The organism is Constrictibacter sp. MBR-5 (assembly GCF_040549485.1).
Classification (GTDB): Bacteria; Pseudomonadota; Alphaproteobacteria; order JAJUGE01; family JAJUGE01; genus Constrictibacter.
Window position 1 is genome coordinate 112,785 of record NZ_JBEPTK010000009.1, and the last position, 55,264, is coordinate 168,048.

Annotated in this window: 55 protein-coding genes (2 of these 55 only partly in view); 16 read left to right on the top strand and 39 right to left on the bottom strand. The window is 68.5% G+C overall.

The window, feature by feature from the left end; translation table 11 throughout:
• Window positions 1–1,540 carry the 3' portion of a glutamine--fructose-6-phosphate transaminase (isomerizing) gene (gene glmS, locus ABIE65_RS18200; RefSeq protein WP_354079678.1) on the top strand. The gene continues 284 nt to the left of window position 1, outside the view, so only the last 1,540 of its 1,824 coding nucleotides appear in the window; its start codon lies off the left edge, out of view; it ends in the stop codon at window positions 1,538–1,540.
• Here the strand turns inward: glmS and ABIE65_RS18205 are convergent, their stop codons facing one another.
• Window positions 1,541–2,503 carry an alpha/beta hydrolase gene (locus tag ABIE65_RS18205; protein ID WP_354079680.1) on the bottom strand — a complete coding sequence of 321 codons (963 nt, stop codon included), beginning with the start codon at window positions 2,501–2,503 and terminating at the stop codon, window positions 1,541–1,543.
• Between the two features lie 108 nt (window positions 2,504–2,611).
• Here ABIE65_RS18205 and ABIE65_RS18210 point away from each other — a divergent pair, with 108 nt between their 5' ends.
• Window positions 2,612–3,277 carry a hypothetical protein gene (locus ABIE65_RS18210; protein ID WP_354079682.1) on the top strand — a complete coding sequence of 222 codons (666 nt, stop codon included), beginning with the start codon at window positions 2,612–2,614 and terminating at the stop codon, window positions 3,275–3,277.
• 32 nt (window positions 3,278–3,309) lie between these two features.
• Window positions 3,310–3,747, top strand: coding sequence for a VOC family protein (locus ABIE65_RS18215; RefSeq protein ID WP_354079684.1), 438 nt, complete (start codon window positions 3,310–3,312; stop codon window positions 3,745–3,747).
• Window positions 3,748–3,749: 2 nt separating this feature from the next.
• Here the strand turns inward: ABIE65_RS18215 and ABIE65_RS18220 are convergent, their stop codons facing one another.
• Together ABIE65_RS18220 and ABIE65_RS18225 are read right to left on the bottom strand one after the other, a co-directional pair.
• Window positions 3,750–4,841, bottom strand: a complete 1,092-nt coding sequence (locus tag ABIE65_RS18220) for an acyl-CoA dehydrogenase family protein (RefSeq protein ID WP_354079686.1) — start codon at window positions 4,839–4,841, stop codon at window positions 3,750–3,752.
• Window positions 4,842–4,844: 3 nt separating this feature from the next.
• Window positions 4,845–6,065, bottom strand: a complete 1,221-nt coding sequence (locus ABIE65_RS18225; protein ID WP_354079688.1) for an acyl-CoA dehydrogenase family protein — start codon at window positions 6,063–6,065, stop codon at window positions 4,845–4,847.
• A 182-nt stretch (window positions 6,066–6,247) separates the two neighbouring features.
• Here ABIE65_RS18225 and ABIE65_RS18230 point away from each other — a divergent pair, with 182 nt between their 5' ends.
• Entirely contained in the window at window positions 6,248–8,161 is a 1,914-nt protein-coding gene (locus ABIE65_RS18230) for a PAS domain-containing protein (protein ID WP_354079690.1), read from the top strand.
• An 8-nt stretch (window positions 8,162–8,169) separates the two neighbouring features.
• Here ABIE65_RS18230 and ABIE65_RS18235 read toward each other — a convergent pair whose 3' ends face one another.
• The 4 genes from ABIE65_RS18235 to ABIE65_RS18250 form a co-directional block, all read right to left on the bottom strand.
• On the bottom strand, window positions 8,170–9,066 hold the full coding sequence (locus tag ABIE65_RS18235; protein WP_354079692.1) for an NAD(P)-dependent oxidoreductase: 897 nt from the start codon (window positions 9,064–9,066) through the stop codon (window positions 8,170–8,172).
• A gap of 121 nt (window positions 9,067–9,187) precedes the next feature.
• Window positions 9,188–9,622, bottom strand: a complete 435-nt coding sequence (locus ABIE65_RS18240) for a hypothetical protein (RefSeq protein ID WP_354079694.1) — start codon at window positions 9,620–9,622, stop codon at window positions 9,188–9,190.
• Between the two features lie 13 nt (window positions 9,623–9,635).
• Complete coding sequence (locus ABIE65_RS18245) at window positions 9,636–10,892, bottom strand: MFS transporter (RefSeq protein ID WP_354079696.1); 1,257 nt, start codon at window positions 10,890–10,892, stop codon at window positions 9,636–9,638.
• Window positions 10,893–11,029: 137 nt separating this feature from the next.
• Entirely contained in the window at window positions 11,030–11,851 is an 822-nt protein-coding gene (locus tag ABIE65_RS18250) for an alpha/beta hydrolase (protein ID WP_354079698.1), read from the bottom strand.
• Between the two features lie 108 nt (window positions 11,852–11,959).
• Between ABIE65_RS18250 and ABIE65_RS18255 the strand changes: the two genes are divergently transcribed.
• Window positions 11,960–12,616 (top strand): nitroreductase family protein, encoded by a 657-nt coding sequence (locus ABIE65_RS18255; protein WP_354079700.1) that lies wholly within the window; start codon window positions 11,960–11,962, stop codon window positions 12,614–12,616.
• Between the two features lie 19 nt (window positions 12,617–12,635).
• Window positions 12,636–13,841 (top strand): acyl-CoA dehydrogenase family protein, encoded by a 1,206-nt coding sequence (locus ABIE65_RS18260; protein ID WP_354079702.1) that lies wholly within the window; start codon window positions 12,636–12,638, stop codon window positions 13,839–13,841.
• Window positions 13,842–13,869: 28 nt separating this feature from the next.
• On the opposite strand, the gene ABIE65_RS18265 is transcribed toward ABIE65_RS18260, so the two are convergent.
• The 7 genes from ABIE65_RS18265 to ABIE65_RS18295 all read right to left on the bottom strand — a co-directional run bounded on the left by ABIE65_RS18265 (window position 13,870) and on the right by ABIE65_RS18295 (window position 21,275).
• Entirely contained in the window at window positions 13,870–14,460 is a 591-nt protein-coding gene (locus ABIE65_RS18265) for a methyltransferase domain-containing protein (RefSeq protein WP_354079704.1), read from the bottom strand.
• A 113-nt stretch (window positions 14,461–14,573) separates the two neighbouring features.
• Complete coding sequence (gene nadE / locus ABIE65_RS18270) at window positions 14,574–15,554, bottom strand: NAD(+) synthase (RefSeq protein ID WP_354079706.1); 981 nt, start codon at window positions 15,552–15,554, stop codon at window positions 14,574–14,576.
• Window positions 15,551–17,122 (bottom strand): class I adenylate-forming enzyme family protein, encoded by a 1,572-nt coding sequence (locus ABIE65_RS18275; protein ID WP_354079708.1) that lies wholly within the window; start codon window positions 17,120–17,122, stop codon window positions 15,551–15,553. Before ABIE65_RS18275 ends, nadE (ABIE65_RS18270) begins: the two co-directional genes overlap by 4 nt.
• Window positions 17,123–17,359: 237 nt before the next feature.
• A complete protein-coding gene (locus tag ABIE65_RS18280) occupies window positions 17,360–17,623 on the bottom strand; it encodes an acyl carrier protein (protein WP_354079710.1) in 264 nt (87 codons plus the stop codon).
• Window positions 17,607–19,562, bottom strand: a complete 1,956-nt coding sequence (gene asnB / locus ABIE65_RS18285) for an asparagine synthase (glutamine-hydrolyzing) (RefSeq protein WP_354079712.1) — start codon at window positions 19,560–19,562, stop codon at window positions 17,607–17,609. Before asnB ends, ABIE65_RS18280 begins: the two co-directional genes overlap by 17 nt.
• 103 nt (window positions 19,563–19,665) lie before the next feature.
• Window positions 19,666–20,772, bottom strand: a complete 1,107-nt coding sequence (locus ABIE65_RS18290; protein WP_354079714.1) for a hypothetical protein — start codon at window positions 20,770–20,772, stop codon at window positions 19,666–19,668.
• 200 nt (window positions 20,773–20,972) lie between these two features.
• Complete coding sequence (locus ABIE65_RS18295) at window positions 20,973–21,275, bottom strand: YciI family protein (protein WP_354079716.1); 303 nt, start codon at window positions 21,273–21,275, stop codon at window positions 20,973–20,975.
• A gap of 130 nt (window positions 21,276–21,405) precedes the next feature.
• On the opposite strand from ABIE65_RS18295, the gene ABIE65_RS18300 reads away from it, so the two are divergent.
• The 4 genes from ABIE65_RS18300 to ABIE65_RS18315 all read left to right on the top strand — a co-directional run bounded on the left by ABIE65_RS18300 (window position 21,406) and on the right by ABIE65_RS18315 (window position 25,108).
• Window positions 21,406–22,359, top strand: coding sequence for an esterase-like activity of phytase family protein (locus ABIE65_RS18300; RefSeq protein WP_354079718.1), 954 nt, complete (start codon window positions 21,406–21,408; stop codon window positions 22,357–22,359).
• Between the two features lie 3 nt (window positions 22,360–22,362).
• Window positions 22,363–23,322, top strand: a complete 960-nt coding sequence (locus ABIE65_RS18305; protein WP_354079720.1) for a DMT family transporter — start codon at window positions 22,363–22,365, stop codon at window positions 23,320–23,322.
• Window positions 23,319–24,242 (top strand): DMT family transporter, encoded by a 924-nt coding sequence (locus ABIE65_RS18310; RefSeq protein ID WP_354079722.1) that lies wholly within the window; start codon window positions 23,319–23,321, stop codon window positions 24,240–24,242. The genes ABIE65_RS18305 and ABIE65_RS18310 overlap by 4 nt, the downstream gene beginning before the upstream one ends.
• Before the next feature lie 98 nt (window positions 24,243–24,340).
• Window positions 24,341–25,108 carry a hypothetical protein gene (locus ABIE65_RS18315; protein WP_354079724.1) on the top strand — a complete coding sequence of 256 codons (768 nt, stop codon included), beginning with the start codon at window positions 24,341–24,343 and terminating at the stop codon, window positions 25,106–25,108.
• A gap of 197 nt (window positions 25,109–25,305) precedes the next feature.
• Here the strand turns inward: ABIE65_RS18315 and ABIE65_RS18320 are convergent, their stop codons facing one another.
• Entirely contained in the window at window positions 25,306–25,560 is a 255-nt protein-coding gene (locus ABIE65_RS18320) for a hypothetical protein (protein WP_354079726.1), read from the bottom strand.
• A 199-nt stretch (window positions 25,561–25,759) separates the two neighbouring features.
• Here ABIE65_RS18320 and ABIE65_RS18325 point away from each other — a divergent pair, with 199 nt between their 5' ends.
• The 3 genes from ABIE65_RS18325 (at window position 25,760) to ABIE65_RS18335 (ending at window position 27,895) form a co-directional block, all read left to right on the top strand.
• A complete protein-coding gene (locus ABIE65_RS18325) occupies window positions 25,760–26,206 on the top strand; it encodes a PaaI family thioesterase (protein ID WP_354079728.1) in 447 nt (148 codons plus the stop codon).
• Between the two features lie 124 nt (window positions 26,207–26,330).
• Complete coding sequence (locus ABIE65_RS18330; RefSeq protein WP_354079730.1) at window positions 26,331–27,503, top strand: thiolase family protein; 1,173 nt, start codon at window positions 26,331–26,333, stop codon at window positions 27,501–27,503.
• 5 nt (window positions 27,504–27,508) lie between these two features.
• Entirely contained in the window at window positions 27,509–27,895 is a 387-nt protein-coding gene (locus ABIE65_RS18335) for a Zn-ribbon domain-containing OB-fold protein (RefSeq protein ID WP_354079732.1), read from the top strand.
• A 105-nt stretch (window positions 27,896–28,000) separates the two neighbouring features.
• On the opposite strand, the gene ABIE65_RS18340 is transcribed toward ABIE65_RS18335, so the two are convergent.
• Together ABIE65_RS18340 and nadE (ABIE65_RS18345) are read right to left on the bottom strand one after the other, a co-directional pair.
• A complete protein-coding gene (locus tag ABIE65_RS18340) occupies window positions 28,001–28,540 on the bottom strand; it encodes a hypothetical protein (RefSeq protein WP_354079734.1) in 540 nt (179 codons plus the stop codon).
• Between the two features lie 79 nt (window positions 28,541–28,619).
• Window positions 28,620–30,134, bottom strand: coding sequence for an NAD(+) synthase (gene nadE, locus ABIE65_RS18345; protein ID WP_354079736.1), 1,515 nt, complete (start codon window positions 30,132–30,134; stop codon window positions 28,620–28,622).
• A gap of 143 nt (window positions 30,135–30,277) precedes the next feature.
• On the opposite strand from nadE (ABIE65_RS18345), the gene ABIE65_RS18350 reads away from it, so the two are divergent.
• Window positions 30,278–30,787: a ferritin-like domain-containing protein gene (locus tag ABIE65_RS18350; RefSeq protein ID WP_354079738.1), complete on the top strand. Its 510-nt coding sequence runs from the start codon at window positions 30,278–30,280 to the stop codon at window positions 30,785–30,787.
• Window positions 30,788–30,815: 28 nt separating this feature from the next.
• Here ABIE65_RS18350 and ABIE65_RS18355 read toward each other — a convergent pair whose 3' ends face one another.
• A complete protein-coding gene (locus ABIE65_RS18355) occupies window positions 30,816–31,934 on the bottom strand; it encodes a patatin-like phospholipase family protein (RefSeq protein WP_354079740.1) in 1,119 nt (372 codons plus the stop codon).
• A gap of 364 nt (window positions 31,935–32,298) precedes the next feature.
• Here ABIE65_RS18355 and ABIE65_RS18360 point away from each other — a divergent pair, with 364 nt between their 5' ends.
• Window positions 32,299–33,312, top strand: coding sequence for a UDP-glucuronic acid decarboxylase family protein (locus ABIE65_RS18360; RefSeq protein WP_354079742.1), 1,014 nt, complete (start codon window positions 32,299–32,301; stop codon window positions 33,310–33,312).
• A 27-nt stretch (window positions 33,313–33,339) separates the two neighbouring features.
• On the opposite strand, the gene ABIE65_RS18365 is transcribed toward ABIE65_RS18360, so the two are convergent.
• The 8 genes from ABIE65_RS18365 to ABIE65_RS18400 all read right to left on the bottom strand — a co-directional run bounded on the left by ABIE65_RS18365 (window position 33,340) and on the right by ABIE65_RS18400 (window position 42,988).
• Window positions 33,340–34,092, bottom strand: coding sequence for a TIGR04290 family methyltransferase (locus tag ABIE65_RS18365; protein ID WP_354079744.1), 753 nt, complete (start codon window positions 34,090–34,092; stop codon window positions 33,340–33,342).
• A gap of 3 nt (window positions 34,093–34,095) precedes the next feature.
• Window positions 34,096–35,199 (bottom strand): CgeB family protein, encoded by a 1,104-nt coding sequence (locus tag ABIE65_RS18370; RefSeq protein WP_354079746.1) that lies wholly within the window; start codon window positions 35,197–35,199, stop codon window positions 34,096–34,098.
• A complete protein-coding gene (locus ABIE65_RS18375; protein ID WP_354079748.1) occupies window positions 35,196–36,287 on the bottom strand; it encodes a CgeB family protein in 1,092 nt (363 codons plus the stop codon). The genes ABIE65_RS18370 and ABIE65_RS18375 overlap by 4 nt, the downstream gene beginning before the upstream one ends.
• Window positions 36,284–37,432 (bottom strand): CgeB family protein, encoded by a 1,149-nt coding sequence (locus ABIE65_RS18380; RefSeq protein WP_354079750.1) that lies wholly within the window; start codon window positions 37,430–37,432, stop codon window positions 36,284–36,286. Before ABIE65_RS18380 ends, ABIE65_RS18375 begins: the two co-directional genes overlap by 4 nt.
• Window positions 37,433–38,578, bottom strand: a complete 1,146-nt coding sequence (locus ABIE65_RS18385) for a glycosyltransferase family 4 protein (protein WP_354079752.1) — start codon at window positions 38,576–38,578, stop codon at window positions 37,433–37,435. It abuts the gene before it with no gap.
• Window positions 38,560–39,855, bottom strand: a complete 1,296-nt coding sequence (locus ABIE65_RS18390) for a TIGR04295 family B12-binding domain-containing radical SAM protein (RefSeq protein ID WP_354079754.1) — start codon at window positions 39,853–39,855, stop codon at window positions 38,560–38,562. The genes ABIE65_RS18385 and ABIE65_RS18390 overlap by 19 nt, the downstream gene beginning before the upstream one ends.
• Window positions 39,852–41,774, bottom strand: a complete 1,923-nt coding sequence (locus tag ABIE65_RS18395) for an NAD-dependent epimerase/dehydratase family protein (RefSeq protein ID WP_354079756.1) — start codon at window positions 41,772–41,774, stop codon at window positions 39,852–39,854. Before ABIE65_RS18395 ends, ABIE65_RS18390 begins: the two co-directional genes overlap by 4 nt.
• A gap of 104 nt (window positions 41,775–41,878) precedes the next feature.
• Entirely contained in the window at window positions 41,879–42,988 is a 1,110-nt protein-coding gene (locus tag ABIE65_RS18400; RefSeq protein WP_354079758.1) for an NAD-dependent epimerase/dehydratase family protein, read from the bottom strand.
• A gap of 233 nt (window positions 42,989–43,221) precedes the next feature.
• On the opposite strand from ABIE65_RS18400, the gene ABIE65_RS27885 reads away from it, so the two are divergent.
• Complete coding sequence (locus ABIE65_RS27885; RefSeq protein ID WP_502918548.1) at window positions 43,222–43,452, top strand: YunG family protein; 231 nt, start codon at window positions 43,222–43,224, stop codon at window positions 43,450–43,452.
• A 30-nt stretch (window positions 43,453–43,482) separates the two neighbouring features.
• Here the strand turns inward: ABIE65_RS27885 and ABIE65_RS18405 are convergent, their stop codons facing one another.
• The 13 genes from ABIE65_RS18405 to trbE all read right to left on the bottom strand — a co-directional run.
• Window positions 43,483–45,186: a recombinase family protein gene (locus ABIE65_RS18405; protein WP_354079760.1), complete on the bottom strand. Its 1,704-nt coding sequence runs from the start codon at window positions 45,184–45,186 to the stop codon at window positions 43,483–43,485.
• Between the two features lie 62 nt (window positions 45,187–45,248).
• Entirely contained in the window at window positions 45,249–45,443 is a 195-nt protein-coding gene (locus ABIE65_RS18410; protein ID WP_086466206.1) for a hypothetical protein, read from the bottom strand.
• A gap of 102 nt (window positions 45,444–45,545) precedes the next feature.
• Window positions 45,546–46,460, bottom strand: a complete 915-nt coding sequence (locus tag ABIE65_RS18415) for a nucleotidyl transferase AbiEii/AbiGii toxin family protein (protein WP_086466205.1) — start codon at window positions 46,458–46,460, stop codon at window positions 45,546–45,548.
• Complete coding sequence (locus ABIE65_RS18420; RefSeq protein WP_354079762.1) at window positions 46,453–47,367, bottom strand: type IV toxin-antitoxin system AbiEi family antitoxin domain-containing protein; 915 nt, start codon at window positions 47,365–47,367, stop codon at window positions 46,453–46,455. Before ABIE65_RS18420 ends, ABIE65_RS18415 begins: the two co-directional genes overlap by 8 nt.
• A gap of 41 nt (window positions 47,368–47,408) precedes the next feature.
• A complete protein-coding gene (locus ABIE65_RS18425; protein WP_142849567.1) occupies window positions 47,409–47,708 on the bottom strand; it encodes a hypothetical protein in 300 nt (99 codons plus the stop codon).
• Window positions 47,705–48,022 carry a DUF736 domain-containing protein gene (locus ABIE65_RS18430; RefSeq protein WP_086466203.1) on the bottom strand — a complete coding sequence of 106 codons (318 nt, stop codon included), beginning with the start codon at window positions 48,020–48,022 and terminating at the stop codon, window positions 47,705–47,707. The genes ABIE65_RS18425 and ABIE65_RS18430 overlap by 4 nt, the downstream gene beginning before the upstream one ends.
• 3 nt (window positions 48,023–48,025) lie before the next feature.
• On the bottom strand, window positions 48,026–48,349 hold the full coding sequence (locus ABIE65_RS18435; protein ID WP_086466202.1) for a DUF2274 domain-containing protein: 324 nt from the start codon (window positions 48,347–48,349) through the stop codon (window positions 48,026–48,028).
• A 39-nt stretch (window positions 48,350–48,388) separates the two neighbouring features.
• Complete coding sequence (locus ABIE65_RS18440) at window positions 48,389–49,609, bottom strand: TraB/TrbI/VirB10 family type IV secretion system protein (RefSeq protein ID WP_261522662.1); 1,221 nt, start codon at window positions 49,607–49,609, stop codon at window positions 48,389–48,391.
• A gap of 11 nt (window positions 49,610–49,620) precedes the next feature.
• Window positions 49,621–50,622, bottom strand: a complete 1,002-nt coding sequence (gene trbG, locus ABIE65_RS18445; RefSeq protein ID WP_221931007.1) for a P-type conjugative transfer protein TrbG — start codon at window positions 50,620–50,622, stop codon at window positions 49,621–49,623.
• The gene (gene trbF, locus ABIE65_RS18450) at window positions 50,619–51,338 is read right to left on the bottom strand and encodes a conjugal transfer protein TrbF (protein WP_354079765.1); all 720 of its coding nucleotides are present in this window, start codon (window positions 51,336–51,338) and stop codon (window positions 50,619–50,621) included. The genes trbG and trbF overlap by 4 nt, the downstream gene beginning before the upstream one ends.
• 3 nt (window positions 51,339–51,341) lie before the next feature.
• Window positions 51,342–52,685, bottom strand: a complete 1,344-nt coding sequence (gene trbL / locus ABIE65_RS18455) for a P-type conjugative transfer protein TrbL (protein ID WP_261522661.1) — start codon at window positions 52,683–52,685, stop codon at window positions 51,342–51,344.
• A gap of 21 nt (window positions 52,686–52,706) precedes the next feature.
• Complete coding sequence (gene trbJ, locus ABIE65_RS18460) at window positions 52,707–53,420, bottom strand: P-type conjugative transfer protein TrbJ (RefSeq protein ID WP_142849562.1); 714 nt, start codon at window positions 53,418–53,420, stop codon at window positions 52,707–52,709.
• On the bottom strand, window positions 53,417–55,264 hold the 3' portion of the coding sequence (gene trbE, locus ABIE65_RS18465) for a conjugal transfer protein TrbE (RefSeq protein WP_261522660.1). It continues 678 nt past the right edge of the window; 1,848 of the gene's 2,526 nt are visible here — the last part of the coding sequence; the start codon falls outside the window, past its right edge; its stop codon occupies window positions 53,417–53,419. The genes trbJ and trbE overlap by 4 nt, the downstream gene beginning before the upstream one ends.

Here is a 55,264-nt window from a genome sequence, read left to right on the forward strand (position 1 = left end):
CGTCCACAACGGCATCATCGAGAATTTCCAGGCCCTGCGCGTCGAACTGCAGGCGCGCGGCTACGCCTTCGAGTCGGAGACCGACACCGAGGTCGTCGTCCAGCTGATCACGCGCTATCTCGACGACGGCATGTCGCCGGTCGAGGCGACCAAGATCACGCTCGCCCGCCTCGACGGCGCCTTCTCGCTGGCCATCATCTTCGCCGGCGAGCACGACCTGATGATCGGCGCCCGGCAGGGCAGTCCGCTGGCGGTCGGCTACGGCGACGGCGAGATGTACCTCGGCTCGGACGCCCTAGCGCTGGCGCCGCTGACGCAGAAGATCTGCTATCTGGAGGAGGGCGACTGGGTCGTCCTCTCCGGGCGCAGCGCCCAGGTCTACGACGTCGACGGCAACCCGGCCGAACGGCCGGTTCGCGAGACCGCCTTTTCCGGTGCGATGATCGGCAAGGGCAACTACCCGCACTTCATGCTCAAGGAGATCTACGAGCAGCCGACGGTCGTCGGCGACACGCTGCGGGCGCTGTTCAACCCGACGACCCGGCGCATGCAGCTTCCGGAACTGCCGGTCGACCTCGCGACGGTCCCGCGCATCACCGTCACGGCCTGCGGCACCGCCTTCCTCGCCGGCTTCGTCGCGAAATACTGGCTGGAGCAGATCGCCCGCATCCCGGTCGACGCCGACATCGCCTCGGAGATGCGGTATCGCGAACCGCCGATGACGCCGGGCGGCATGACGCTCTGCATCTCGCAATCGGGCGAGACGATCGACACGCTCGCCGCCCTGCGCTATGCGAAGAAGCAGGGGCAGACGGTCATCTCCATCGTGAACGTCGCCGAGAGCGCCATCGCGCGCGAGTCAGACGGCTCGCTCCTCACCCTCGCCGGCCCCGAGATCGGCGTGGCGTCGACCAAGGCCTTCACCACCCAGCTGACCGTCCTCGCCGCGCTGGCGATCGAGATGGGCGTCGCCCGTGGCACGATCGATGCCGAGAAGGCCGCGAAGCTGACGGCGGCGCTGCTCGAGGTGCCGGCCAGGACGGCGGAGGTCATGAACCATGACGAACGCATTCGCGAGATCGCGAAGACGGTGATGCAGGCGCGCGACGTTCTTTATCTCGGCCGCGGCACCAGCTACCCGATCGCGCTCGAAGGCGCGCTCAAGCTGAAAGAGATCTCCTACATCCACGCCGAGGGCTATGCCGCCGGGGAGATGAAGCACGGCCCGATCGCCCTCATCGACAAGGCTGTGCCGGTCGTCGTGATCGCGCCTTCTGACAGCCTCTTCGAGAAGACCGCTTCGAACATCCAGCAGGTCGTCGCGCGCGGCGGCAAGGTGATCCTGATCAGCGACGCCGCCGGTATCGCCGCGGCGGGCCGATATGCGGTCGAGGCCATCGAGATGCCGGCCGTCGATCCGTTCGTGACGCCGATCCTCTACTCGATCCCGGTACAGCTCCTCGCCTACCACACGGCGGTGTTGAAGGGGACAGACGTCGACCAGCCGCGCAACCTGGCCAAGTCCGTCACCGTCGAGTAGCTACCCGGCGATCCCGCGGAGCCAAGCGGCGCCGTCGGCCAACAGCTCTGCGGCCTTGTCCAGTTCCTCGGGCGCCCGGATGAAGCCGTGCGTCATGCCCGGATAGACCTTGTAGGCGACCGGCACCCCGGCCGCGCGCGCCTTCTCGGCCATCGCGGCGCTGTCGTCGGCCAGCACGTCGACTTCCGCGACGCCGATGAACAGCGGCGGCAGTCCGGCCAGGTCCGCACGCAAGGGCGCCGCCAGAGGGTGGCGCATCTGGTCGGGCGTCGCGGTGTAATTGCGCCAGAAGAAGCGCATCATGCGCTCGGACAGGTAATAGGTACCGTCGCCGTAGATCCGATAGGATTCTCGACCGAAATCGGAATCGAAGACGCCGTAGTTCAGCAGGCAGCCGGCGAGCAGCGCCTCGCCCGCATCGCGCAGCACCAGCGCCGTCGCGGCCGCGAGATTGCCACCGGCCGAGTCGCCGCCGACAACGACACGCTTCGGGTCGAGCCCGCGCTCACCGCCCGCCCGGGCCACCCAGCGCACGGCGGCGACACATTCGTTGAGCGCCTGCGGAAACTTGTATTCGGGCGAGAGCGAGTAATCGACCGAGAGGACTGCGAAACCCGAACGGGCGGCATATTCCCGCGCCGTCCGGTCGACCGTGTCGATGCTGTTCCAGGTCCAGCCGCCCCCGTGCAGCAGGACGAGGACGGGAGCCGGTGCGGCAGCGCCCTCGGGAACGTTGAGACGGCAGAAGATCAGCCGCCCCGGACCCGGCACCGCGAACTCCTCGACCCGTGCCATCTGAGGGCCGCCGCCGGCATAGCCGATCCGCCCCGCCTCGACGTTCGCCCGCAGTTGGGCGACGTCGGCGGTGAAGACGTCGACGCCCGCCGTGCCGCGGTCTGTGGTGGCCTCGAGGAAGGCCTTCATCTGCGGATCGAGGGGAGCGGGGCGGCGCGGCTCGGTCATGATCTCTGGCCTTTTCCGGTGCAATGGTCGCCCTAAGCTTCGATGAAGCGCCCGGCTTTTGCAAAGCCCCGACGCCCGACGCCCCGCCGCCCGGATACGGAGATGGACATGGCCCGCAGGACCACCGGCACGCCGGCCGCACCGGCACGCTCTCACGCCGCGGACGACCTCGACCACAGGATCGTGGAGGAGACCCTGGCGCTCGCGGAGCAGGTGGGTTGGGAGGGCGTGCGCCTCCATACCGTCGCCGAGCGCCTGGACATCCCCCTGAACGCGCTGGCGAACCGCTATCGCGACCTCGATGCGATCGCCGACGCCTGGCTCCGCCGCGGCGTCGCCGCGATGCTGGCCCCGATGCCTGCCGGATTCGTGGAGCAGCCGCCGAACGAGCGCATCGAAACCGCGATCCTCCGCTTCCTCGACGCGCTCGCCCCGCATCGCCGGGTGACGGCTTCGATGATCGCCGCCAAGCTCTGGCCCGGCCATCCGCACCATTGGGTGCCCCTGGTGTTCAACCTGTCACGGACGGTGCACTGGATCCGCGAGGCCGCCCTGCTCGATGCGGGTGGCGTCCGGCGGCAGATGGAGGAAGTCGCCCTTACCGCGCTGCTGGTCGCGACCTTCGCCGTCTGGTGCCGGGACCGCTCCGGGGGGCAGGATCGCACCCGCCGGTTTCTGCGTCGAAGCCTGGCGGACGGGAGCCGCTGCTGCGGCCGGCTGCTGCGCCGCCGGGGGATCGAACCGCGCCGCAACGATGAACCCGCGGCCGCCTGACGGGTTGATCAGCCGACACGAAAGGAGGCGTCATGTCCGGCAACGCGAAGAACACCCGCGCGACGATCATCCCCGCGATCCGCTATCGCGAATCGGCGAAGATGGTGGACTGGCTCTGCGAGGCCTTCGGCTTCGAGAAGCAGATGGTGGTTCCCGGGCAGGCCGGCGCCATCACCCACGCCCAGCTCGTCTTCGGCAATGGAATGATCATGGTCGGCTCGATGACCGATACGGCCTATGGATTGATGTTCCGGCAGCCGGACGAGATCGGCGGCGTCGGCACGCAGAGCCCCTACCTCATCGTCGACGACGCCGATGCGCATTATGCGCGCGCGAAGGCCGCCGGCGCCGACATCAAGATCGACATCAAGGACGAGGACTATGGCGGGCGCGGCTACACCTGCGCCGATCCCGAAGGCCATTTCTGGAGCTTTGGCACCTACGATCCGTGGGAGAGCGGCAAAGACTGAGGTCAGGCCGCGATCCAGCCTTGCGCCGCAGCAGCTTCTTCGCGGCAGCGTTCAGGCGACCCGAGTAGCTGGCGGTCGAAGGCCACGCGCTTGAACCAGTAGTGGAGGCCGAGCAGGTCCGTGAAGCCCATGCCGCCATGCACCTCCGTCGCATGGCGTGACACGTCGCGGCCCACCTCGCCGAGATGCGCCTTGGCGTGGCACGCCGCCATGCGCGCCTCGTCCGGCACGGCGTCCTGGGCATAGGCCGCGTACCAGACCAGCGAGCGCGCCGGCTCCAGCATCGTCACCATGTCGGCGCAGGTGTGCTTCACGCCCTGGAAGCTGGCGATCACGCGGCCGAACTGCACGCGCTGCAGCGCATAGGCCACCGCCTCGTCCACCATGTGCTGGCAGGCGCCGAGAGTATCCGCCGCCAGCATGATCCGCCCCGCGTCCAGCACGCGCCGCGCTGCGGCGAGCGGATCGTTCGCGGCAGCCAGCGGCTCGCCCGCCGCCCCGGTCAGCGTCACGTGGCCGAGTGCGCGGGTCCGGTCCAGACTCCGCCGGACCTCTACCGCGACGCCGGCAGCGTCGGCCGCGACGATGGCCATGCCGCCGTCGCCCGCCATCACGATCAGGTGCGTGGCGCCTGCCGCATCCATCACACCGCGGAGTTCGCCGTCGATGCTCGCGTCCGCGATGCGCACCGTGCCCGCGCCGGCCGTGCCCGACAGGCCGGCGAAGGCGACTGCGACGCGGACCTCGCCCGACGCGATGCGCGGCAGCCAGCGGGCCTGCTGACCGGCGTCGCCCGCCGCCAGGATCGCCAGCGGCGCCATCACGGCGGGCCCTGCGAACGGCACGGGTGCCGCAGCGGCGCCCAGCGCCTCGGCGGCCAGCGCCGCATCGAACACGCCGAGCCCGCTGCCGCCGAATCGTTCCGGCACCAGCATCCCCGTCAGGCCGAGTTCGACGAGCCCGTCCCAGAGGCCCGCGTCGAACCCGTCGCCCTCCGCCAGCCGGCGCCGCTCCTCCATCGGCACGCGGTCGGCGAGGAACCCGCGCACCGCCTCGTCGAACAGACGCTGCTCTTCGGACAGTCCGAATTCCATGGCTCAGGCCCCCACACGCGCCGGCTGCGCCGGCTTCGGTTCGCGCGGCATGCCGAGGCCGCGCTCCGCGATGATGTTCTTCTGAATGTTCGAGCTGCCGCCGCCGATGATCAGGCCGATGTCGTACATGTAGTCGACCCACCAGGTGGTCGCGTCGTCGCCGTCCGCGCTCTCGCCGCTCGGCTCGTAGATCAGCCCATTGGCGCCCATCACGTCGACGGCCAGCGACGACAGGCGGTGCGCCAGCAGCGTGCCGAAATACTTCACGATCATCCGCCGGACGCCGGAATCCTCGCCGCGCGCGGTGTCGGTCAGCAGGCGCAGCCCGTGATATTTCGAGGCCATGACCTCGCCCTGCAGCCGCAGCAGCCGGTCGCGCCATTCGGGCCGGTCCATGAGACGCACGCCGTCGATGTCGGTGCGCTCCATCATCTCGCGGATGCGGTGGAGGCGCTGCATCAGCTTGTTCGAATCGCCGAGCAGCAGGCGTTCGAACTTCAGCGTGACGTTGGCGACATGCCAGCCCTGGCCGCGTCCCATGACGATCTGGTCGGCGGGCACGCGCGCGTCGGTGAAGAAGACCTCGTTGAACGTCGCCTGCTCGGTCATGGTGGTGAGCGGCCGCACCTCGATCCCGGGCGTCTGCATCGACAGGAGCAGGTAGGAGATGCCCTCGTGCTTCGGCTTGTCCGGCTCGGTGCGGCAGAGCAGGAACATCATGTCCGAGAAATGCGCCGAGCTGGTCCAGATCTTCTGGCCGTTGACGACGAAGTGCCCGTCGACCAGTTCGGCGCGGGTGCGCAGCGAGGCGAGGTCGCTGCCGGAGCCCGGCTCGGAATAGCCTTGGCACCAGATGACCTCGCCGCGGATCGTCGGGCCAATCCAGCGCTCGCGCTGTTCCTCGGTCCCGACCTCCAGCAGCGTCGGGACGAGCATGCTGATGCCCTGGTTCATGATGCCGGGCGAAACGCCGGCGCGGCTGAACTCCTCGGCGATGATCGCCGCCTCCAGCACGTCCGGCGGCGCCCCGTAGCCGCCATACTTCTTCGGAATCGTCCGGCCGAAATAGCCGTGCTCCAGCAGCAGCGCCTGCCACTCCAGCATCCGCCGGTCGGGCCTCCGCCGTCCGCCGCCCGGCTTGGGCGACTTGTCCCGATGTGCTGCGATGAAGGCGCGAATCTCCGACTGGAGCGCGCGGTGCTTCTCGGAATAGTCGAGTTGCATAGGGGCGTCCTCTGGGCGACCGGCGTGCGACGCCGCCGGCATTCTATTTGTCCGTACCTAGGCTAATGGGATCGCCTGCGGCTGTCGACCGAAGGGCGTGACCGCGGGCTTAACGGCTCCGTTACGCGTTGCGGTCAAGGTGACAATAACGAGGCAGCACGGCCCAAGGACGACGAACGAGGATGGCGCGCCAGGATCAGGTCGCAGACGAGGCCGAGCGTCCGGCTGTGCTGCTCGTCGGCGTCGATTCCCGAACCGCCGGTTCGATCGCCGCCGCCCTGGCGGCAAGCGACCATGCTGGGATGCCGATACGCGCGGTCGACACGCCGGCGGAGGTCCAGGGCGCCAGAACCGGGCAGGATATCCGCATCGTCGTCGTGGGCACCGGCGGTGACGCGGCTTCGGCCCTTCTTGCGGTGCGGGGAGTCGCTGCCGCCCTGCCCGATGCTATCGTCTTCGCGATGGGACCCGCCATCCCGGATGCCCTGGCGAGCGATCTGATCCATGCGGGGGCCGAGGACTATCTCGCCCAAGACGATGCCACGATCCGCGCCTTGCCGCGCATCTTCACCTACACGACGAAGCGGCGGCGCGTGAACGCGCAGGTCAGCCGCCTGTCGGCGCAGCGCGCCCACGTCGAGGCACTTCTGTCGACCACCTTCGAGCTGTCGGCCACGCCGATGGCACTGTCGGAGGAGGATGGTACCGTCCTCGTCGTCAACGGCGCCTTCACGGAAACCTTCGGCCCGACGGCGCGCGCCGCGGCGGGGCGGCGACTGGGCCGGGACCTGTTCCCCGCCCTCGCCGCGACGGCGACCGACGAAGCCGCACCGCAGATCCTGCACGCCGAAGACGGACGTCCCATCGTCGCCGGCGTGCGGCGCGCGACGACGCCGATGGAACGCCGCAACATCGTCGCGTGGGCCTTCGTGCCGCAGACGGCGGATGACGCTGCCGCCGGAGAGAAACTGGCGGCGCTGATCGGCGAAGAACCGCGCCGGCTCGCCGCAGGACGGCTCCAGCTCGTGCGGATCGACACCGTGCGCAGCCACTTCGGCGACCGGTGGGCGCGCTGGTCGGCGCGCGTCTACGAGATCGCGCTTCGCACGATTCGCGGCCGGCTCGACCGCGAGGACGTGATCTCGCGCAACGTCCAGGGCGACTTCGTCATCTGCTTCGCGCGGCTCGACGGCGACAGCGCCTGGTTCAAGGCGCAGGCGATCCAACGCGAGATCGAGCGCCAGATCCTCGGCGAGGCGGCCGACGGTTCCATGGGCGCAGTTGTCGTCGAGACGCACGAGATCGAGTTGGCTCCGGACGATGCCGGATCGGGCATCGACGTCGGCGAGCTGATCGGCAGCAAGCTCGCCCAGGCGGCAGAACGGCTGCGGGCGGACGAGCAGGGGGTGCTGGCCGAGCTGTACGGCACCGCCCGCCTCGACATGCGGCGTGTGGAGACGGCCTCGGGAGAGCCGGCGCCGGTGCTGGTCGCCGAGTTCGACCGGCACACGCGCGCCGCCCTGGGCCGCCTCGCCCAGGTGACCGCCGACGCGGCGCAGCTCCTGGCCAATATCGACATGATGCTGCTCGGGCGCGTTTCGAACGCGATACCAAACCTGCTAACCAAACGGCCGGCACTGCTGATGGTCGCAACGATCCACGCCGCGACGCTGCAGTCACGTCCGACGCGGGACAGGCTCCTCGCCATCTGCCATCAGATGCCCGAGTCGCATCGGCGGGCGCTCATCCTGCGGGTCGAGGGCGTGCCGCCGGACATCCTGCCGAGCCGTGCGATGGAACTGCTGGCGCCGCTGCGCGCCCTGTCGCGCTTCCGCATCCTGGTGCTGGCGCGCGCCGATACGATGGGACTGCCATTGCGCGACTGCGGCGTCTCGCTCGTCGAGGTCGACTGCGGCGTTCTCGTCGAGACGTCGGAGCGCGAGCCGGCGCGGCAGGAGAAGCTGCTCGCGGATCTGCGGCGACAGCGCACCCACCTCGTGGTGGGACACGTCGCCGACAGGGCCGCGGCGGCGAAAGCGGCCGCCCTGGGCGCGCGCTTCCTGTCGTTCGACGGCCCGCCGGCGCCGGCAGCCTGAAGAACCGGCTAGGACGACCGGCTGCTCAGGGGACGCCCGGCCGCCGCCTCGTAGACGCGGACCACTGAACTCGAATCGTCGCGGCCGAAGCCCATGCCGCGCGCCATGCGCATGAGGTTGTGGGTCTGCGCCCCCGCCGGCACCGGCACGTTCAGCTGGTCGGCGAGCTCGAGCGCCAGGTGCAGGTCCTTGTAGGCGAGGTCGAGGGCAAAGGCCGCCTCGAACTGCCCGGCCAGGGCGCGCTCGCCGAACTTCTGGAAGATGGCGCTGCCGCCGCTGCTGGTGCGGATGACCGTGGCCAGCTTCTCCAGGTCGATGCCGGCCGCCGCACCGAGCATCAGGCCTTCGGCGGCCGCCGCCATGTTGCAGAAGGCCATCATGTTGTTGACGAGCTTGGCGATCGAGCCGGCGCCGACCGCGCCCATGTGGATCGGGTTGGCGGCGAACGAGCGCAGCAGGGCCAGATGCGTCTCGTAGGCCGCCGGATCGCCGCCGACCATGACCGCGAGCGTGCCCGCCTCGGCGCCGACGACGCCGCCACTGACCGGTGCGTCGAGCATCGTCACGCCCCTCGCCTGCAGTGCTTCAGCGACCCGGCGCGCCTCCACAGGAGAGTTGGTGCTGAGGTCGAAATAGACGGTGCCGGGCCTGGCGCTCTCGCCGATGCCGCCCGCACCCAAAGCGACCGCGTCGACGTCCTTCGGCATCGGCAGGGAGGTGAAGACCACGTCCGCCTGCGCCACCAGTTCGGCGATGCTGCCGGCGGCCTTGGCGCCCGCCTCGGTGCAGCGCGCGACCGCCGCGGCGCCGAGGTCGAAGACGATCACCTCGTGATTGGTGTTCTTCACGATGTTGCGGCACATGGGCCCGCCCATGTTGCCGACGCCGATGAACCCGACCTTCATGACACCCCTCCGAATCGCGCGAGCGCCGGCACGTCGTTCGTGCGTGCCGGTCGCTCCATCGCCCGAACCTTCCTCCGACGGCGGTCCGCGCACAAGAGCGGGTGCGACCGATCCGCAGGGTTCAGCCGGAGAGCGGCCGCACGGCGCTCAGGATCCAGCTGCGGTCGCGGAAGGAGACGAAGACTTCCTCCTGGCCGAGCACGCGCCCGAGTTCCGCGGCGAGTTCGTTGAGCAGGTCGGTCACCGTGGCGTCGTCCAGTTCCGCGGCGTAGAGCGGGATCGCCTCGCCGGTGAAGATGGCGACCGGCTCGCGGTCGCTGCCCGCCTCCCCCTCGCGCTGCGGCCACGCATAGACGACCTCGCCCTTGGTGAACATGCCGGAGAGGAAGGGCTCACCGCGCGCCGACCGGTCGGTCATCCAGCGGTGCGCGGCGCGGACGGCCTCCTCGATGTCGTAGATCCGGCCTTCGCGGGTGTAGCCCTCGCGCAGGCCGAGGGTGATGCGGAAGGCGCGGCGCGGCCCTTCCGACTGCGGCACGATTTCGTAGCGGGCCATGGGCAACCTCTCCCTACGGTGCGTTGCCGGGAGTATCGACGCCCCAGAGATGCGCGCGCCAGTGCAGGCCGATCGCCAGGGTCAGCAGCAGGCCGAGCACCGCGTAGCAGCTGGCCGTCGCGGCGAAGCCGAAGCCGGCGATCATCGGGCCGGCCACCAGCAGGCCGACCGGCAGCCCGTAGACCGCGAGCATGCGCAGGCCCATGACGCGGCCGCGGATGCGCGGCGGCGCGCCCTTCACCAGCATGACCGACATGGGAACCATGCAGAGGCTCTGCATGAAGCCGGCGACCATGAGCACGGCGACACCGGCGATGGCCGTCTGCGTCTGCGCGAAGACGAGCAGCAGCAGGTACCAGACGACGGCGAAGACGATCATCATCCGGGCGGGACGGATCGCGGCGGCGGTCCGCGATAGGGTGATCGAGCCGACGAGCCCGCCGGACGCGAAGCCCGCCACCAGATAGCCGAGCCAGGTCTGGTCGGCGCCGTAGACGTCGCGCGCCACATAGGGCAGCAGGCCTCCGCTGAGCGGAAACGCCGTCATGTTGACCAGGAAGGCGAGGCTCATCGCGGCCAGGAGGTGCGGCGTCGACCAGACCGAGGCGGCGGCCTCGGTGAGGTCGCGCAGCGGCGAGGACCGTCCCACCGAGGGCGCCGCCGCGCCGTCGTCGCCGCCGCGCCCGGCGACGCCGAGGGTCAGCAGGAAGCTGGTCGCGTAGAGGGTCGTGATCATCGCATAGGCCGCCGCCATGCCGAGCGTCGCGACGAGGCCGGCACCCGCAAGGGCGCCCGCGACGCGCGCCGAGTCGGCGGTCGTGCGCGAAATGCTCATCGCCCCCATCAGGCCGCCGGGCGGGATCGTCGCACCGATCAGCGCGTTGCGCATGACGAGGTCGGACGGCCGCACCAGCCCCACCAGGGTGGCGATGACGAAGACGATCGGCGGTGCGAGGGCGTCGAACGTCGCGAGCAGGGTCAGGGTCGCGGCGAAGATCGCGTAGGACGCGCGCATCACGCACAGGAGGTTGCGATGGCCGATCCGGTCGCCGACCAGACCGAACACCGGCGCCACCAGCGTCCCGCCGAACTGCAGCGACGCGAAGACCGTCAGCAGGAGCACCGATTCCGTCGCGACCAGCACGTACCAGCCGAGGATGATCGTCTCCATCTCCTGAGCCCAGGATGTCGAGAGATCGGCGGGCCACTGGAACCGGAAGCTGCGCACGGCGAACGGCGCCAGCAGCTTCGCACGTGGCTTCGCGCTCAATCCCGGTACCGCTGCATCGTCCGCCCCTTGCGCTTTTCTGTCCGCCGTCCCCACCCGGTTGCAAGAGCTTCGCGGCGGTTCCCGGCCCATAATCGCCGGTGGCGGCCGGCGGCGCCACAGGGCTCCGCGGCGCGGGTTCAGCGCGATGGGTGCCGGTCCTCGATCCGTTGCAGCGCCTCCACCATCGCGGCGCCGAAGGCCGGCATCGCGTAGAGATCGTTGTGGCCGGCGCCGGGGACCGTCAGGTCGAGCACCAGATCGCGGATGACCGGCCGCAGCGCCGCCGTGCGCCGGGGCGGCACGATCCCGTCCCGCTCGGCCGCGATCACCGCCGTCGGCGCGTCGACCTCCCGCAGAAGCGCGGCGGTCGGCATGCGATGGCGCAGCAGCCATTTGACCGGCAGCCACGGATAGAGGTCGGCCGCCACGGCGGCCAGCGAATCGAATGGGCTGACCAGGATCAGTCCGTCGAGCCGGCGGCTGCGCGCGACTTCGGCCGCGACCCCGGTACCGATGCTGAAGCCGACGGCGACGACGCGCGCCGGTGCGGCGCCGACGGCCTGGTCATACAGCAGCGGTGCGTCGGCGAGCAGCGCGGCGGCACTCGGCCGCCCGTCGCTCGGCGGATAGCCGCGATAGTGGAATGCGACCGCCTCGGCCTCCGGGAACAGCCCGTGCAGATAGAGCGCCACGCTCTCCGCATTCCAGGCGTTGCCGCCGAATCCCAGCAGGACGAGCCGATCACCGTCCGTCTCCCGTACCGGCGGGATGCGCACGCCGTGCAGCCGCGTCCCGTCCGCGGCGCTAGCCTCCAGCCGCTGGGCCGCGGCGGGCAGCAGCGGCCCCGATGCGGCGGCGAGGCGCGTCGGGAACAGGAGCCATGTCTGTGCGCCGTACATGACGGCGACGACGACGACATAGGCGACGACGAGGATCAGCGCGAGTTTCGCGAACCACATGCCGGCCGTCCCGTGTTTCCTCGCCCTGTCGTCCGTGGCCCTGGGCATTGCGCGTTCCGGACGATGAGTGGAGCATGGGCGCAGAACAAGCCGAAGCCGGAGGATGCAATGGCCGACGATCTGGACCTCTCCGATACCGACGTCTTTACCATCCTCCATACGACGCGCGCCATGCGGCGCCTGAAGCCCGATCCCGTGCCGGACGAGCTGATCCACAAGATCCTGCGCGCCGGCATCGCCGCCGCGAACGGCGGCAACACCCAGCGCTGGCGGTTCCTGGTCGTGAAGGACCCGGAGATCAAGAAGGCGGTGCAGGTGCACTACAAGCGCGCCTTCGACGAGATCATCGGGCCGCGCTACGCCTCCAGCGCGCCGCCGCCGGGCTCGACCGCGGAGAAGTATCATCGCCAGCACGCTGCGGTGGAGTATCTGACGGACCATTTCCACGAGGCGCCGGTCTGGATCGTCGCCTGCCAGGTCGACGGCGACGCGCCGCCCAACCGCACCTCCGGCGCGTCGATCTATCCGGCGGTGCAGAACATGCTGCTCGCGGCGCGCGCCCTTGGGCTGGGTGCCACGCTGACGACACGCCACCTGCTGTTCGAGAAGGAATCCGAGGCGGCGCTGGGATTGCCGGACGGGGTGCATTCCTACGCGATCGTCCCGATCGGCTGGCCGATGGGCCGGTTCGGGCCGGTCGGCCGTGGGGCGCTCAGCGAGTTCGTCTACCAGGATCGCTGGGGCGAGCCGCTTCCCGGCATCTGAGCCGCACGGGGGGCCGCCGATGGACCTCGCCTTCTCGCCGGAAGAGTGCGCCTTCGCCGAAGAGGTGCGCGCCTTCGTCCGGTCGGACCTGCCCGACGACCTACGGGCACGCTGGGCCGAGACCGCCAACGTGCTGTTCGCCTCGCGCAGCGATACCGCCCGCTGGACGAAGATCCTGCACGCCCGCGGCTGGTCCGCGCCCAACTGGCCGCGCGAGCATGGCGGACCAGGGTGGAGTGTGGCGCAGCGCTTCCTGTTCGACACCGAAATGGCTTTGGGCGGGGCGCCGCCGCTGCAGAACCAGGGCCTGAAGATGATCGGGCCGGTGCTGATGGCGTTCGGCACGCCGGAGCAGCAGCGCCGTTTCCTGCCGCGCATCGCCGCCGCCGACGACTATTGGTGCCAGGGCTATTCCGAGCCCGGCTCCGGCTCGGACCTGGCGAGCCTGAACATGCGCGCCGTGCCCGACGGCGACGACTATGTCGTCAACGGCTCCAAGATCTGGACCACCTGCGCGCACGAAGCCGACTGGATCTTCTGCCTGGTGCGGACCGACGCCGGCGGCCGCAAGCAGGAGGGCATCACCTTCCTGCTGATCGAAATGACCCGCCCCGGCATCACGGTGCGCCCCCTGCCCTTCCTCGGCGGCCAGCACGAGTTCAACCAGGTCTTCTTCGACGATGTCCGCGTGCCGCAGGCGCAACGGGTCGGGCGAGAGGGACAGGGCTGGGAAATCGCCAAGTATCTGCTTGAGTACGAGCGCGGCGGCGCCTTCCTCTCGCATCGCGTGCGGGCGCACCTCGCGCGCGTCCGCCGGGCCGCGGCGTGGGCGACCGAGCACGGCCGGCCGGTCGCCGACTGCGAGGTGTTCCGCCGCCGGCTCGCCGCCCTCGACATGGAGGTCGAGGCCATGAGTTGGACGGAGATGCGGCTGCTCGACCGGGTGGCCCGCGGCGACCGTCCTGGGGCCGAATCCTCGATCACCAAGCTGCTGGGCGCGCGGCTGCACCATGCCGCGACCGAACTCGCCATGGAGGCGATCGGTCCGTGCGCCCTGCTGCTCGCGGAGCCGGCGGAGGCGATGGTCGCCAACGTCGAGCCCGTGGCGCCGGATCTGGCACGCAACGCCTCCGCCCGCTACTTCAACCACCGTGCGAACTCGATCATGGGCGGCACCGACGAGGTGCAGCGCAGCGTGCTGGCGAAGGGGATGCTCGGCCTCTGAGGCCGACCTTCACGTCCAGGGCGGGGCTTCACGCCGCCGGCAGGCGCATGAAGGCCACGTCCTTCACCGGGATCTCGCAGGTCCAGCCGCGCTGTTTCGCAATCCGCCGCAACGTCGCCTCGCGGTAGAAGACGACGTGGGTGGGATCGCGGCGATAGTGCCAGTCGGCGAAGCGCGCGTCGTCGGTCTGGAAGCAGGTCATCACGGCCAGCAGGCCGCCGGGCCGCAGAAGGCCGCCCAGCCGGTCGAACTCGTCCGCCGGATGATGGAAATGCTCCGCCGTCTCGGTGCAGGTGACGAAGTCGTAGCGCTGGTCGAGGACGGAACGATCCGGCCGGAACAGGGGGTCATAGAGTGCGAGCCTGTGCCCCGACTCCCCCAGCATCGCCGCCAGTGCGGAGTTCGGACCGGAGCCATAGTCCAGCCCGGACATGCTCGCCGGCAGCCGCTCCAGCAGCGGCAGCACGAGCTTCGACAGGAAGCGCCGGTAGCCGGGATCGTCGGCGTCGTTCTCGTGCAGCCGATAGGCGGCATGTTCCTCGCGCCGCGCCGGCCGCTGTCGTGGATCGAGGAAACGCGCCTCGCACGACGGGCAGTGCCAATAGGCGGCGCCGTGCACACGCTGAAAGGGCCGCGGGCCGGGTGCACGGCAGACGGGACAGCTGTCGGGGACGACGCCGGCATTCCATCTCGACCGACAAGTCCCGCCCCTACGAGAGGTCATTTTCGCGGTCACGCGATCTCTTCGACCGGCTCCATCAGCACCGGCGCGAGATGCAGATACCGGGTCGTGCTGCGTTTGGCGTCGATGGAGCGCCAGACGCGGTGGAGTTGGTCGACGGTGATGCCGGCGGCGGCGGCCACTTCGGCTTCCGCAATGCCGTGGTTCTTGCCGTAGAGGCAGAGGTCCATGCGGTCGTAGGGGAGCGCGAAGTAGAATTCCTCCTGGGTCTGGGCCATGGAGAAGGTGTCGGTCGACGGCGGGCGCGAGCGGATCTCCTCGGGGATGCCGAGGTGGGCGGCCAACTGGTAGACCTGGGACTTGTAGAGGTGGGCGATCGGCTTCAGGTCGGCGGCACCGTCGCCGTTCTTCACGAAGAAGCCCTGGTCGTATTCGACGCGGTTGGGCGTGCCGATGACGGCGTAGTTCAGCAGGTCCGCGTAGTAATATTCGAGCATCTTGCGGGTGCGCTGCTTGAAGTTGGTCGCGGCCACGATGGCGGCGTAGACCTCGGGCTTCGGGCGCACCTTCACGACGCGCCCGTCGGGCGCCTGCGCCACCAGCGAGGTGATCTGGTAGCTGTCGGTCTCGACGATGTTCGGCAGGACCAGCTTCATCTTCCAGTCGGGGCCGAAGTTGGGAATGTCCCGGCGCACCGCCTCGTCGCGGCGGCGGTAGCAGCCCGCACCCTCGAGGATGGGCGTGATCGTCTCGACGGCACCACGCACGCCGAGCGCGTCGGCGACCATGGTGCTGAGGCGCAGGCTGTCGTCGGAGGAATCCGTCTCCGGCATGTGCAGGACGAAGACGCGGTCCTTGCCGAGCGCTTCGGCGCACAGGGCGGCGCAGACGCTGCTGTCGATGCCGCCCGACAGGCCCAGCACGACGCCGCGCCGGCGGAGGTCGCGGCCGACGATGCGGCGGATCTCTGTGGTGATCGATGCGATCGCCGCGTCGGCGTCGATGCGCAGGGTTTCGGCGGAAAAGCTCAAGCTGCTGCCTCCTCGGCGAGCGCTTCGGCGAGAAGCGCCTTCTTGTCGATCTTGCCCGTGTTGCCGAGCGGCAGGGCGTCGCGAAAGAACACGCGCTGCGGCACGGCGAAATCCTCGAGCCGCACGGCGCAGTGGCGCAGCACGGCACGGTCAGCGAGAGCCGCATCGCCGCGCAGCACGAGATAGGCCCGGATCGACTGGCCCAGGATGGGATCGGGCACGCCGATCACCGCCGCCTCGGCGACCTCGGGGAGTTCGCACAGCACGTTCTCGATCTCGCGCGGGCTGACCCGTTCGCCGCGCGACTTGATCATCTCGTCGCGGCGGCCGACGAAATAGTAGAAGCCGTCTTCGTCGCGCCGGAACGTATCGCCGGTGAACAGCACCTTCTCGCCGGGCACCGGGCCGTCGCGGAAGGTGCGCGCCGTCGTCTCGGGCTGGCGCCAGTAGCCGGGCATGACGTTGGAGCCGCGCACCACCAGCTCGCCCTCGCCCGCACCCTCGATCGGGCGGCCGTCGTCGTCGACGAGATAGAGTTCGCTGTTCGGCATGCCCTTGCCGATCGAGGACGGCCGGATGTCGATCTGGTCCGGCGGCAGGTAGGACGCCCGCTTGCACTCGGTCAGGCCGTACATCGAGAAGACTGTGAGATGCGGCAGCAGCCCGCGCAGGCGCCGGATATGCTCGACCGGCAGGGCGGCACCGGTATTGCTGAGATAGCGCAGGCCGGACAGGTCGAACTTCGACAGGTCGAGGCGCAGCAGCATCGCCAGCATGGTCGGCACGATCGGGAAGCCGGTCACCTTCTCCGCCGCCACCTTCTGCAGCACGGCGGCCGGGAAAGCGAAACTGCGCTCCAGCACCAGCGTGCCGCCGAAGCGCACGCACATCAGCAGCTGGTAGAGGCCGTAGTCGAAGGCGAGCGGCAGGGCGCTGAGGATGACGTCCTCGGGCGTGTTGCCGAGATATTCGATGATGGAGCCGGAGGCGGCGACGATGTTCCGGTGCATCGAGATGACACCCTTGGGCTCGCCGGTCGAACCCGAGGTGTAGATCAGCGAGGCGAGGTCGGCGTCGATGCAGCGCACGGCCGGCGGACCGGCGACACCGGCCCGATCGGCGATCAGGCCGCCAAACGACAGCGGGGCGATGCCGCCGACGGTCTCCCTGGCCGCTTCCGCATCGGTCAGCAGGACGTGGCGCAGGTCCGGCGCCTCCTCGCCCGCCGCCGCGAGTCGTGCCAGATGGCCGGCGTCGGTGACCAGCGCCACCGCACCGGAGTCGCGCAGCACGTAGCCGAGCTTGCCCGGCTTCATGCTGGGGTTCAGGACCATGTAGGCGCCGCCGGCCTTCAGCGTCGCGAACAGCGAGACGACGCATTCGACGCCGTTCTCGAGCTGGATCGCCACCCGGTCGCCGCGCCGCACGCCGAGCCTGGCCAGCGCATGCGCCAGCGCGTTCGCCCGCGCGTCGAGCTCGGCATAGGTCAGGCGCTCGGATCCTGCGACCAGCGCCGTCTTGTCGGGATGGCGAGCGGCACTCGCCTCCAGGAAATGCTGGACCAGCATGTCAGCCTGTCCTTGCCAAATCGGTTGTCTCGGTTACCGGGTGCGGGTCGAGGAAGCCACCGTCCCGGCCAGCCGCCGGAGGCGGCGCCGCGCCGGGACCCGGGGGCCGGCGCCGTGGCGGCGGGAGCATTCCCCGGCCAAGCCAGCGCGCTCGCCCTGGGTCCCGGCTCTTCGCGCCTGCGGCGCTGCGGCCGGGAAGGTCGGTACTACGGCAACATTCTCCGTCGGCCTCCGACGTCAGGCCGCCTGGGACTGCTTCTTGCGCGCGACGAAGGCGGCGATGCGCTCGATGGAGTCGAGATTGTCCGGCACCAGCTCGTCGTCGCCGACCGTGACGCCGTAGCGGCTCTCGATGTGCGCGACGATCTCGGCCACACCCATGGAATCGATGATGCCCGACTCCACCAGCGAAGACTGGGCGGTCAGGGTCTCGTCGTCCTGGCCGAAGAGGAAGTTCTCGACGACGAAGGCACGGATCTCGGTCTCAAGCGGCTCGGTCATGCGACATCTGCCCAGCGAAGTTGTTGACGAAACGGTCGGCGAGAAGCTGCGTGGAGAGCACCGCGACGACGGCCATGTCGTCGCGCGTGCCGGTCACCTGCCCCTTCGCCGCCTTGGCGAGGAGGCGCGTCACCGCCCCCGGATTGAAGACGCCGTCCTGGGACAGCCGCTCCGGCGTGGTCAGTGCCGCAACCCAGTCGGCACGCGCCTTGCCGGTCGCGGCGTCGTAGAAGCTGGCAGTGCCTGGCGCCCGGTAGGGCTGCTTGGAGCGGGCGCGCACCACCTCGGGGATCAGCCCGGCGGAAGCGTGCTTGAGCAGGAACTTCTCGTTCAGGACGCGCATCTTGAGGCGCGGCGGCAGCTTGGCGGCGAAGCTGACGACGCGATGGTCGAGGAACGGGAACCGCCCCTCCACCGCATGCGCCATCGCCATCCGGTCGCCCTGGGTCGCCAGGATGTAGCCGGGCAGCAGGTGCTCGGTCTCCAGATACTGCGCCTGGCAGAACGGGTCCCAGGAGGCGAAGGCAGGCGGCAGCGTCTCGGCGAGTTCCGCATAGACGTCGTAGCCGGCGAGCTCGGCCTTGAAGGCGTCGGACAGGAACAGCTTGGTGCGCGCCGTCATGCCCCAGCGCGGCTGGTGCGAGAAGAACGGGCTGGCCAGATCCTCCGGCCGGGCGTTGAAGAAGCCCTGGAGATAGGCCGCCGGCTGCTTCTGCAGGTCCGGCATGTAGGGGTAGAGCCGCTGCAGCAGCTTCGGCCGCAGCACCGACTCCGGCTGCTGCGCCCAGAAGCGGCGGACCTTGGCCTCCTTGAAGATGTCGTAGCCGCCGAGCATCTCGTCGGCGCCCTCGCCGGTCAGCACGACCTTGTAACCGCTGTCGTGCACGAAGCGCGACAGCAGGAAGAGCGGCGCCGGTGCCGTGCGCAGCATCGGCCGCTCGGCGTGCCAGACGACGTCCGGAAAAACGCCGGCGATGTCGCCGTGGCCGATGCGCATGCTGGCATGGTGGGTGCCGAGCGCCTCGGCGGCAGCGTTCTGGTACTGCGTCTCGTCGAAGGCGCCGTCCTCGAAGCCGACCGAGAAGGTGTCGAGCCTGACGCCCAGGCGCTTGCGCGCGATCGCGGTGACGACGGTGGAATCGAGGCCGCCGCTGAGATAGCCGCCGACCGGCACGTCGGCGCGGAAGCGGATGCGCACGGCGTCGGTCAGCAGGGTCAGCAGGTCGTCGGCGGCCGCGTCGACCGAGGCCGGCATCGCGACTTCGGAATAGTCCGCCTGCCAGTGGCGCCAGGTGCGCACGCCGGTGTCGTCGACGCGCATCGAGGAGCCGGGCGGCAGTTCGCGCACGTCGCGGAACACGGTGCGCGGCGGAATCGGCGCCCAGATGGTCAGCAGCTGGTCGATGCCACGCGGATCGATCTCGGCGCCGACGTCGGGATGCACCAGCAGGGCGCGCACCTCGGAGGCGAAGACGAAGGCGGACGGCGTCTCGGCGTAATAGATCGGCCGCACGCCCAGCCGGTCGCGCGACAGGAACAGGCTCTTCGCCTTGGTGTCCCAGACGGCGAAGGCCCACTGGCCGTTCAACTCGGCGACGCAGTCGGGGCCCAGTTCCTCGTAGGCGACGAGCAGGACCTCGGTATCGGAATCGGTCCGGAAGCGCCGGCCGCGCGCGATCAGGCGCTCGCGCAGCTCGACATAGTTGAAGATCTCGCCGTTGAAGGTGATGCGGTAGCGGCCGTCCTCGCTGGCCATCGGCTGGACGCCGCCGACGAGGTCGATGATGCTGAGCCGCGCATGGGCCAGTGCGACCGGCCCGTCGACCTCGACGCCACTCGCGTCCGGTCCGCGGTGATGAACGGCGCGGATCATGCGCCGGGCGACAGCCTCGTCGGCGCCGTTCCCGTGGCGCCGCAACTCTCCCGCGATGCCGCACATGCGGATCGTACCCCTCGACGACTAGGTTCCGGCCGCGAACGACACGGCCGATGCAAACGCTTCTATATAACCGCCTTTTAAGGTCGGCTTAACGGCGGCTTCATCACAGGGTGAAGAGATCGCCGAAGCGTGTCCATTTCTCCCCGTCGAGCGCCGTCAGCAGGGCGCGGCCGCGGTGGAAGGCGTCCGCCAGCTCGGGACGGCGGGAATGGACGACCGTCCATTGGTTGGCGAAGAAGAAGCAGCGCTGGCCCTTGTACGAAGGCAGCCGCGGCGGCTTCACCGTGCCCGTCAGAACCGCCGCACCGCGCGATGCGGCGTCCGACGCCATCGCGCTGAGCAGGAAGTCGTAGCGTCCCTCCCGGGCGTAGGAGAACAGCACCTCGGCATAGCCGTCGGCGCGCAGGATGTAGGCGAAGGCGCCCATCGGCTGCTTGCCGTCGGTGACCGTGTGGCAGACCAGGGTGCGGCCCTGGGCCTTGGCCTCGAGCTGGCGCATCAGCCAGGCGATGCTGTCGCGGTCGTAGACGCCGACGATCTCGTAGGCCCTGTGCCGGGCGATGAGCTGGAGCAGGAAGTCCGGGTCGAACGGCGCCAGGACCGCATCCACGCGCTTGCCCGCCGCCATCCGGGCCAGCACCCGCGCGCCGGCGATGTCGACAACGCCGCCGACGCGGTGCAGCCAGCGCGACATGGGCAGCGCCGTCTTGCGCTCGGCCTCGACCACCTGCAGCAGGGCGCGCACCGGGCGGATCGGCCGGAACCAGTCGAAGCTGTAGCCGGCGACGACGGCACCGCCCGCGGCCTCCCACATCCGCCGCGACAGGTCGTTCGACGTGTCGGTCAGCGAAAGGTCCTGCGGGCCGGTCAGGAAGCGCCGCACCAGCCCGATCGCCGAGAAGGCGTCGACCTTGCCGTCGGGGCCCGGCCGCACGACGAAGTTGCCCGGCACGGCGACCAGAATCTGCTCGCCGCGAAACGTCATGCGGCGTGCTGTCGCACCGATGAAGCCGTTCAGCCGTCCGTCGGCGCCGAAGCAGACCAGCGGCGCGATCTCGGGATGCAGCCAGGGATGGTCGAAATAGACCTCGCGCGCATGCTCGGTCAGCGGCCCGGCGCGGCGTTCGGCCGCCGGCGTGTTGGCGAGCAGGAGGTCGACCACCGCGGGCAGGTCGGCCTCGGTGCAGGGCCGGATGTCGATGGCAGGCATGGGGTGGGCTCGCTCTACGGCCGACGGGACGCGCTGGAACCGATCGCACGCCGGGTGCTTTATAAGGAGACTTCGTGTCGGCGTCAGCCGGCGCGGACACCTCACTGTCGCACGGATCGCGCGGCGCAGGTCTGTACAAGCGAGGCGGCGGCATCCCTCAGCAGGGTAGCCGCCGCTCTCGCGAGCGGGCCACGGCGAAATCAGCTTTTGGCGGGACCGCCGACCGCCGCCCGGAACGGCACCACCTCGATCTTCTGCCAGACGCCGCCCGTGACGTAGGGGTCGGTGCGCAGCCATTCGTCCAGTTCCGCCCGCGTCGCGAAGTCGACGATGCAGCACGAGCCGATCATGCCGCCGGCATCGTCGAGGATCGCCCCGCCGATCAGGATGCGCCCCTCCTCGGTCATGCGGCGCGCGCCGACCAGATGCGCCTCGCGCACCGCCTGCCGTCGGGCTGGCGCCTCGGGGTCGGTGCCGTCATAGGCGGTGACCAGGAACTGCATGCGGGTCCTCCCATGTTCGCGTCGAACGTGCAAAGCGCCGGTTTCGACACCTTGCCTTAACCCGATGAGCGTACGATGCTTTCCTGCATCGGCGCCAACCGGCGCAACCCTACCGCAAGCGGGAGAGATTGTGCTCGGTCTCGTGAAGCGCCTTCTGGCCGTGGCGATGTTCGTCCCGGCCGGCGCCTGCGCCATGCTGGGGCAGCCCACCGACGAGGAACCCCTCCTTTCCTTCGTCGCGATGGTCGATCTCGGCCGCCGCGACCTGCTCGGCGGCGTCTCCGGCCTGGAGGTCGATGGCGACGGGATCACGGCGACCGCGGTGCGCGACGACGGACTCGCCCTGCAGTTCCCCCTGGCGTTCGACGCCGACGGCAAGCTGGTGGATGTCGGCGCGGTGCGCGCGGCCCCCCTGGGCGGCGTCGACCTGGAGGCACCGAAGGGCACGCGCGACGCCGAGGCGCTGCGCCGCCTGCCCGACGGATCGTGGCTTGTCGCCTACGAGGGCGACCATCGCGTCGTCCGGCACGCCGCCGACTGGGCGGGCCTGCTCGCGCCGCCGATCAGGCTGGACCTGCCCGCCGACATCGCGACGCTGCCGCCGAACAAGGGCCTGGAATCGGTCGCCGTGGCCGGCGACGGCACCATCGCCATCCTGGCGGAAGCGAGCGGCGACGACGGCCTGCACCGCACATGGCTCCGCCGCGACGGCAAGTGGATCGGCCGCTCGTACCGGACCGACCCCGCCTACCAGCCGACCGACGCGGTCTTCCTGCCGAACGGCGACCTGCTCGTCCTGGAGCGGGCGTTCTCACTGCTGCTCGGGGTGCGCTGCCGGCTGACGCGGGTGCCCGCGGCGGACGTGGCGAAGGCCGAAGCCTGGGAAGGCCGCGTGCTGGGCGCCATCCGCCCGCCGGCCCCCGAGGCGGAGGACAATTTCGAGGGGCTGGCGCTGCTGCCGGAAAAGGACGGGGCGGTAAGGCTGCTCGCTGTATCGGACGACAATTTTTCCGACCTGCAGCGCACCCTCCTGCTGCAGTTCACGCTGACCTATCAGGCCGCCGGCCCGAACAAGGGGCGCTAATCCGTGGCCGGGACAGATGCGGCCGCCGTCGTCCAGCCCCTGGACACGCATCCCCTGGCGGCCGCCTGTCTGATGCTGGGCGCGACGGCGTGCTATGCGTCGATCACCTTGATCGCCCGCCATCTCTCCGGCGAGGTGCACGCGTTCGAAGTGCTGTTCTTCCGGAACATCTTCGGCCTCGTCATCATGCTGCCCTGGCTGCTCCGGATCCTGCAGCCCGGCATGCTCCGGGCGAAGCGGATCGGGATGCACGGCGTGCGCGCCGGCTTCAACTCGCTGTCGCTCGGCTGTTGGTTCCTGGCGGTGGGCTTGATGCCGCTGGCCGACGCCACGGCGATCACCTTCACCGCGCCGCTGTGGGTCACGATCTTCGCCGCCCTCTTCCTCGGCGAGAGGGTGCGGATCCGCCGCTGGAGCGCCACCATCCTCGGCTTTCTGGGCGTAATGATCATCCTGCGGCCGGGTTCGGGGGGCAGCGGCCTCGATCTCCTCGGCCCCGGCGCGCTGCTGGCGCTCGCCGCCGCAGCCTCCTGGGCCCTGACGGTGGTGACGCTGCGGTCGCTGTCGCGCAGCGAGCGGCCGGAAGCCGTGATGACGTGGCAGGTGCTGCTGATGGCGCCGATCTCGCTGCCGGCCGCCCTGTTCTTCTGGACGACGCCGTCGGTGACCGAACTGCTCTGGATGGCCCTGCTCGCGGCGCTGGCCACGGCCGGCCAGTTCTGCCACATCAAGGCGCTGAAGCTTCAGGACATCACGGCCCTGCAGCCGATCGACTTCGTCAAACTGCCGATCATCGCCGCAATGGCCTTCTTCCTCTACGACGAGATACCGAGCGTGTGGACGTTCCTGGGCGGCATCGTCGTCTTCGTCGCCGCCAGCTATGTCAGCTGGCGTGAAGCGCGGATCAAGCGTGGCCGCGCCGTCGCGGCGCGTGTCGCCGACGCTGCGGCCGGGAGGTCGTGACGCCGACGCGGTTGGCCGCGGCCTTCGCCCGGTTCGAGGCCGCCCCGCCGCCGCTGCGCGCCGCCGTCTTCGCCACGCTGTCGGCGCTGTTCTTCTCGTGCATGAGCGCGCTGATCCGCCATGCCGGGACGGAGCTGCATCCGTTCGAGGTGGTGTTCTTCCGCAACATCCTGGCGCTCGCCTTCATGATGCCGTGGCTGGCGGGGGTCGGCATCTCGGCGATGCGGACCCAGCGGCTGGGCGGCCACGTGCTGCGCGCGCTGTTCAGCCTGGGCGGCATGCTGTGCGGCTTCACGGCGGTCACGCTGATCCCGATCACCGAGGCGACCGCGCTCGGCTTCACGGCGCCGCTCTTTTCGACCATGGGGGCGGCCCTCATCCTGGGCGAGACGGTCCGCCTGCGCCGCTGGACGGCGATCATCGTCGGGTTCGCCGGCACGATGATCGTCCTGCGGCCCGGCATCGAGGGGCTGTCGCTCGGCTCGCTGCTGGCGATCGCCAACGCCGCCTTCGCGGCCTCCTCGATCCTGGTGGTGAAGTCGCTGTCGCGCACCGAGCGGCCGGAGGTCGTCGTCACCTACATGACGCTGATCCTGACGCCGCTGTCGCTGATCCCGGCCCTGTTCGTCTGGCAGTGGCCGAGCCTGGAAATGCTCGGCTGGCTGACGGCACTCGCCTTCTGCGGCACCGTCGGCCACATCTTCATGACGCGAGCCTTCGGCGCGGCGGACGTCACCGTCGTGCTGCCCTTCGACTTCGCCAAACTGCCGTTCACCGCCCTGATCGCCTTCACGATCTTCGGCGAGATCCCGACCGTCTGGACCTGGATCGGCGGTGCCGTGATCTTCGTCGCGACCTTCTACATCGCACACCGCGAGACGGTGCTGGCCCGGCAGCGGCGGGCCGCCGGCGGTACCTGAACAGTTCCCCGGTCACCCGGCGCCGCAGGAAGTGCTAGGATCGGTCCGGGCACCACCGTTCGCGGCACTGCGCGCGCCAGACGGCGGGAGGGGATGCGATGACCACCGGACGTGCGCCGCTGAAGGATGCCGGCGACCTCGCGCGCGAGTGCATCGTCTACGGCGCGATCGTCGTCGTCGCCTGCGGCCACGCGATCCTGGCGGTGGTCATCGTGACCGGCTTCCTGACGGGACACTTTCCCGACTGGCTGAACGGCTCCGAACGCCACAACCAGGTCCGCAACGTCATTGAACTCCTCTATTTCCTCTCCAGCCTGGGGCTGGTCGTGGTCGCGATCCTCGCGCTGCGCTTCGCCAAATCCCAAGCCGATCAGAGCCGCAGGCAGAACGAGATCGCGCAGGAGCAGGCGGCGCTCTCCACGCGGACGGCACAGGCCGCCGTCTACATGCGGCTGGTCGAGCGGATCGCCTGCAGCGAGATGGTCTTCGGCGGGCAGCTGCGCACGCTCATCGTGCGGCAGCATGCGGCGAGCGACGGCTCACTGCCGCTCGGCGAGTTCGCCTCGCACTGCATCGAGGCGCTCGACGACGACACCCGCGGCAGTTTCATCGGCTTCCTGATCTTCCTGGAGGACATCGGCCTGCTCGCGCGGCGTCGCTACCTGTCGATGGACGACGTCTTCCATCTCCTCGAAGGGCCGCTGAAGGAGTTCAACGACGCCTTCCTGTTCCACTTGGAGAAGATGCGGGCGGCGTCCTACCAGCAGCGCATGTGCGACAACGCCATCTGGCTGCTGAAGGAGATCGTCGGCTATACGCCGCAGGAGGCGCTGCCGGCGGAGCGCGGGGCGTCGCAGCCGGTCTGACGGCGGCCTACTTGTCGCCCGGCACCGGTTCAGGCCGCTGCTTCAGGGGGATGTCGCGGGACGGATGATAGTGCGCCGACATCGTCGGCCCGACGCCGATCCCGAATGCGCAGGCGATCATGTCCAAGCTCCCTCAGGGCACGAGCCCGATATCACCGCGATATGGTGAGCGATCGGCCGCCCGTCATCCCGCCTCGTCATCCCGGCCCGCCACCGGGTGTCCCATCCTCAGGGTCGGCATCCTCGGACTCGGCGTCGAACACCACCGGGGGGCCGAACTCGCGTTCCAGTTCGTCCTCCAGGCGCTGCAGATCCTCCGGCACCGGCATGCCGAAGGCGCGCATGCCGTCCAGTTCCTGCTTGAGACGCATCCAGATCTCGTGCCGGTCGCCCTGCTCGCCTTCCATCTCGGTCAGGAGCAGCGACAGGCGGGCTTCGAGGTGGGGGTCCATGCTGGCCTCTGTGTCTGCGGGACCCGACTGAACCATCATCGCCGGGCACGGGCAAGCGTCACGGCCTGCGGCGTAAGCGCCGCGAGGCTGCCGGATCGCGCCTCCGTCACCCGCATACGGCCGACGACGCCGGAGGTTCCGCAGGGGCACGGTTCATGCTTCCTTGGGCGCAACCGCTCTCGAAACATCAGGACCGACCGTGACCGACCAGACGACCCGCCCAGGATACCGCATCCCCTATCCCCGTGACCCCTTCGAACTCTATGTCGGCCCGTTCTGGACGCCCGAGGGCCCGGAGCCCGACGGCACGGTGACGCTGACGGTCGAGGCGCGGCACTGCAACGGCGGCGGCGCGGTGCACGGCGGCATGCTGGCGACGATGGCCGATCTGGCCCTGTGCTGGGTGGCGGTCATGGACCTGCCCGACGAGCGCGTCGTCACCGTGTCGCTGACCACCGACTATCTGAGCGGCGCGGTCGAGGGAGAAACCCTCGTCGCGACGCCGGAACTGATCCGCCGCACCGGCTCCCTCGCCTTCTGCCGCTGCGAGATCCGCGCATTCGACGGAAAGGATTCGGATCCCGCCGGCCGGATCGTCTCGTCCAGCACCGCCGTGCTGAAGCGGATGCGCCGGACGCCACGCTGAGCCGTGCGCGGGCCCGGCTCGGAGAGGTTCCGGAGGCGTCCCCGGATCGGGGCCTTGTCAGGACAAATGCGTCCCCCTACCCTGCGGCCACCTCAACCACGAAACCGAGAGGTGGTGGACCCCTATGAGCATCAAAGGCAAGGCCTACATCGCTGGGATCTATGAGCATCCCACGCGCAAGGCCGTCGACAAGTCGCTGGCGCAGCTGCACGCCGAAGTGGCTGCCGGCGCGCTGAAGGACGCCGGCCTGACCGTGGACGACGTCGACGCCTACTACTGCGCCGGCGATGCGCCGGGCCTCGGCCCGCTCTCCATGGTCGACTATCTCGGCCTGAAGAACTGCCGGCACATGGATTCGACCGACACCGGCGGCTCGTCCTACGTGCTGCATGTCGGCCACGCCGCCGAGGCGATCGCCGCCGGCAAGTGCAAGGTGGCGCTGATCACGCTCGCCGGCCGTCCGAACGCCGAGGGCATGGCGACCGGCACCGCGCCGCGCGTCTACAACCAGTCGGCGCCCGACGTCCAGTTCGAGTTCCCGTTCGGTCCGACCGTCGTCAACATGTACGCCATGTGCGCCATGCGCCACATGCACGAGTACGGCACGACCAGCGAGCAGCTCGCCTGGATCAAGGTCGCCGCGTCGCATCATGCTCAGCACAACGAGCACGCGATGCTGAAGAAGGTCGTCACGGTCGAGGACGTCGTCAACTCGCCGATGATCTCCGACCCGCTGCATCGTCTGGACTGCTGCGTCATCTCCGACGGCGGCGGTGCCATCGTCGTCGTGGCGCCCGAGGTGATGAAGAGCCTCAACCGTCCGAAGATCAAGATCCTGGGCGCCGGCGAAGCGCCGAAGCACCAGATGGGCGGCCAGATCGACCTCACCTATTCCGGTGCGCGCTGGTCGGGCCCGGCGGCGTTCGCCGAGGCCGGCGTCACGCCGAAGGACATCAAGTACGCGTCGATCTACGACAGCTTCACGATCACCGTGCTGATGCAGCTGGAAGACCTCGGCTTCTGCGAGAAGGGCCAGGGCGGCAAGTTCGTTTCCGACGGCAACCTGATCTCCGGCGTCGGCAAGCTGCCGTTCAACACCGACGGCGGCGGGCTCTGCAACAACCACCCGTCGAACCGCGGCGGTCTGACCAAGGTGCTCGAGGCGGTCCGTCAGGCCCGCGGCGAGGCGCACCCGAAGGTGCAGGTCCCGAATTGCGATCTGGTTCTGGCGCACGGTACGGGCGGCTCGCTCGGCACCCGCCACGGCAGCGCCACCGTCATCCTCGAGAGGGAGTGATCACCATGGCCGAGAGGAAGATCCCGGCGCCCGAGCCGAACCCGGAAACGAAGGCGTTCTGGGACAACTGCGCCGCGGGCAAGTTCACCGTCGGCAAGTGCAAGGACACGGGCAAGCTCTACTGGTACCCGCGCGCCCTGTCGCCCTTCACGCTCAGCGACAACACCGAGATGGTCGAGGTGTCGGGCAAGGGCACGATCTACTCCTACAGCGTCATGCGGCGCTCGCCGGAGATGTACTGCATCGCCTACGTCACGCTCGACGAGGGCACGACGATGATGACCAACATCGTCGACACCGACTTCGACAGCATCAAGGTCGGCCAGAAGGTGAAGCTCGTCTTCAAGCCCACCGACGGCGGCCCCCCGGTCCCCTGCTTCACGCCCGCCTGACCGGGCGACCAGCAGGAGCGTGAGACGGAACGCCCGGGCGAAAGCCCGGGCGTTTTCGCGTTGGGGGCCGGCCGGGCTTCGTGCGGTGGCCTCCCGCCCCAGGGGTCATGCGTCCGGCCGCCGGGGCGCATCGGCCTCCGGGCCGGCGGCGAAGGCTTCTTCCTCGGCCTGCACCAGCTCCCGGTGCGCGACGGCCAGTGCGGCACCCCAGACGAGATGGGCGGCGATCATCAGGAGGTTCCGGCGGGCCGGATGCCCGGTGGCGGGGCGCAGCGTCCCGAGGGTCGGAATCCAGCCGAGGTAGCTGGCCGCCCATACCGCGACGCCGTAGATCGATCCCGTCGCCACCGTCGGCCGCGACCGTATCAGCGGCAGGAGCGCTCCGGCGGCGGCGCCGTAGACGAAGTGAGCCGCCATTGTCGTCTCCTGCGGGCCGGCGTCCCGGTCGGGGCCGTCGTCGTCCCGCCGGGCGGGCGTCAGCCGCTCGGTCAGTTCGCGCGGCGGCAGGGGATAGCGTTCCTGCTGCGGCAGTCCGCGGTGGAGGCGCCGCATCGCCATCGTCATGGGGAGGGTCGCGACGAACCCCGCTATGGCACCCGTGACGATCCGCGGGACGTGCCGGCGTTTCGAACGGGCTCGGCGCATCGGTTCTCCTCCCCGGCATGAGCGCGGCTCGCTCCGGCGAACGCGGTGCGCGGTGTCGCCCGCATCCGGTACGACGGCGTCACGCACGGCGCTGCTCCACCATCCTCTTCCCCAGTTCGAGGGCGTTGCGGATCGTGGCCGCGATGACCTGCTTCGGTCGTCCCTGGAACCGGTGCTCCTCCGCGATCGGCTCGCGTCCCCTGACCGCCGCGCCGATATGGACGAGGCCGGCGGGCTTGCCTTGGTCCGGGCCGGGTCCCGCCACCCCGGTGATCGACAGCGCCAACCGGGCGCCGGGCGCCCGCTCCAGCGCCCCCGCCGCCATCTGCCGCGCGACCTCCGGATCGTAAGGGGTCTTCTCGCGGATCAGGGATGCCGACACGCCCAAGGCGTCGCTCTTGAGGGACGAGCAATAGGTGACGAAGCTGCCTTCGAGCACGCCGGAACTGCCAGGCGCGGCGGCGACGCACGCCGCCAGCAGACCGGCGGTGCAGGATTCCGCCGTGACCATGCGCATGTCGGCGGCCTCGAGTGCCCTGGCGAGCTGGTTCGCCTGATCCTGGAGATCGCCGGAAAAGCTGGAATGCGCCTCGTCCGCCTTCATCACGGCAGGGCGGAAGAGCCGGGCGTCGAGCAGGTCGAGCGCGTCGAAACGCTCCGCCGCCGGATGGCCGAGCCGGATCGGATTGAGCCGCTTGTGCCACGTCGTCCGCAGGCGGCGCAGGACGGCCTCGACGGCGGAGCGCGCCCGCTCGTCCGCGCCGATGTCCAGGCTTGCCACCAGTTCGTCGCGGCCCAGACCGGGGTTGCGGACGAGCGTCTCCATCAGCGCGAAAACGGTAACGTCCCACTCGAGGTAGGTGGCGCCGATCTGCGCCTCGTCGCCCTCGCCGATGCCGAGGCCGTCAGTCGGGTTGGCCCGCCAGGTCCTCTCCGGCACGCCGTAGGCGCGGGCCATCCAGGGGACTTCCCAGGATTTCAGCAGGGACTGGATCGGCGCCAAGTCGCCGACGTCGCCGTGGAGCGTCCAGAATCCCGCGCCGAGTTCGGAGAAATTGTCGGTGCTGGCGACGAGGCCGCCGAACCGGTGCGCCTGATCGTACAGCGTGACCATGCGCAGCCGGGCGCGGACGTTGCCGCGCCTGACCCGGAATGCCTCGGCGTCCCCGGCCGGAAGCCGCTCGTCGAGGCCACCCAGAGCGCCGACGACGCCGCGATAGGGCTCCGAGAGGTCGAGATGGTGGTGCTCGATGCTCAGGGCGCGGCAGGCCTCGACGCCGCGCTCCGTCTCCTCCGGGTTCTGCTCGATCGGCAGGCTGAAGCCGACCACGCGCCATCCCGCCCGCTTCAGCATCGCCGCAGTCAAGGCGCTGTCGACGCCGCCCGACATGCCCAGCACGGCCGTCGATACGCCCGCCTGTTCACGATAGGCCGCCATCTCGGCCACCAGCTTTTCCCCGACCGCCTCCAGTTCGTCGCCTGGCAGGAACAGACCGCGGTCGACCTGCTCGCCCAGGCGGCAGTCGAACCACGGCGTGAGCCCGCCCCGGTTCGACTGCCGGGACAGGTCCAGGATTTCAGCCCGAGTTGCCACGGTCGTTTGTCTCCCCTGCATGTCGAGATCTGCCGGGAGGAGACATTTGCGGCACCCTAATGGTTCCGGGGAACGAACGCCGATCCGCGAGGTTGTAGGGGCGAACCACCGCGCGTGGACTTCCGGAAAAGATGGAGACGGCTATGGCTACCGCAGAAGAACGGCTCGTCGAGTGGCTGCGCGATGCGCATGCGATGGAAGAGCAGGCCGAGAAGATGCTCCGCGACACCGCGAGCCGCATCGAGAACTATCCGGAACTGAAGGCACGGCTGGAAAGCCATGCGTCGGAGACACACCGCCAGGCGGAACTCCTGGAGGGATGCCTGAAGCGCCGCGGCGCGAGCGCTTCCACCATGAAGGACCTCACAGGCAAGCTCACCGCGCTGGGGCAAGGGCTGAGCGGCATGTTCGTGACGGACGAAGTGGTGAAGGCCTCCATGGCGAGCTACACCTTCGAGCACATGGAGATCGCCGCATACCGCTCGCTGATTGCCACCGCGGAGGCGGCGGGCGACCACGAGACGAAGCAGATCTGCCAGCAGATCCTGGCCGAGGAAGAGGCGATGGCATCCTGGATGGGCGAGAACATCTCGTCCATCACGCGCCGCTACCTGGACCTCGACGCGCAGCACGGCACCACCGCCAAGCACTGAGGCGGCAGACGGCGGAGGGGAAGGGTTCCTAAGCGGGCGCCTCCCGCTTCGTCTCGCGACGGATGCGATGCAGGACGAACCCGCGCCGTCCCGTCCTTCCCTCATCCAGGCGGAGCCGGTCGAGAGCTGCCGCCATGTCCAGAGCCCCAGCTTTCCACCGATCCGCCATGGTGGCGGGCGAGAAATCATACTGTTTCTCGGAGGCGGCATCATGGTCCGCCGACCGGTAGCTCAAGTGGAGTACGGCCGTGCCGGAGCGCCGCGCGGCGGCCGCGGCCATCTGCAGCCCCGGTTCGCTCAGGCGGTCGGGAGGAACGGCGTCGGCCGCCTCCCCCAGCAGCCGGCGGAGCCGGTCCTCTCGCTGCAGGCCGGCGAGAGCGGTCTCTGTCTGGTTCGCCAGCAGCAGGTCGAGGCGGCGTTCCTGTGCGCGGAGGAGCGAGTCCGGACGGCCACCGTCCCGGGCGAACAGATCCACCACGAAGCAGATCAGATCCTCGTCGGGCCGGTCCGTCAAAACGGCATCGACCGGGGCGTTCGCCGTCAGCGCGCCGTCCCCGAGCAGCCGCCCCTCGATCTCCGTCGGCTCGAACTCCGGCAGGAACCCGCAGCTGGCGAGCAGGTGGTCTGGTCCGATACGATCGCCGGCGGCGGTGTCGAATGTGACGGCCTCACCGGTAGCGATATCGGTCGCGACCACCGCGACGCTCACGTCGCCGCCGTTGAGCCGGTCGAAATCCGCCATCCGTTCCAGGGTCGCGCGCAGCGGCGAGAGGTCATAGATCCCCAGTGCGCCGCTGAACAATTCTGGTAGCGGCTTGGGATGGAAGATGCCCCGGCGCCCGACGGTGCGTACCTGAAGCGCGCTGAGCCAGTTCGCCATACTCCGCCACGATCCGCCGTAGGATCCGATGCCGTGGAGCGCCGGCAGCAACGATGGCATTTCGGTCCAGAAGGCGCGCAGCCGGCGCACCCTTTGAGACGGCTCGTTGCCGGCGATCAGCGCGGCATTCACGGCACCGATCGACGAGCCGGCAATCCTGTCCAGTGGCGTGCCGAACGTCCGGTCCATCCCGGTATAGGCGCCGGCCTCATAGGCGCCGAGCCCGATACCGCCTGCGAGCACCAGAGCCACCCTCGTGTCCGACATCGCTGCTCCTCGCCGCCTCGTATGGTGCGGGCACGCACACATTCCCGAACCGACGGGCCGTCAGGAGCCCGGCGGCTCCCGCACATCCGCGGTCAGTCGGTCCTGTAACCGCCCGCCGAGACGCACGTTCCCCCCGATCGGACACGCTCGACCGAACAGGCACGACCGCAGAACAAGGAGGGACGAAATCGCGGGCAGGCGGCACACCTTCGCTACAGACGCAGTACAGCCGCACGCGCCATCCCGCGCATATCCGGCCGGAAGGGGTGCGATTCATCCGAGCCGCACCGGCCCCACCGGTGCAGCAGCAGGAACCGGGAGATCAAAACATTGTTAAGCCGCTAGCCCTTACCTGGAGAGACAGATGGCAGTGGTTGATCGCGACACGGTGGTCGTTGCTGGCGGCGCCGGTTTCATCGGTTCTCACCTGTGCGAACGGTTGGTGGACCGCGGATCGTTCGTTGTCTGTATCGACAACCTGCATACCGGCACGTTGCAGAACCTGAGGTCGCTGGACGGCCATCCCAGGTTCTCTTTCGTCCATCACGATGTCACCGCGCCCATCGCCATCTCCGGGCCCGTCCATCGCATCTTCAATCTGGCGTGCCCGGCTTCGCCGGTGCATTACCAGGAAGACCCGGTCGCCACGTTGCGCACCTGCGTACTGGGTGCGTGCAACCTCCTCGACCTGGCGAGGACGAAGAAGGCGCGTATCCTGCAGGCCTCGACGAGCGAGGTCTATGGCGACCCCGAAATACACCCCCAGCCGGAACACTATCGCGGCTGCGTCAACATCACCGGTCCCCGGGCCTGCTACGACGAGGGCAAGCGGGCGGCAGAGACACTCTTCTTCGACTATCAGCGGATGTACGGGCTGGAGATCAAGGTGGCCCGCATCTTCAACACCTACGGGCCCCGCATGCTGGAGAACGACGGGCGCGTGGTCTCCAACTTGATCGTCCAGGCACTGCGCGGGGCCCCCCTCACCATCTACGGCGATGGCTCGCAGACCCGCTCCTTTTGCTATGTCGACGATCTCGTCAATGGGCTCGAGTTGCTCATGGACAGCGCGCCGACGATCATGGGGCCGGTCAACCTCGGCAACCCGTCGGAACTCAGCATCGCAAAGACGGCGCGCACGATTCTGGAGATGGTGGGCTCGCCTTCGGACATCGTCCATCGTCCACTGCCCGTCGACGACCCGCGCCGGCGGCGTCCGGTCATCGACGAGGCGCGCAACCTGCTGGGCTGGTCGCCGCGTATTCCCCTGGAAACCGGCCTGCGGGCGACGATCGACGATTTCGCCGCCCGCCTGTCCACGGGCAAGCCCTCCAAGCGGCGCGCTCGCGCCGCGGTCGCTCAGGCCTCGATGGCCTGAAGCGACCCTTCGCCGCGCGGGCGACGCCTAGAGCGCGGGGGGCGGATGCCCCGCAGCGGCATGGCTGCGCCGGCACAGGTAGACCTCGCGCTCGGGGTGCGCGACGATCTCGAAGCCCGCACTGCGCAGCATCGCCTCGGCCGCGGCGCGGTTCGGAATCCACCAGTTGGTCGGATCGCCCGCGTAGCGATCCTCGACGAAGTAGAGGCAGGGATAGTCCGGCTGGTCGAAATGCGCCTGTTCGTCGAAATCATAGTCCGGTGCCACCGCGGCCACGGCGTCGGGACCGCGCTGCATCGACTGGAACAGGAGCAAGTCCCCGACCGCGTGCCGGTGGAGCAGGTCGAGCGCCAGCAGCGGGTGGCGCAGGTGGTACAGCACGCCCATGAAGATGACGAGATCGAATTTCTCGCCCAGCTGCGCGACGTCGTAGACGGACATCCGGCGGAACTCGATGTCGTGGCCGAGCACCTCCGCCGCGAAGCGCGCCTGGGCCAGATAGCGTTCGTCTGAATCCACGGCGACGACCCGGTCGGCGCCGCGCCGCTTCATCTCCATGGCGTAGAAGCCGCCGTTACACCCTATGTCGAGAACGGTGCGGCCCGTCAGGTCGTCCGGTACGGCGGCGGCGAAGCCGCGCCACTTGAACGCGGGATAGTCGCCGAGGAAATGGTCGGGCGCCGTCGGCACGCCGTGCAGGTCGATATTGTGAAACCAGGGCCCGAGGCCCCGCAGACCCGCGACGATCTCCTGCCGGCTCCATTGTCTTTGCGCACGCACGTCTCAACCCACCTTCGCCAGATTCGAATGCGCCTGCCGCAATGCGGACAGCGCCTCAACCAGCTGGGCGGCCCGGGCCGTGCCCGTGTGCTCGCCCAGCACGATCGCCCGGGCACGCTCAGCCCGGGCGCGCCGCGCATCGTCGTCGCCGGCTTCGATGACGGCGACGACGTCCGCGGCATCCAGCGCCAGCACGATCGCTTCGCCGTCGGGCAGCAGGTCGGTCAGGCCATCCCAGACGTCGCTGACGATCGGCGTGCCGCAGGCGGCCGCTTCGAAAAGTCGGACGCTGGGCGACCAGCCGGCGGCGATCATGTCGGCGCGCGTCACGTTCAGCGTGTGCCGTTGCCGGCCGTAGAAGGCCGCATGCTCGGACGGCGGCAGATGATCGATACGGTCCACGTTCGGCGGCCATGCGATGGCGTCGGGATATTGCGGGCCGGCGACCACGAAACGGCGGTGCGGCAGGCGCCGCGCCGGCTCGATCAGCAGGCGCTCCAGGGTCGGCTGCCGGTCGTCGCTGTAGGTCCCGAGATAGCCCAGGTCCCACACCGGCGCGTCGCCCGTCGGCCGGTAGCGCGTCTCGTCCACCGCGCAATAGAGGGCCATCGATCGCCGCGCCCCGAAGTCGCCGGTGAGGCGCTGCAGGAGCGGCCCGCCCGTGAAGGACAGATACAGGTCCACCGCCGGGATCTGCCGCCGGGCCAGATACTCCTCGTCGCCGCGGCTCAGCTTCGCCAGGGTCACCGGCGTATCGATGTCGTAGAAGGCGACCGGGCCGCGCGCGGCCTCCAGCACGATGTCGAGCGCCGCGACGCCTTCCGGCACGTAGGAGCCGAAGATCACCGCATCGGCGTCGGCAATCGCGCCGCGATGCCGCTCCGCCAGTTCCGTCAGGTCGGCATAGAGCCGGAGGTCGCAGAAATCCGGATCGGGCAGATCCCTGTTCGCGGCGTACCAGGGCACGTCCCGCTCCAGGAACAGCACGCGGTGGCCCAGCCTCTGCAGTCCGCGGATCAGGGCTCGGTATGTCGTCGCGTGGCCGTTGCCCCAAGAGGAGGACAGCGATAGGCCGACAATGACGATGTCGATTGGGCGCTGCGTCATGCCGCGACCTCCGGCTGCTTCGCCAAGCGGTCACGCAACAGGCGGTCGACCTGACGGGCGCGCAGCGCATAGGTGTGATCGCGCAGCACGCGCGCGAGCGCCCGGCGGCCGATCGCCGTCGCCTCCTCGGGCGTCAGGCGCGCCATGATCTCTGCGACGTCCCTGCCGTCGCGGGCGACCAGCACCTCGCGGCCGGGCTCCAGGAACATTTCCAGTCCCGTCCAGGCGTCGGTGATCAGACACGCCCCGGCGCCCGCCGCCTCGAAGACGCGCGTCGGCGGCGAGAAGCCGGTGCTCGCCATGCTGGCGCGGTTGATGTTCAGCACCGCCTTCGGCGTCACGTTGAACGCGTTGTGGTCGCGGCTCGACACGTGGCCGATGTAGCGCACGTTCGCCGGCAGGCCGCGATCCGCCCAGCCCGAGCCGCCGAGCAGGAACGAGGCCTCGGGCCGCGCCGCCGCCGGCTCCAGGAAGAAGTCTTCGACGCGCGCTTCCCTATCCGGCAGGCGGTTGCCGAGGAAGGCGAGGTCGGCGTCGAATTTCGGCTCCGGCGGCACCGGGTGGTGGGTGTCGGGGTCGAGCGCGTTGTAGACGGGGATGCAGGCGGCGGCCCCCAGCGCTTCATAGGCCGACACCACGGGATCGCCGCCGCCATAGGTCAGGACCAGATCGAGGTTCTTCAGCGCCAGCCGCAGCGGATGGTCCGGCTGCGCCTGCAGGTCGGCCAGCGTCGCCGGCGCGTCGACGTCCCAGAAGATCTTCAGGGCTTCAGGCCGCGCCGCGTCCATCACCGCCGCCAACAGCGCGTCGTCCTCGTAGCCGACGCCGCTCGCCTTCACCACGACGTCCGCCGAAGCCGCCTCCGCTGCCGCGCGCCGCACGTCCGCCGGGGTGGCCGGATAGACGACGACCCGGCACCAGTCCGGCGGATCGATGTCCCGGTTCTGCTGCCGGCCGAAGGCGTCGGGCTCGTAGAAGGTGATCTCGTGGCCGTGGGTCGCGAGCGCGCGCAGCAGGCCGCGGTAATAGGTCGCCGCGCCGTTCCAGTAGGACGAGAGAATGCTGGAGCCGTAAAAGGCGATCTTCATTCGGCTGCCTCCTGTTCTCCGGGCAACTGGCGCCGCACCCGCTCCGTGCCGATGCGCCGCAGCACGGCCAGGAGTTCGTCGACACGGTGCCCGCAGGTATGCCTGGCGCGGATGGTCTCGATGCCGGAGCGCGACAGCGACGCCGCCAGGTCCGGATCGTTCAGCACCGCCGCGAGTGCGGTCTTCATCGCATCGCCGCTGGCGACCGACAGATAGTCCTGCCCGGTACGGAAGAGGTTCTCCGCGTCGGACCAGGGCGCCGAGACCAGCGGGATGCCGCAGGCGAGCGCTTCGAACATGCGGATGGTCGGAATGCCCGGCAGCGATTCCACATAGGGCCGCCGCGGAACGTGCATGGTGACGCGGTGGGCCGCGAAGGCGGCCGGAACGTCGACATTGGCGATCCAGCCGCCATAGGCGAGGCCGGCGGCGCGGAGTTGCGCCAGCGCCTCGTCCGGATAGCGAACGCCGCGCACCGTGCCGCTCAGCCCGAGCCGCCGGCAGGGTTCGATCAGGAACGTCTCCAGTTCGCGGGTCCGCTCGCCGTCGCCCCAATTGCCGATCCAGACGAGATCGCGGCCCGATGCCCGCTCGGCCGACGCGCGCTCCGCCGGAGGCTTGAAGAGCGTGATGTCCGCGGCTTCGTGCCAGGTGAAGACCTGGTCCGCCCACCCCGCTGCGAGATAGCGCTGGCGCAAGGTGTCGCCGAACGCGAGGATCGCGTCGTAGTCGGCTAGCAGGAGGTCGGCGATGGAGCGCTCCGCCGACACGGCCCGGTGGTGGGTGTCGTGGAAAAGCAGCGTGAAGTCGCCGCCGCACCGTCGTGCCGTACCGATCCGCGCGACGAGGCCGGGGTCGGTCCACTCGTGGACCAGGACGACATCCGCCGCCGCAAGCGCCGCTTCATGATCGAAAGCGGCGTCGTATGTGCGCACGATGAGGTCGGGGAAGGTCTCGCCGAAGCTGTCGGCAGCGGCGGCACCCTGCTCGCGGATAAGGTTGCTGCGGCTCCACCCGTCCTCCGGCTCGAGGGCCAGCGTCTCGAAGCTTCGGGCGGCCAGTTCGCGGAGGATGCCGCGCAGAAAATGCGCATTGCCGTGATTCCAGTCGGAAATCAGGGAATGCGTGTAGAGGAGAAAGCGCATCTAGGGTGAAACCTCCGCAAACTCGGGCTGCCGCGTGTCGCAGCGTCCGGATGCAGCGCCCGCCATCGCCCCAGCATAGGCCTCCATCAGGAGCGTCGTCTGCCGCTCGATCGTGAACGATGCCGCGCGCGTCCTGGCGCGCGCGCCGAGATCGCGACGCAGGCTCTCGTCCGACGCGAGAGCGTCGATCGCCCGGGCGAAGGCGGCCGGATCGCGGGGGGCGGCGAACAGCGCGGCACCGCCCCAAAGCTCTCGAAATGTCGGGATGTCCGCGAGGACGAGGGCCGCCCGGGAGAGCGCCGCCTCCAGCACCGCCAGACCGAACGGCTCGTAGAGAGACGGCGCCGCGAAGACCGCCGCGCGCCCCATCTCGGCCCGCACCGCAGCAGCGTCGAGGGGGCCGAGCATCCGCGCGCCGGTCGCGGCGAAGCGCTGCCCGAGCGGACCCTCGACCGCACCGGCCATGACGATGGGCCAGGCAGTCTTGCCGGCGGCTTCGTCGAGGACGCGGCCGTTCTTCCCCTCGTCCCACCACCGACCGGCAGCGAAGACGAACGGCTCCTTCGGCTGCGCGGCTGCAGCCGGGGCGGCCGCGTTCGGCACGATCTTCAGGCCGCCGATCTTGCCGTACGCCTCCACCAGGGCACGGGCGTGGCTGGCGGTAGGCGCGAGCGTGAGGCGCGCGGCATCGAAGCCGGCCCGCGTCATGTCGTGCCGCCAACCCCATTCCGCCGGCGCCGCCCCCGAGCGCACCGCCTGCCACCAGGTATGGACGCAGGAGTGCGAGACGACGACGAACGGCAGCCCCACAGGCAGCCCGAGCGCTTGGCTCGGCGCGTTCAGATGCAGCAGGTCGGCGCCGTGACGCTCGGCCGCCGCCGCGAGCAGTCCCGGGACGCCCGCCAGCGCCGGCGCCGCATCCGCCATCCAGTCCAACGGCGCGTCGAGCCAGTCGAGGCAAGCGCCTGGAATGGCCTCGACCTCGCGGCGCTGCACTGGCGACGGCGGGGGGCCCGAACCGACCAGCACCACGCCGACGCCCGCCCCGGCCATGCCGCGGGCGACATCGACGCCGTAGCGCCAGACACCGCCGACCGCATCGACGGTCAGCAGGATCCGGCGCAGGTTCAGCGGCCGGCGCAGCATGAGCGCTCGAGCGCCGGCAGCGGCAGCGGCCGCTGTTCCTGGATGTCGCTGAAGCGATCGAACGCCTCGAGATAGTGATCGTGCGCCCGCTCCCACGCGAGATCGTCGGGCTCGCCCCATTTTGCCCGGTAGCTCGGCGAACTCGGATACGGGTACAGGGGCACGGGCTCGTTCGCCCACACGCCGGCGGCGAGCAGCCTGTCGCGCCATGCCGCGACCATCTCGGCCTCGTCCTCCTCCATGCCGATGAGGTTGGCCTGGACGAACGGCACATGTCGCCGCGCCACGATCAGCAGGTCGGCGAGTTCGTCGGTGTCGAGCCGGCAGCGCTTCGCCAGCGCCTCGCGCCCCTCGACCGTCAGGCTCTCGACGCCCGCCTCGATCGACACGCATCCGGCCGCGCCCAGCAGCTCCAGGAGATCCGGCTTCCAGAGGTCGATCCGGGTCTGCACGCCGAACTGGACGTCCCGCCCGACCAGCGCCTCCAGCAGCGGCTTCTGCGGCAGGAATATCTCGTCGACGAAATAGACGTAGCCGACGCCCTGGGCGATCAGCCCGTCGATTTCCGCCAGGACCGCGTCCAGGTTGCGGCGCCGGTATTTGTCGCGGAAGTCGATCTTCGCGCAGAAGGTGCAGTTGTAGGGACAGCCGCGCGAGGCTTCGACCTCGGCGCCCAGGCCGCGCTGGACCTCCTCGAAGCGGTGATGGTGGTGGGGGTGGTTGGCGATCCAGGCGTCCGGCCAGTGCAGTGGGGGATGATCGACGAAGCCGCTCGCATGGACGCCGCCGTTGATCCGCACGTCGTCGCCGTCCGGCACCGCTGTGGCAGGCACGCGCGACCAGTCGCGCGCCTCGGCGAGTTGGACCACGATCTCCTCGCATTCGCCGCGAACGACGGCATCGACCCCCAGCTTCCGCACCGTCGGTGCCGGCGTCGCAGAGCCGTGCGGACCGACCGCCACGGTGCGGCCGCCGCGGCCGGCGAGCGCCTTCAGGAACTCCGCCGGCACCCGCAGTTCCGGCGGCGCACAGCGCCAGAAGAGATAGGTCGGCGCCGTCGTGACCACCGTCATCTCCGGGCGGTAGTTCGCCACGGCCTCCGCCAGGGCCTGATTGTCCAACGCCTGCAACTGGCCGTCCAGCATCATGACGTCGTGTCCACGCGCCTCGAGCAGCGCCTTCGAATAGCCGAGCTCGAGCGGCAGGTGCGGGTTGCGGCAGCCGAAATAGATGCTGCCGTCATACATCCAGAAGGGGTTGACGAGTGCGACTCTCATGCGAGCAGCCTCCGGGTTTCGTTCTGCGCTCCCTCGCCCTGCGTCCTCAGCCAGTCGGCCAGATCGCGCAGGCCGTCGCGCCAGGGCATCGCGGCCGTCCATCCGACCGTCGTGCGGAGCTTCCGCGTGTCGGCAACGAAATAGAACTGGTCGCCCTGCCGCCATTCGCTCGTCTCGACCGGGGGCAGCCGGTCGACGATGCGATCGATCTCGCGCATCACCATGCGCAGGCTGACAGCGTTGGCCGGCCCGCCGCCGAGATTGAAGACCTGCCCCTTCACCCGCTGGATGTTGTCCAGCAGGGCGCGGTACGCCGCGACCGCGTCGCCGACATGCAGGATGTCCCGCACCTGCTTGCCGTCGCCGTAGATCGTGATCCGTTCGCCGCGCAGGGCCTTGATCAGGAAGTGCGCGACCCAGCCCTGGTCCTCGGTACCAAACTGCCGTGGTCCGTAGATGCAGCTCATCCGCAGCACCGCCGTGGGCAGTCCATAGGATTTCGCGTAGTCCAGGACATACTGGTCCGCCACCCCCTTCGAGCAGCCGTAGGGCGTGCAGAAGTCGAGCGGCCGGTCCTCGCCGACACCGTGATTGCGGATCTCGTCGGCCTTCGGGAGATAACGATCTTCCAGTTCGGCAAGCGCGATGTCCGCGAGATTGCCGTAGACCTTGTTGGTCGAAGCGAAGATGACGGGTACGTCCCGCCCCTGCTTGCGTACGGCCTCCAGCAGGTTGACCGTACCCTGCGCGTTGACCGCGAAATCGTGCTGCGGCTCGTCGAGGCTCGTCGTGACCGCCACCTGGGCCGCAAGGTGGAAGACGGCCGCCGCATCGGCGATCGCGGCATCGAGGGCGGCGGCATCGCGTATGTCCGCAATGGCCGGATGAACCCGGTCCCGGTGGCGCCCGCGGAGCCATTCCAGGTTCGTTTCGACCCCCGAGCGGCTGAGATTGTCGACCACGACAACGTCGCGGCCTTCGCTGAGATAGCTGTCCGCGAGGTTGGAGCCGATGAATCCGGCCCCGCCCACGATCACGACGGGCTTGGCTGGCCGCATTACCGCCGGTGCCGCAAGGCGGCGTGCGTCGTCCAGCTTGCCGACGCCGCCCTCGCGTAGCAGCCGCGCCGTCAGCTTGGGCCTGCCGCCGGCATCCACGACCCCGCAATGATAGTGGCGCGGATCGAAATAGGTCCCCTCCTGCACGGGGACCTCGGCCGGTATGTCCTGCCAGCTGTACCAGTAGAGTCGCTTGGCAGGCGCCTTCAGCGCGTCGAGGAGCAGTGCCCCCTGCTTGAACTCGTCGTTCCGCCAGGTGGAGTAGCCGGCCTCGGTGATCCAGATCTCCACGTCCGGGTTATGGCGGTCGAGCACCGCGCGCATCTCGCCGAGGTGCTTCGCCCATCCGGCCCACGTCCCGGCCTCGCTGTCCCATGTGCCGGGAAAGCCATGGAAGCCGACCGCATGGACCTTCGCGAGGACGCCTCGCCGGCCGATCAGGTCCAGCCAGTTCGCATCGAACGGACACGGGCCGCCGAGGACCGCTTTCCATCCGCGCTCGCCGATCCAGTGCGCCGCAGCCCCCGCCATCTCGCAGAAGAGCAGCCAATCGTTGTCCTCGCGCCAGTCCCAGTCGAGGAGGTTGTTCGGCTCGTTCCACAGTTCGACATGGCTGAAATGGCGGCCGTAGCGCGTGAGGACATGGTCGCAGAAATCGGCATAGTCGAGCAGCCGCCGGGGCGGCCCGGATGCCGCGCCGCTGCGCGACAGCGACGGCGGCGTATAATGAATGCACGGCAGCAGGTCGATGCGCTCTCCCAGGAACGGGATCAGCCAGTCGTACCAGGCCTCGCCGCCCGCAGCGTGGTACTCCGCCCAGGAGATGTGGGTCCGCAGAAACGCCGCACCGGCGTCGAGCATTCCTGCGACCGCGGCTTGCGCCCGGACGTGCTCGCCCGGCCGAAACCATTCGACGAAGCCGTAGGGCCGACCGAATGTTCGGAGCGGTTGTCGAGCGCCGGCGTTCACGCGACCAACCCCCGCGCCTCGAGCGCCTGCCGCATCTCGGCGGCGCGATCCGTCTTCGCCTCGGCCGTCTCGACCCAGGCGGCCACTTCGCCCAGCGACGTCTCCAGGGGATGCTGCGGTTCGAAACCGAGCAGCGCGCGTGCCCGCCCGATATCTGCGAAGCAGTTGCGGATGTCCCCTGCGCGCGCCTTGCGGAGGATCTCCGGACGGATGTCCGATCCCATGGCGTCGGCCAGCAGCTCGGCCACCTGCTTCACGCTATAGGACCGGCCGCTGCCGACATTGAGAACGGCGCCAGCGACGCCGGGCCGTTCGAGGGCGGCGCGGAAGGCGCGCGCGACATCGGTCACGTGCACGAAGTCGCGCCGTTGCTCGCCGTCCTCGAAGATCAGCGGCGGCCGGCCGTTGATGATGCGCGAGGCAAAGTTCGCCAGCACGCCGGTATAGGGATTCGAGAGCGCCTGCCCAGGGCCGAAGACGTTGAACAGGCGCAGGGCCACTGCCTCGACGCCGTAGGCCTCGCCGAAAATCAGCGTCGCCCGTTCCTGCGCAAATTTGGTCAGTGCGTAGATGGACGCCAGATCGACGGGCTTGCCTTCATGGGTCGGGATCGGCGTCAACGGGGTGCCGTCGGGCCCGGCGATCTCCCACCGCCCCTGCCGGACGGCCGCCGCATCGCGCCGCGCATCGTCGACGGTATGTCCGTCCGCGGCGCGATAGAGGCCCTCGCCATACACGCTCATCGAGGACGCGACGACCAGGCGCCGTATCGGCCGGTCGATCAGCGCCTGCAGCAGGACCGCGGTTCCGAGTTCGTTGGCGCCGACATAGCGATCGATTTCGTACATGCTCTGACCGACGCCGACCTCGGCCGCCAGATGAATGACCGAGGACACTCCGTCGGCCGCCCGCCCGACCGCAGCCGCGTCGCGCACGTCACCTTCGACGAACTCGATTTCCGGCGGAAGCGCGGACAGGGCCCCGCCATGCACCTGATCGATCAAGGCATCGAGCACCCGAACCCTGTAGCCACCGCGAAGCAGCTCGTCACAGAGGTGACGACCGATGAAGCCGAAGCCCCCGGTCACCAGTACGCGTTCCTTCATTCCCGTCCTCAACGTCCGGATAACCCCCAGAGCCCGTTACCGAGCCTGTGCCCCTAATCGCATTCGAGGCTTTTGGTTCCGCGAGGAAGCGGCGCATACGCAAATCAGCGTGTTTCGGATTACTTGGTGGCATCGGATGGTCGGAAAAGCGCGCCCCGACACGCGATCGCAGCCATCATTGCCGGCAGGCGCTCTGGTTCCGCCTCCCGAAGCCAATAAGGTCGGAGGAGACGATGTCCGAGGAACGTCGCCCCCTCTCACGCCGACTGGCGGCCGCATGGTCGGCCGATACGGCGACCGCTTGGCGCGACGAGAATCCGGCTCCCGGCCAATGCAGCGTCACCGCCCCGGTAGCGCAGGACCTCGTTGCCGGCCTGCTCCTGAGAACACGGACAGGAAGTACCGCGACTGAGGCCCGGGGGCGCGGGGGCTTGGCGCGTTGCGCGCGATGCCCTCGCGTTTGACGACCGCGTTTGTCGGCAAAGGAGGCAACGTCAGGTTTGCGACGGGCAACGCAAAAGGCCCCGGCGCTCGTGCCGGGGCCTTTTGTGCGTCTGGTTGCGGGGGCCCGCAACGTCTTTTGTTATAACTTGGGATCTGTTGCGGCTTTTGCGCCCGGAAACGATGTCGAGGATGTTCATCGCCTCGCCGCGTAAGGTGGCGTTGACCTCGCCGCGCTTGTCGCCGGGCTCAAGCACCACTTCGTCGACCAGCGCACGGAACGCCTCGGCGGCCTGATCGCGCAGTTCGGGATCGGCCAGAGCCTCGCTCAACTGCGTCACCTTGGCCTTGTAGATTTCGGCGATGTTGGGGTGGATGTCCGGGACATCCTCGGGCGCCTGTTCCATGCGCGCCAGGACATCCGCCTTCTGGCGTTCCAGTTCCTCCATCCGATCCTTCATGGCCGGCTGATACATGCCGTCCTCAATCGCTGCCATGATGCCGGCGATACCGCGTTCGATCTTCTCCAGCGCCTTACGGTCAAGCTCCACCTGCGCCCGGCGTTCACGGTTCTGACTGTTCAGCGCTTCGGCATAGGCGCGCACTGCCTTGGCGACCCGCTCGGCCGAAACCAGCCGTTCGGTAAGGCCGGACAGAATACGCTGCTCGATGTCATCGCGACGGATGGTATGGCCGTTGTCGCAGGTACCCCGCCGATAACGATTGAGACAGCCATAGCGGTCACGGGTGATGATGCCGTAATTGCCGCCGCAGCAGCCGCATTTGAGTAGGCCGGAGAACAGAAAGGCGGGGCGGCGCAGCTCGTTGACGTGCTTGGCACGATAAGCGCGCACGCCTTTGGTGACATTCTCGAACTGCCTGGAAATCTCCTCCTGCCGCCGCCGCGCCGCCTGCCACAGGTCTTCGTCGACGATGCTCAGTTCCTGCACCTCGGTCCTGATCCATTCGGCCTCCGGGTTGACGCGCGAGACGCGCTTTCCCGTCGCCGGGTTCTTGATGTAGCGGAGCCGGTTCCAGACCAGCACACCGGCATAGAGCTCGTTGTTGACGATGCCGGTGCCCCGGCAGACATGGCCGCGAATGGTGGTGTCTCCCCAAGCCTTGCCATTGGGACCGGGAATACCGTCGCGGTTGAGATCGGCGGCGATGGCCTTGGGGCTCTTGCCGGCGGCGAATTCGCGAAAGATGCGGCGGACGATCTCGGCCTCGGCCTCGTTGATCTTCCGTTCGCCGCGCACCTGCTCGCCATCGCCGTTGAGCCGCTTCACGACGTCATAGCCGTAGCAGAGGCCGCCGCCCGCCTTTCCCTTCTCGACGCGGCCGCGCAGACCGCGGTGGGTCTTGGCGGCGAGGTCTTTCAGGAACAGGGCGTTCATGGTTCCCTTGAGACCGACATGCAGCTCCGAGATCTCGCCCTCGGCAAGCGTCACGAGCGTCACGCCCGCGAATTTGAAATGCTTGTAGAGGATGGCGACATCGGCCTGGTCGCGGCTGATGCGGTCCAGCGCTTCCGCCAGCACGATCTCGAATTTGCCCGCCTGCGCGTCCTGCAAGAGCGCCTGAATACCCGGCCGCAAGGTGACGCTTGCGCCCGAAATGGCGGCGTCCTTGTAGACCCCCACCACTTTCCACTTCTCCCGCGCCGCCTGATCCCGGCAAATGCGGAACTGGTCCTCGATGGAGGAAACGCTCTGATTGTCCGAGGAATAGCGGGCGTATAGCGCAACGCGGGTCATAAGACTTTCCTTTCTCTCAAGGGCGGATTTCACCCGTCCGGTTCCCGCCCCTCTTCCTTTGGTCAGTTGTCGTTGGCCGCCCGCTTCCGCCGCTCCCGCTCCCAGGCCCTGATGTGTTCGCAGGCGATGTGGCGGCCAATGGCCCGCGCGATGGTGTCCAAGTGCCGCTCCGCTTCTTCCCTCGCCAGTTGCTCTGGCCCATTATCGTTCGCCGGAGGCGGGATGACCGCGGCCGCCTGGTCCTCCTTTTCCTTCATGGGTCGAACCTTTCCAGTATTGATGCATACTGGATAAGGATCGCGCAAAAGCAGCCGAGTTCTTATGGCCGTTATATACCCTGGTCTTCTCCCACGCCTCCTTTAGGCAAACAGCGCCTTCAACATTTCTCCCTGCTCGGCATGCTTGGCTGGATTTTCTGCCTTGAGCCTGCGCAAGTTGAGAAGCTTCCACTGGATGGCGGGGAGCCGTTCGCCCTGGGGCAGGTCGATGAGAGCGAAATCCGGTTCGGCGTTGTGAAGCGACATCAGGAATGCCGCTGCGTTGTCGGTCAGACGCCTTCGGACATCCGTGATCAGGCGCGTTCGCGCCGTTTCGAGATCGGACAGCGCGATCTCTTCCCGCGTCATCCCAACGAATTCCTCAGTGTACAGTTCTTCTATCGGGATAGCCGGTGGCGCCAGCAGTTCGTGCGGCGGACGGCCGGACGCGCAGACATAGACCAGAAAGACCCGGAACAAATCGTCCGTCAGCCCCTCATTCTCATAGAGCAGGTGGACATCGTAGAGATCGCGCGGGTGCTGGCGGTCGAGGGCGGCATGCAGCTTGCCGGCAAAGAGGTCCTCGAAGGCGAGCACCGGCATCTCGGCGAAGCCAAAGGCCTCCTCCACCGCGTCCGAAACCCTCATCGGCACCGGCGACAGCACCGTTCCGCGCATGACAGGCGAGGTCTCGATCTTCACACTCGCCGCACCGCGAGAGGCCATGATGCGGGTTTCCAGGTTCCCGCCGCCAGCGATGCGCTGGAGCCGCACATCCCTGTTGCTGCGGCCGAATGAGTCCATGATCCGGTCGAGCGTGGCATCGATTTGCTGAAGAGAGACGGCGCGATCCTCGATCGGCACATAGGTCAGATCGATATCGACCGACAGACGCGGCATGTCCCGGTAGAAGAGATTGATGGCCGAACCGCCTTTGAGCGCAAAGACCTCCTCAGCCGCAATGGCCGGCAGGAGGCGCATCAGCAAGCGGACCTGCTCGACATAGCGTTCACGCATGGCTCGCGTCCTCGTCCCCATCCGCAGGCAGAAGCGTCTCGGGCACATAGATCCGGTAGACCGGGTGCAGTTTTCCGCCCTTCACCAGCGCGCGCGGGCCGGATCCGAAATCGATGGCGCTCTTGTCAAGATGCTTCACCCAGGCATGGGCATGCCGGTCGGCGAACACGAAGAACAGGCGCTTAACCTTGATGCTTCGGCAAGCGCGCAGCAGGGTCATCAGGCGCTTGGGACGCAGGTTCGTCAGCCCCTGAAAGATCATGTCCAGATTGTCGAAGGTCGCGTGGGCTGGCAGCTCGTCGAGCGCTTCGAGGATGGCGCGCTCGGGGGACGAAACCTTGAGCGGCCAGCGCCAGGGGCTCACGGTCGGGCCATGTCCCGCCCCCACCCCCGGCGCGCTCTCGAATTGGTGCTCGGCATTCTCGACGCCGGCAAGGTCGTCACCGAACAGGACGCGCGAGCGAACGACGAACTGTGCCTTGCCCGGAAGGCGGGCCAGCCAGGAGGGAACTTCGCCATAGAGATAGACACGCTCCCCGCCGCCAAGCGGCAGATAGTGAGCGAGCCCATGGAAGCCGAGCGCGCTCAAGCCACCCAGATGGACGTCATGTTCCATGATCCATTGGATCGACAGCAGCGGGAGCTGCCAGTCGGTCTCCGGTCGGACAAGCGGGCGCCCTGCCTGATCGGTATGAGGCAGCGGCCGGCGGTAGACCCCGCGTACCACCCGCTCCAGCCAGCCCCGCTCGGCGTAATCGTGGATGGACTTGGGATCGATGCCGAAGCGCTTCAGCCATGCGGCGTCGACCAGGAAGCCGGGAGGAACGCGCTCCAGAAAGGGCTTCAGCCTTGGTGTTCTTTGATGGCTCATAACCATCAAATTCGCATATTTTGAAAATATGCGCAACTTTCATTTCCTATATATCCCCTTTTGATGGTCCATAACCATCAAAAAATGGAGACTTCAAAATTCTCTATGCCATTGCCGTCCGGGACGGGCGCACCGGCAGGAACGACCACGGACGCACCCCTTTTCGAGAGCCCGGCAGGACGATGATACGAATCCTCGGCACATACGCTTATGGTCCGAGGATTCGTAACAATCTCCCCTGCAGGAAGGCTCGCCTTGCCTTCCGCGACATCCACACGACCGCGAAGGGCGCGACTTCCGAATTCATGGGCAAAAGCCATCGCCGTCTGAAGTCTTTTGCGAACGATTTCGGAATAGAGCAAATCGGAGCAGTTCATCCCTCCCGCCGCCTGTTCCAGACGAGCTGCGCCCAGTCCCCCTCCTCGGAGGGGAACAGGGCGGCGGTGAAGGGTTCGGGAAGGCTCGGGTCGTCGAGACGGAGGCGGAGATAGTATTTCGGGTGATCACCCGTTGTCCGGGCATCCCAGGCGTCACCGATGCGGGCGTTGCCGACAAGGACTCGGAATGCCGGGGCGTTGTCATGGGTACGGTCGTCATTGGGGACGAGCCGGACTTTGGCGTCGATGGTGAGCGTGCGGATGGAACCGGTCCAGCCCCCGTCATTGGACAAAGTGAAGGTGCCGATTTGCATAGGTTACTCCTGGAATTGCGATGCGGATGAGACAGCGGGCGACGCCGCTTCGCTATCGCCCGCGCGGGGTGAGCGGGCGCGCCGCGCCGGTTTGTCGATGTTCGTCTCGGGCAACCCCTCCTTGCGCGCCTTGGCGAAGGCGCGGTCGCTGTCGAGGAAGGCCTCCAGCATGAAGGGAATGAGCTCGGCGACGGACTCGGCCTCGCCATAGGTGGCGCGGTAGAGGATCGCATAATCCCGTAGCGCCTGGTTCAGGTCGGCGCCGACGGTGATGGTGATCTTCGCCGGCGTGCGGTCGGGCAGTTTTCCGAGTTTCAGATTGGCCATGATCGATCCTCCTTTGCTTAAAGCTTCGGTGGACAGGTTTCAGCCCTGGTAGCGGCGCAATACGAGATCCCTGTGGACGATGATCCTGAGCGGCCAGCCGGGACGGACGGTGATGGTCGGCTGGATGTTCAGGTTCTTCTCGGTGATGCGCTGGCCGGCCCGGTTGACGTTCTGCTGGGTGGATTCGCGGATCGCCCGGACCAGGTCGCTCTCGTCGCTGCCGAGGCTCAGCTCCGTGCCGACGCCGAGCAGGGTGGCAAGCGCGATGCCCTTGATGAGCCGCCAGGTGTGGTAGTCGACCTCGTCCTCGAGGCCGGCATAGCCGGCGGTGTCGGTGGCGGGCAGATTGTCGATCTCGATGGAGGAGCCGTCGGGCAGGATGATGCGCTGCCAGACAAGCAGCGCACGGGACTGGCCGAAGGCAATCACGCTGTCATAGGTGCCGATTAGGCGCGAGCCCTGCGGGATCAGCAGCGTGCGGCCGGTCACCGTGTCGTAGACGTTCTCGGTGACCTGGGCGGCGACGAGGCCCGGCAGGTCGGAATTGATGCCGGTGATCAGGCTCGCGGCGATCACACTGCCGGCCATCACCTGATGGGGCGAGACCGGGGTCTGCAGCGCATGCGGATTGTAGATGCCGCCAGTATCGCGCTGATTCAGGAAGTCGAGCTTGCGCTGCTGGTTGTTCTGGTCGCGTTCGGGATCGAGTGCCAGGCGGTCAGCGTCGGGCAAAACTATCTCCGTCGCTGCCATTTGCTGGGACTGGCCCGTCACTGCCGGCGTGTCCTGCCGCGGCCGGTTCTCGATCCGGAAGAAGACGCCGGCCTCCTTCGCCTGGATGGCCTGCTGGGCGAGGCGCTGCTCCTCGGCGGACAATTCCGATCCTCCCGGCGCGATGCCGAGCTGCCGCTGGCGTTCGAGGATCGGCCGGCCGAGATCGCCGGGCAGCGGCGGCCCGAGCTGCGGTGTCTCCGGCTTGACCTGGCTGTAATCGCCGGGCAACGCGGCAAGGCCGTCCGGGGTCGGTTTGCGTTCGGTGTTGTAGAGCTCCTCGGCCTGGTCCTGGATTCGCAGGGCCGGGCCTTGCAGCGCCATCATGGTCACGCCGAGGATGGCGCCGGAGCCGAGCGCGGCCACGCCGATGACAAGGCCGCGCCTGAAGCGTACGACGCGGCGGGGCGCGGCGCGCAGGTCCAGCTTGCCGGGATCGCGCTTGGACGAACCGGCAGGTTTTGGCGTGGGTGCGGCGGGATCCGTCATGGCCTCTCCCCCTACCGGTCCGTGCGCGAAAACAACGCGGTGCGCCGTGGCGTCTCGTCGGTCCGGGAAATCCGAACCACCTGCTGCGGCTTGGCGCCGAGGCGCAGTTCGGCGGCAGCGAAGAGGCGGTCGACGATGTAGTAGTTGCCGCGCATGCGGTAGTTGACGAGCTGGTTGCCGCCGTCGGCGCCCACCACGAAGAGCGGCGGCGCCTCGCCCTGGTCAATGCGGCGGGGGAACTCAATATAGACCTTGTGGCCGTCGTCGAAGGCGCGCAGCGGTTTCCAGGGCGGACTGTCGCCGGTGATGGCGTAACGGAAGCGGATGTTCTCGAGCGCCACGTTCGAGGCGACCGGCAACGCCGCCTCGGCCGCTGTGTTCTGTCGGCGCAGGGCGAGAATCTGGTCGGACGGATAAGTCCAGGAGATCGCCGCCATGGCGGTCCTCTCGGTGCTTTCAAGCTGGAGGTGATAGGCGCGCCGGTCGGTGGTGATGACGAGATTGGTTTTGAGGTCCGGCGCGAAGGGCTTGACCAGCACATGGATGCGCTCGCTATCGTCCGTGCCGCTCACCGTGTCGCCGATCACCCAACGCACGGTGTCGCCGGCGGAGACGGAGGTGAGCTTTTCGCCGGGCTGCAAGGCAATGTCGCTGACGCGCTCGGGCGCCGCATAGAGACGGTAGAGCGCCCCTTCCGTATAGGGATAGACCTGGATGGCGTTGACATAGCCGTGCTTGGTCGGCTCCTGGGTCGCCGCCTTGTTGGCGTCCTCGACCCGCTCGGTCGGCGGGCGCTTGTCCTCGGTCACCTCGCCGGGCTCCGGCAGAAGCTGGCCCGGCAATGGCAGGACCTTCGGCACCTCGACGATCTTCACCGGCCTGGCCGGTTCCCTGTCGATGACGGCCGGCTTGAAGTCGTCGGAGTCGTAGCTGATCGTTGGCGGCAAAGGCTTTGTGGCGCAGGCGGACAAGGCCAGCGCCGACACGGTGATGACGAACATGTTCTTCTTCATTGAGAGGGCTCCTTGGGCAATTGCGGCGCAGTGGCGTCGAGTTCGCGCGACCAGTCGATGGCGTTGACGAAGACGCCGAGGGGGTTCTTGCGGAGCTGCTCGGCGGTGCGCGGGGTCTGGATCACGACCGTCAGGATCGCGGTCCAGCGCTCGGTGCGGGCCAGGCTACCGCGCTCGAAGACCTGCTCGGTCCACTTGACCTGGAAGGAGGCGTCAGAGGCCCGCACAACGCTCGTCACCTGGACCGAGACGCTGCGGGTGCCGATCGCGCTGAAGGGATCGTTCTTCTTAGCGTGGTCGTTCAGGAACAGCGCGGCGCGGTCGGTGGCGAAATCGTAGGCGGACAGCCAGTTCTGGCGCACCAGCACCGGATCGGTGGACACCGAACGGACGTTGGTGATGAAGCGGGCGAGGTGCCAGGCGATCTGGGCGTCGGCCGGCTGGTAGTTCTGGATTGCCGGCGCGACGGCGCGCGCCTCGCCGAACTTGTCGACCTCGACCACATAGGGCGCGACGCGGCTTTGCAGCGACTGCCAGAGCAAGCCGCCGGAAAGACCGATGGAAAGCGCCAGGCAGCCGAAGGCCATGACCCGCCAGTTTCTTGCCTGGATACGGGACGCGCCGATGCGCTCGTCCCAGAGCTGGGCGGCCCTCTGATAGGGAGTGACGGGCTCCGGCGTCGTGCCGTATCGTTGAATCGGTCGTCGGAAGAACATGGGTCAGTCGTCCTTGTCATTGAGGGAGGGATTGGCGCCGTTGCCGGGCCGGTCACCGTCCTTGATGGCTTGGGTGGCGGTCTGCCGATGCGCACGCGCCGCCTGTTCGGAGCGCAGGCGGTTCGCCCAATCCGGCGGGGAACTGGAGGGGATGCCCGCCGATGCGGCGCTTGCCTCCGACATGGAGGCGGTCGGCGTGCCGCCGGTGGCCGTCCAGGCGCCACGGCGTCCGGCATCGGCGCTTTCTTTCAGAGAGGAAGAGGCGCGACCCGCGACTTGGCGCGCGGCGTTTGTGGCGGCTCCGCCGGCAGCGCGCGCCATGCCACCAACACCGGCCGCGGCGCCTGCCATGCCGGACGTCCCGGAGGTCGCCTGTCCCAGTTGGTAGGCGGAAGAAGCGGCAGACCCCATCGCCGTGCCCGCGCGGATGGCGGAAAGACCGCCGCCAGCGGCCATGCGCGCCCCGGCAAGCGCCGCGCCACCGGCGAGCATGGTCGCGCCCACCGCAGCACCAGTTGCGCCGAGGGCGGCGCCGGCGCCGAGCTGCGGTGCTCCGGATACAAGACCCGAAGCGATGCCGGGGCCGAAGATGCCGAGACCGAGCAGCGCCAGAGCGCCCAGCACCCGCGACATGGCGGCGGCAAGGTCCGGTTCCTGACCCTGAAGGCCGTTGGTGAAGGAAGCGAACAGCGTCGAGCCGATGCCGACGATGACGGCGAGCATCATCACCTTGATGCCGGAGGAAATCACGTTGCCGAGAACCCGTTCGGCGAGGAACGACGTCTTGTTCCAGAGCGCGAAGGGCACCAGGACGAAACCGGCGAGCGTCGTCAGTTTGAACTCGAGCACGGTGATGAAGAGCTGGATCGCCAGAATGAAGAAGGCGATGAGGACCAGGAACCAGGCCAGCAGCAGGACGAAGACGGTGAGTGCGTTGCCGAAGATTTCCGGAAAGCCGACGAGATTGCCGACCTGATCGATGAGCGGATACGCCGCCTCATAACCGGTGGCGGCGATCGTGCCAGGTTTGAGCAGATCGTCGGCGGCGAGCGTGCCGGGCGCGGCCTGGATGCCGAGACCGGAGAAGGACCTGTAGATGATCTCGGCAAGGTTCTGGAAGTTGTTGAGGATCAGCGCGAAGACGCCGACATAGAGCACCTTCCGGATCAGGCGCCCGATGATGTTGTCCTCGCCGCCCAGAGCCCAGAACAGGCCTGCCAGCGTGATGTCGATGCCGATCAGGATGGTGGTGAGGAAGGCGACGTCACCCGACAAGAGTCCGAAGCCGCTGTCGATGTAGCGGCTGAAGGTCTCCATGAACCGGTCGATGATGCCGAGATCATTCATCGCGCGTCGCCTCCCTGCCGGTCAGTTCCCAGAATAGGCGGAGCCGGAACCGAGGAACCTGCGCGTTGTCTCGCGCGCCGCTTCCTCCGCCTGCGCCTTGCGCGCGGCGTCTTCTGCCTCGGCGCGGTAATGGGCGGCCATCAGCGTCTGGATCTGCATCTGCTGCTTGGCCGAAAGCGCAATGAGCTGATTCGCGGCCTGCTGCGCCTGCAGCGCCCCGACGGCGCCATGGCTCCGATTGACGAGATCGGTGAGTAGCCCTTCGTCGACGCGCACGTTCTCGACGATCTGCGATTGCACCCGCATGGTTTGGCGGAAAGCGTTCATGGCACTCTGCCAGCGCTCGCGCGCGGCAGTGGCGATATCGCTGGTGCTGACCGTGGCATCGTACGAGCTTGGATATTGCTGCCGCCACTGGCCTTCGAGCTGCGTCAGGTCGAAGCTGAGGCCGTCGACCTGCATCATCAGCCCGTCGATACGGTTCAGCGCCCCCTGGAGTTGTCCGAGCGAGGAGAAATCCAGCCGCTGAAGGTTCTTTGCCATGTTCTGCAACATGACCGCCTGGTTCTGGAGCTGCTGGATCTGGTTGTTGATCTGCTCCAGCGCACGCGCCGCCTGCAGGACATTCTGACCGTAGTTGGTGGCATCGAAGACCGGCCAGGCGGCATGGCCCACCTGTGGCGTAGCGATGGCAAGAGATGCGGCGAGGAGCGCCGCGAGAGACGTGCGTTTCATGGTGTTGGCTCCTGTATTTGGGGAGAGAACGGGCCGAGGATGTCGGCGGCCCAATCGAGGCCGCGGGCTCTCAGAAACTCGACGGCGAAGGCCTCCCTGCCGTGCTCGGCCAGGATTGTGTCGATGAGGGTCTGGGAGGACGGATCGGAGGCGCCGCAGAGCGCCAGTGCCACGGGGCCGAGGCCCAGCTCGAACAGCCGGTTGCCGCGGCGCGATTGCAGGTAGTAGTGCCGTTTTGGCGTTGCCTGCGCGATCAGTTCGATCTGCCGATCGTTGAGGCCGAAGCGCTCATAGGCCGTGCGCGCCTGGGGTTCGATGGCCCGGTCGTTGGGAAGAAAAATGCGCTGCGGGCAGCTCTCGATGATGGCGGGCGCGATGGAGCTGTCGGCCACGTCCGCCAGCGACTGCGTCGCGAAGATCACCGACACGTTCTTCTTGCGCAGGACCTTCAGCCATTCGCGGATGCGGGCGGCGAAGAGCGGATTGTCGAGATAGACCCAGGCCTCGTCGAGAATGAGCAGCGTCGGCCGCCCGTCGAACCTCTCCTCCAGACGGTGGAAGAGGTAGGTCAGCACCGGCAGGACGACGCCAGCCTCATGCATCAGTTCCTCGGTCTCGAAGCATTGAACCTCGGACAGCGCCAACCGGTCCTCGGCGGCGTCGAGCAGCCGGCCGAAGGGGCCATCGAGCGTATAGGGCTGGAGCGCGGCCTTGAGGGCGTTCGCCTGGACGAGGACGGACAGGCCGGTGAGCGTGCGCTCCTCGGCCGGCGCGGTGGCGAGGTTGCACAGCGCCGACCAGACGGCCTCCTTCACTTCCGGGGTAACGGTGACATGCTCATGAGCGAGCAGCGCGCCGATCCATTCAGCCGCCCAGCTTCGCGTCGCCGGGTCGTCGATGTCGCGGAGCGGCTGGAAGGCGAGCGCGTTCGTGATGTCATCAGGGGCCGCACCCAGCGCATGATGCTCCCCACCCATGGCCAGCACGGCTGCGCGCGCCGAATTGCCCTTGTCGAAGATGGTGACCTGAGAGCCGGCATAGCGCCGGAATTGCAGTGCGATCAGCGACAAGAGCACCGACTTGCCTGCGCCGGTCGGGCCGACGATCAGCATGTGGCCGACATCGCCCACATGGGTGGAGAGGCGGAACGGTGTGGAGCCGCTGGTTTCCGCATGGAGTAGCGGCGGACATTCTGTCTGAGTGACTTTGGCGAGATGGGCGTTGCGCGCCGGTCCGGCCCACACCGCCGAGAGCGGCATGAGATGGGCGAGGTTCAGGGTGTGGACGAGCGGCTGCCGGACATTGGCGTAGACATGGCCCGGCAGTGAACCGAGCCAGGCTTCGACGGCATTCACCGTTTCCCGAATGCAGGTGAAGCCGAGGCCGTTGACGATGCGCTCGACGGCGCGGACCTTTTCCTCCGCGGTATCCCGGTCCTCGTCCCAGACGGTGATGGTCGTCGTCAGATAACCGAAACCGACATGATCACTGCCGAGCGCCTGCAAAGCGGCGTCTGCATCGAGCGCCTTGTTGTCGGCGTCGCTATCGACCAGTACAGCAGGCTCGTTGGTCAGCACCTCGCGCAGGATCGCTGTGATCGACTTGCGCTTGGCGAACCACTGCCGGCGCAGGCGGGTGAGCACCTTCGTCGCCGCCATCTTATCGAGCGGGATGAAGCGCGTGCCCCAGCGATAGGCAAAGTCCTGATGGTTCAGTGCGTCGAGGATGCCGGGGCGGGTCGCGTTCGGAAAGCCGAGGATCGTCAGCGTCCGCAAGTGCCGGTCGCCGAGCATCGGCTCCAGGCCGCCGGTCAAGGGCGTATCGACCAGCACGCCATCAAGATA

Coding starts and splice junctions, on each gene's coding strand:
- ABIE65_RS18375 (WP_354079748.1), bottom strand. CDS start 36,287: ATGAAGATCGCCTTTTACGGCTCCAGCATTCTCTCGTCCTACTGGAAC.
- trbL (WP_261522661.1), bottom strand. CDS start 52,685: ATGAATGATCTCGGCATCATCGACCGGTTCATGGAGACCTTCAGCCGC.
- ABIE65_RS18260 (WP_354079702.1), top strand. CDS start 12,636: ATGGACCTCGCCTTCTCGCCGGAAGAGTGCGCCTTCGCCGAAGAGGTG.
- ABIE65_RS27885 (WP_502918548.1), top strand. CDS start 43,222: ATGTCCGAGGAACGTCGCCCCCTCTCACGCCGACTGGCGGCCGCATGG.
- ABIE65_RS18410 (WP_086466206.1), bottom strand. CDS start 45,443: ATGAAGGAAAAGGAGGACCAGGCGGCCGCGGTCATCCCGCCTCCGGCG.
- ABIE65_RS18350 (WP_354079738.1), top strand. CDS start 30,278: ATGGCTACCGCAGAAGAACGGCTCGTCGAGTGGCTGCGCGATGCGCAT.
- ABIE65_RS18400 (WP_354079758.1), bottom strand. CDS start 42,988: ATGAAGGAACGCGTACTGGTGACCGGGGGCTTCGGCTTCATCGGTCGT.
- ABIE65_RS18340 (WP_354079734.1), bottom strand. CDS start 28,540: ATGCGCCGAGCCCGTTCGAAACGCCGGCACGTCCCGCGGATCGTCACG.
- ABIE65_RS18240 (WP_354079694.1), bottom strand. CDS start 9,622: ATGGCCCGCTACGAAATCGTGCCGCAGTCGGAAGGGCCGCGCCGCGCC.
- ABIE65_RS18215 (WP_354079684.1), top strand. CDS start 3,310: ATGTCCGGCAACGCGAAGAACACCCGCGCGACGATCATCCCCGCGATC.
- ABIE65_RS18225 (WP_354079688.1), bottom strand. CDS start 6,065: ATGCAACTCGACTATTCCGAGAAGCACCGCGCGCTCCAGTCGGAGATT.
- ABIE65_RS18250 (WP_354079698.1), bottom strand. CDS start 11,851: ATGTGGTTCGCGAAACTCGCGCTGATCCTCGTCGTCGCCTATGTCGTC.
- ABIE65_RS18430 (WP_086466203.1), bottom strand. CDS start 48,022: ATGCAAATCGGCACCTTCACTTTGTCCAATGACGGGGGCTGGACCGGT.
- ABIE65_RS18335 (WP_354079732.1), top strand. CDS start 27,509: ATGGCCGAGAGGAAGATCCCGGCGCCCGAGCCGAACCCGGAAACGAAG.
- ABIE65_RS18315 (WP_354079724.1), top strand. CDS start 24,341: ATGACCACCGGACGTGCGCCGCTGAAGGATGCCGGCGACCTCGCGCGC.
- ABIE65_RS18230 (WP_354079690.1), top strand. CDS start 6,248: ATGGCGCGCCAGGATCAGGTCGCAGACGAGGCCGAGCGTCCGGCTGTG.
- ABIE65_RS18220 (WP_354079686.1), bottom strand. CDS start 4,841: ATGGAATTCGGACTGTCCGAAGAGCAGCGTCTGTTCGACGAGGCGGTG.
- ABIE65_RS18405 (WP_354079760.1), bottom strand. CDS start 45,186: ATGACCCGCGTTGCGCTATACGCCCGCTATTCCTCGGACAATCAGAGC.
- trbJ (WP_142849562.1), bottom strand. CDS start 53,420: ATGAAACGCACGTCTCTCGCGGCGCTCCTCGCCGCATCTCTTGCCATC.
- ABIE65_RS18390 (WP_354079754.1), bottom strand. CDS start 39,855: ATGAGAGTCGCACTCGTCAACCCCTTCTGGATGTATGACGGCAGCATC.
- ABIE65_RS18415 (WP_086466205.1), bottom strand. CDS start 46,460: ATGCGTGAACGCTATGTCGAGCAGGTCCGCTTGCTGATGCGCCTCCTG.
- ABIE65_RS18395 (WP_354079756.1), bottom strand. CDS start 41,774: ATGCTCGACGCCGGTGCGGCGTTTCTGCGGACCCACATCTCCTGGGCG.
- trbG (WP_221931007.1), bottom strand. CDS start 50,622: ATGAAGAAGAACATGTTCGTCATCACCGTGTCGGCGCTGGCCTTGTCC.
- ABIE65_RS18435 (WP_086466202.1), bottom strand. CDS start 48,349: ATGGCCAATCTGAAACTCGGAAAACTGCCCGACCGCACGCCGGCGAAG.
- ABIE65_RS18330 (WP_354079730.1), top strand. CDS start 26,331: ATGAGCATCAAAGGCAAGGCCTACATCGCTGGGATCTATGAGCATCCC.
- trbF (WP_354079765.1), bottom strand. CDS start 51,338: ATGTTCTTCCGACGACCGATTCAACGATACGGCACGACGCCGGAGCCC.
- ABIE65_RS18360 (WP_354079742.1), top strand. CDS start 32,299: ATGGCAGTGGTTGATCGCGACACGGTGGTCGTTGCTGGCGGCGCCGGT.
- ABIE65_RS18425 (WP_142849567.1), bottom strand. CDS start 47,708: ATGAACTGCTCCGATTTGCTCTATTCCGAAATCGTTCGCAAAAGACTT.
- ABIE65_RS18440 (WP_261522662.1), bottom strand. CDS start 49,609: ATGACGGATCCCGCCGCACCCACGCCAAAACCTGCCGGTTCGTCCAAG.
- ABIE65_RS18380 (WP_354079750.1), bottom strand. CDS start 37,432: ATGCGCTTTCTCCTCTACACGCATTCCCTGATTTCCGACTGGAATCAC.
- ABIE65_RS18210 (WP_354079682.1), top strand. CDS start 2,612: ATGGCCCGCAGGACCACCGGCACGCCGGCCGCACCGGCACGCTCTCAC.
- ABIE65_RS18280 (WP_354079710.1), bottom strand. CDS start 17,623: ATGACCGAGCCGCTTGAGACCGAGATCCGTGCCTTCGTCGTCGAGAAC.
- ABIE65_RS18355 (WP_354079740.1), bottom strand. CDS start 31,934: ATGTCGGACACGAGGGTGGCTCTGGTGCTCGCAGGCGGTATCGGGCTC.
- ABIE65_RS18290 (WP_354079714.1), bottom strand. CDS start 20,772: ATGCCTGCCATCGACATCCGGCCCTGCACCGAGGCCGACCTGCCCGCG.
- asnB (WP_354079712.1), bottom strand. CDS start 19,562: ATGTGCGGCATCGCGGGAGAGTTGCGGCGCCACGGGAACGGCGCCGAC.
- ABIE65_RS18320 (WP_354079726.1), bottom strand. CDS start 25,560: ATGGACCCCCACCTCGAAGCCCGCCTGTCGCTGCTCCTGACCGAGATG.
- ABIE65_RS18205 (WP_354079680.1), bottom strand. CDS start 2,503: ATGACCGAGCCGCGCCGCCCCGCTCCCCTCGATCCGCAGATGAAGGCC.
- ABIE65_RS18275 (WP_354079708.1), bottom strand. CDS start 17,122: ATGCTGGTCCAGCATTTCCTGGAGGCGAGTGCCGCTCGCCATCCCGAC.
- ABIE65_RS18370 (WP_354079746.1), bottom strand. CDS start 35,199: ATGACGCAGCGCCCAATCGACATCGTCATTGTCGGCCTATCGCTGTCC.
- ABIE65_RS18255 (WP_354079700.1), top strand. CDS start 11,960: ATGGCCGACGATCTGGACCTCTCCGATACCGACGTCTTTACCATCCTC.
- ABIE65_RS18295 (WP_354079716.1), bottom strand. CDS start 21,275: ATGCAGTTCCTGGTCACCGCCTATGACGGCACCGACCCCGAGGCGCCA.
- ABIE65_RS18385 (WP_354079752.1), bottom strand. CDS start 38,578: ATGCTGCGCCGGCCGCTGAACCTGCGCCGGATCCTGCTGACCGTCGAT.
- ABIE65_RS18235 (WP_354079692.1), bottom strand. CDS start 9,066: ATGAAGGTCGGGTTCATCGGCGTCGGCAACATGGGCGGGCCCATGTGC.